This window comes from Halobellus sp. GM3, assembly GCF_052545375.1.
Genome location: NZ_JBQWLT010000012.1, coordinates 1 through 57,671, shown reverse-complemented (window position 1 = coordinate 57,671; position 57,671 = coordinate 1). Strand labels below are relative to the sequence as shown.

The window sequence follows — 57,671 nt, the reverse complement described above, 5'->3', positions numbered from 1 at the left end:
ACTGCCTCGTGATCCTACCGATCTTAAAGTAATCATACTAAATGTATTTGAGGAATTTGAGGTTACAGATGAGGGAGGAACTATTTCATCTGATGAAGTATATGCGAAACAGGAGATTCCAGAGAGCGTCGAGATGGCCGTACGAGAACTGGACAATTACGGAGCTCAAACAGAAGTAAGGCGCGAACACGGTGATCCGAAGGAAATAATCCTTTCCGTGTCAAAGAATAAGGACGTAGATAGCATCTTTATGTGCGGCCGTAAGCGGACTCCAACTGGGAAAGTGCTGTTTGGGAGCGTAACACAAGCCATACTATTAAACGCGACTCGTCCTGTAGTGGTGACTACAATATAGGTTCTTGGGGCACTGTCTAGTTAACAGCCTCAGCTGGCGTTTGATTATCTAACGCTTGGTGCGGTCGTTGAAAGTTATAGTAGTACGCGAACTGTGCAAGCCACTGGGCGACGGTAGGCCGACTGCCGACCCAAGAGTGATGAAAGCGGTCAATTCTCATTTTGAGAGTGTGAAACCACTTTTCGATGAGGTTTCGGTCTACGTAGTCAAGGTGACCGCTCAAATCTACTCGAAAGAGGGCAGTCAGATACCCATAGCCATCAACAAAGAACTCAGTGTCCGAAAGATCGTGTTTCTCGGCGAGTTTGCGGAGAAACTCAGTCGCTGGATCGGTTCCTCGTCGTTCGAAGAGATCGACGCCGAGCAACAACTTTGAGTCGAGATCTATTGCAGCGTATACCCAAGACAGCTCACCGTTGATTCGGACAGCAGTTTCGTCAACCGCGACCCGCGTCGGCGTAGCCGACGGCGGGTCAGGAACGCTGTCAGCCAGCCGATGTACCAATTGCCAAACCGCTTGATGTGACCGTTCAACGCCTAATTCAGCGAGAATCGTTGTTGTTTCTCTGAGCGAACATCCGGTCGCGTGGAGCCGGACGGCGAACGCCCTGACGGGCGTCGCCGTCCGCTCACGCTCCCAACATTCATCTAACTCACCGTCTAAATCCTTGTTGAGCAGGTCTGAGAGCATCTCTGGATAAGATACTCAACGACCTGCTCGCTCCTCAATCTACGCTAACTAGACAGTGCCGCCAAGGATATATACTAATTTCACTGATATTAGAAGACATATGCACGATTTCGCGGTTGTGGGTGTCGGGCCCGCAGGGGCGCGTTTCGCTCGGCGCGCCGCTGAGGCGGGTAACGACGTTGTCGCCTTCGAGCAGGGGACTATCGGAACGCCGCTGGCGTGCTCGGGCCACGTCAGCACCGACATCTGGGAGTACGTTCCCAACGCGGCGAAGGCCGAACTCCTTCAGAACCGCGTCTACGGCGCGCGGTTTCACGTTGGGGGCCCCGATTCCGGGGCGAATCCATTTTATAAAAACGCGGAGGTCTCGAACGTGATCGACCGAGTCGAACTTGATCGAACACTCGCGCAGTGCGCTCGCGACGCGGGTGCAGACGTCCGCGAGGAGCACACTGTCGTCGACGTCGACGAGCGTCATGACGGCGTCGAACTCACCGTCTCGAACGCGGGTGAGACCGAAACCGTGAGCGCGAAGATGGTCGCTGGCTGCGCCGGGCGTACTCGCTGCCGGAGCCGATCCAACGCATCGGTCTCAGCGCGCTGTCTGGAAAGATCGGAGTTCATATGGACCGGCCGAGCTCTTTCTTTTCGAGAGAGAACCTGAAAGTGCAGTTCAAAGAAATGGTAAAATAAAAGACACAAATATGAAAGACTATACTACGCAGTCGGTTTAACTGCAGGTATGAATGACTTGACTGGGTTCCAACGTGATTTGCTGACGGTGATTGCCGGACTGGAGGACCCACACGGGCTTGCCGTCAAAGATGAGTTGGAAAATTACTATGAGAAAGAAGTCCACCACGGACGACTTTATCCAAATCTGGATACACTTGTTGAGAAAGGACTAGTTGAGAAAGGCAAAGTCGATCGTCGTACCAATAGCTACAAGCTCACCCGAAGGGGCGGACGAGAAATCACAGCAAGGAAAGAGTGGGAAGGACAATATGTCGATATCAAAGTGCCAGAGTCAGAACGAAGGTAGCGGTCGCCCGCTGGCAACCCTGGGCTTAATGGAGGTCCAATTCAATCACGAACGTATGCTACTTCGCCTCACACAGCCGACGGATTTTGAGATTTTGAAGGTGCTGGCAGATGGAGAACGAAACGTTGCAACAAACATTGCCCACCAAGTTGGCCAAACCCGAGAGTACATCAACACGAGACTCCCACCACTTGCCGATTATGGAAGTTACAAGGCAGCTTTGGTGAATCGCCATCCTTCGTTAGGATGAGTGATTTAATCGGGTCTGTGAGGGAGTCCAAACGTACCGCTCTCACGGTTTCCAAGGAATTTTGCTCAAACTGTCCCAGCGTAGCGCCACCAGTCGTCGGATCTGGTCCCCCGCAAGTCAACGCCGTCTAATGATTCACCAGAGCAAAGTTCGAGAGGGCGGTACACACTCCATCAACACCCAGTTGTTGACAAACTAATCACTTCGAGGAGTCCGTCGTATCGAAATCTCCCATCGAATTCACTAGCTTGTCAGCCACGTCAATTGTGATCGTCCCAGCATCCGTATCGACACCAATATCCAGTCCATCAGCGTGTTCGAAACCGTTCCGAAGAAGACTCGTAACAGGATTCAAGGTGTCTACATCCCGCGACCGTGCGTTGACGAGCACCGACCAAAGGTCCTCGAGACAATCTTCGACGACGGCCTGCACCACCGATTGGAAAATATCGTGCTGGAGTTGCAGTTCCCTGTTCTCCTGACGAATCCTCTCCATCCGATCTGGATGATCCTCTGCCCACTCAACGGCCACAGACACGTGTGCTTCGCTCAAGTGCGGGAAGTGTCGAGTCGCGATCTCGGCGGTACCATCACCCCTTTCGGAGAACCACCAGATATGTTCGACGCCAATCCGTGTGCCAGCAATCCGTGGCCTGCCACCTAGGGTATCGGGTGTTTCCACAATGCGTGGCTCAGGAAGACCACTCTCTATGGGATCGATGACCCGACGGAACGTCGCCTCAAAGACGGAATTGCAGTTGCTGCAGGTGACGACCGGGACGGTCGACGATTGAGCGTTGCTGATACGCTGATACAGATCCGCATCATCGGTGTCCACACTCTCATCGAGATCTGCAGGATCGGCGGGAAGACCTCGAACTCGTGTATCGATGAGGCTCAGAAGTCCGTCACAGTCGTCCTGCGGGCACGTCCAAACCGCGTGATCCCAAACGGTCGTCGGGATATTGTCACCCGATTCGTGGCCAAGGCGTGCAAGCATTCGCCACAGATCGTCAGTGTCGGATAATCGATCGTCCTGTAACGGATTCAAGCCAAGTTCGATGCGTTCAGCGTCCGTGAACGCTTCGTCGCTAGTCATACTATTGACACGGATGCTCTCGCATAAGCGCACTTCCTCAGTGTTACGCATCACTCAATATCGGCTGCCAGCAAAGATACGCAAGGGGACAGTAGCGCACTAATAGGAGCTTGAAATTACTTCAATACTTGAACTGGGCTACCAAGTGGTCTCAACACACCTCGAAGAATGCCCCATCTCATACCATTACTGATGGTATAGGATGGCATAGAAAGGTCGAGCTCAGTTGTCGTCTATTTCAAGATCAATACCTCAGGACAACTTCAAGCCCATCTGCTCAAGTGGTCAGATGAACAGGAACCCGAATCACGGCAGTAGACCACAGTTCTGTGCTGAATATGTGCAAATATTTGGGACACAGTGAATTACCTCCTCACCGATTTGAGTTCTATATTCTTCTCGAAGTGAGGTATCAGTGTAGATCTTGTCCACCCAACTCGAGCTTCTCACACAAATCCAAATATTGGTATTAATGTGATACTATACCATTGCTGGTATGCCATCCACCATACCATTGTATGCCAATTTCTACTGTCCCCGACACCCCACTATGGGGCTATCCGTTAATGGACACCTCTCTTTACCATCTTTCCCTGATTAAATACACGCAGAGTTGCCTTGTCTTGACCCACAGGCAACAACCCATAATTACCGCGCAGTCTCTCTTGAGATTCAAGATGGGAGCAATGACCTGGTGATATAACCGGCTACCTGTTCCAAGTCAGAATAGTTTGAGATACAATCTGTTACTCACAACATACACCTGCTTCTCGGTTAGATGTGCTAATTCAGTTCGTCGCACGCTCAGTCTCTTGAGAAAATATCACACCTCAGGAGTGGCACGAAGATAATTATCTGACTGAGACAACTCTCACGCCACCTCTATGAAACTCAAATATCTGCTCATCAAGCGCAGTGTGAAATTGAACGCCACCGGTGCAGTGCTCATTGCTCCACCCTATAGGTCAGCGTGCCCGGTGCAGCGGTGTAACTATCAGTATTTGAAGTAGTAGTCTCTATAGCTTTCTCTTCACGGGGAACCGGCTTTGAATCACAGCGCATTTCCAATAGTCGGAGGCAACAGGCCATATCAACCGGGGTTGTGAAACAAGAATAAACGGCGTTCTCATATTGTGCACTACTCAGGACTCAGGAGTCTGTGTAAGGGGCTCGGGCTTTTGTGGCGCAAGAGGCCTATCATCTCTATTGGATGCTACCCCCATAGAGAGGGTGTCGGGCGAGCCAGCACATGGTGTAAAATGGTGTGCTGGATGGTGTGCTGGCGAAGGGTTACAAACGGTGTTACACCGTGTGCGGATTCGCGATACTGGCCATTGTTGCAGTAAGCTACCACGCCCTTCATGGCGTGGCATTCAGCGTGGACTCCCGTTCTAACCCGTCAAAGGGGTAGGCGAATACTCGCCGTTCACGTTCACCATCCCGCTGTTCAAGCGCATGCCTACGGGTACGCCTCCACGCCCAGGCTTTTGCTGGTCGCGGAGATACTTCAAGCCGATATTCTTCGCGGCGTTGTAATCCGCGTGAATATCGTATCCACACTTCAGACAACCGAACCGTCTTGACCAGTATTGTGCGGACGATTGTCCTCGTGGGTGAATCCACACTTCGAGCAACGCTGACTCGTGTACGCCGGATTAATCTGCTTCACTACAAGCCCTTGCGACTCGGCTTTGTACGTGACGTACTCGAACAAGCGGTGGAACGCCCACTTGTGAACCGCCTTCGCGTGCGGCAAACGTTCGCGGATGCCTTTGAGTTGCTCGAACACGATATGCGTACACTCATTCTCAAGGGCTTCCTCTACCAGCTCGTTCGAGATGGTGTGAAGCATCTGCTCGAACCGTCCGGTTTGTTTGCGACCGACCCGCTGAACATTCTCGTGTGCCCACCGAGTCTCGGTCTGTTGCAGGTCGCCTCGTCGCTTCTCGTACTCTCGATGCCAGTGGTTGAGTTCGCCGCCACTCCAGAAGCGCCCCGTTGATGTGGTTGCTATGTTTGTGATGCCGAGGTCAACACCAAGGACGGAGACGTGCTTGGCATCGCTTTGTTCGGCATCATCGTTCTCCACGGCGGGCTTTGTCCGCACGTGAAGGTAGAAACAGCCCTCAACAGTATCGTAGTGGAGCGTGGCCCCGTTCACATCATAGTCGTCGTTGAACAGGTACGCCGAGTGTGGCGTGTCACGCTGTTCGTCTGGGAGGACGAACTCTGCGGTCACTCGTCCGTCGATGGTGGCTAGTGTTGCGTGGTCGTCGTTGACCGTGACGGTTCGGGCGTCGTAACTGGCGAATTGAGACGTAAACTCGGGTTTCGAGGCTTTCTTCCATCGTGCGACGACACCATCGACTGCTTCTGCGGCTCTGTTTCGTGCGGCTTGCACGAGATTGGCTGGCAGCGGTGAGTCATCTCGAACGTCGTAGTAGTGAGGTCGTGGAGTTTTTGCTTGTTGGTGAGTTTCCAGTCTGGTTCCCACGCGACGTTGACGACGTGGTTGGCGGCGTCGAGGAAGTGGTCGGTTGTGTGGTGGAGGAGTTCAGCGGCACTCTCGTCCACGTCGAGTTTGACGGGGACGGTTCGAGTGGCTGAGTCTCCCACCATCTGTACTTCATACGTAGGAGACTGTACTTATGTTATTTCGGATTGGCGTGGGGGAGTCAGCATACCATCGAGGATGGGTTATGTAATGGGTTGTCGGCTTCCTCCCGCGCCTACAGTCGCGGGTTTCTGCCTTGCATTCATTATGAAAAATCGTGGAAAGTCGCTATATTCAGTTACTAGTGAGAAATCCCAAACCCCGACTCAATATTTGTCATACTGATCGGCGACTTTTTCGTTGACCATTCTGGAGCAGTGGTTCTCATATAAGTCCCGAACTTCCTGTGGCTCCGATAGAGCCGCCCAGTCAACATCGTCGTCGCTTGTAGTGTGGCCATCTGTCGAGTTGGGTGACTCGGCCACTCTCAGTTGTCGGACTGTTTGAGAGCTCTCATCGCTTCCGAGACGGGTCTCAGGTTCTCGGCCGTTAGTTAATCAGTGTCGTCCAACCGACACACACGTATTCGGCGGCGATCTCGGTCCAGTCGTCGTCACTGAAGTCACAGCAGCCAACTCAGTGAATCGCTTGACTCGCGACCAGTATTGCGTCGATAAGGAAAACGAGAGGTCCGCAAAGCAGTCTTCAACAACTGGCTCTACTCCACTTACCAGAGACCGACCGAATCAAAAGGAGGTCCACTCTGTCGTTCCAGTACGTGTTCGAGTCTGGAACTTCCGGCCACCATCACAGAGTGCTGTCCGAATACTGCAATCAAACAATGATTGGATCGTAGAAATCGTTTGTTCGTCGTAGATTCCTAAATCAAGAACCCCAATGACGGGCCACTCCTGTGCTCGCGCTTGGGTAAGCAAGGCGTGGGCGAATTTATACACCTCTTTCGAGGCAGTATAGACAAGAAGAGGAGTTAATGAATAAATCCCGACTGCGAGATCCTCTCCGGGATGTGACTGCACGAAGGAGATGAACTTGGTCCCAACTTGCGTCAGGTTATCTACATTCTCAACGTGTTCTATGTTGTCGGGAGTTGTCTCATTGTTAGAACTTGACTGTGAAGGAGTACAATTGATCACGAGCGGCGGATCCTGTTGTTTACCGACCGCTTGAGCATAATCTATCCTCGTTTGTCGGCTACTGTAATGGGTCGATATTACGAGGGGTTGTGTGGCTATTTCATCAAGTAACGTGTAAAACAACGATTGCTTTCCCGAAAACGAGGGACCAGAGATCAGTATGCTTTCAGACTCAAGAACAGCCGAGGAGAACATTCAGTCATATATTGTACAAGAAGGTATTATTTAGTTGTTGATTATTCACACAGTAGGTTTTCCGAAGATGTACAACTCCACGTGGTGCTTCTATAGTATCCATTAGAAGTAATTGCTCACTTTAGGAACAGAGAGTTTGTCGAGAGCGGTGTCGATCGCTGTTGTTAACTCGCTGAGCGAGTCAAAGAAGCGGTTGCTAAGAGCCTTTTGCAGTTGTCTCCAGCATTCTTCGACCGGATTCAACTCCGGTGAATACGAGGGTAACGTCACGAAGGCGAGGTCGTCACGGGCCGCCAGGTCCGCGACGGCCGACGCCTGAAAATACGGCGCTCCGTCCAACACGACGAGCAAGTCATCTTCGAATTCGTCACATAATGCTAAAATGAAATGTTTCGCGTGTTCAGCCGTAACGTACTCGGTAAATCGAGAGAAGAAGCGATCACCGTCCTCAGTGATCGCGCCCAGCAGACACGTCCAATCACGTTGGCCTGAAAGCTCGACCGAGGGCCGCGTGCCGCGTGGTTTCCGCGCGGCACGCGGCTCAACTTGCACGGATTTCTTGGTTTGGTCGATACAGACTACGGTGGCGTCCATTTCCCGCCGCTTTTTTTGAGCTCGTCGTGGAACGCTTCTTGCTCGTTGTCGTCGGCTTCGGCGGCTGAGCGGCGTGGCTTCTGGTAGCTCAATCCCGCTTCTTTCAGCAACCGCCGACAACTCGGGATTGAATACTCGACGCCGTACGTTTCTTCGAGATACTCTTGGGCAAGCGCCGGCGTCCACGCCGGCGCGTCGATCCCGACCTCTTCAGGTGGTTCGTGAACGGTTTCTTCGAATTTTTCTTGCTGTGGTTCTGAGAGTTTACGTTTTCTCCCAGTTTGTTTATCGTCAGAAACGGCTTGCTCAAGCGACTCGTCGGTGTCGAGTCGCTTGAGCCAGCTGTAGATGGTCCGCCGCTGAACGTCGTACCACTCGGCTAGCTCAGTCTGAGTTACACCGTTCTTGTACGCGATTGCGGCTAAGAGCCGTTGTGTCGGCTTCTTTCCGTCCACATTGTCAAGAGCGTCTTGCAATTCCTCGACAGAGATCTCGTCGAGATGTTCCACTATCTCTTACAACAGTCTCCGAGCAAAAAGTTCTAACGGTTACTATAGACGTGGGGACGATGAACCTTCTTTCCGCACGACAGGATGGCAGCGAGACCGTATTTGTCCAACAACGGAACTCGTTCGTTGAAATCGAGTACAGTGATATGGCCGAACAAATGCTCTCACGCAGTGATGTCCTTCATATCAGGAAGGATAACCAAGTGTATATTGTCGGTGACGACGCGCTGAATTTCGCGAATATTTTCAACGAAGAGACGCGCCGCCCAATGCAAGCAGGAATCTTATCCAGCGACGAACAGTCCGCAATTCCGATGATCAAACTGATCACTGAACAGGTTGTTGGTGAGCCGGAATACGACGATGAGTTGCTCTATTTCTCCGTTCCTGCGGATCCCATCGATGACGACGTCTCGACGTTATACCATCAGAAAACCATTGAATCCCTCCTCGCGGATATGGGATATCAACCTGAACCGATCAACGAAGGAATGGCAGTCATTTACTCTGAACTCGCCAATCGTGAGTTCACTGGGCTTGGGATTAGTTTCGGTGCCGGAATGACGAACGTGTGTCTGTCGTACTATGCGGTCCCAGTGATGAAATTCTCGATTGCACGGGGTGGTGACTGGATTGACGAGCAAGCAGCGAAAGCCACGGGGACCCCGGTCGATAAAGTCACGTCTGTGAAAGAGGAGGACTTCTCGTTGGACTTCGAGACAGACGTCGGCGGTGTCGAAGGCGCACTCAGTATTTACTACGATAACCTGCTTGATTACGTGATTGAGAACCTCATCAAAGAGGTAGATGAGGAAGATGTCGAAGAAGGCCTTGATGTCCCAGTCGTCGTGACTGGTGGGACCTCAAGTCCGGAGGGATTCGAGGCACTCTTCGAGGAACGACTCAACGAAGCAAACATTCCGTTCTCTATTAGCGACGTCCGGCAAGCAGAGAATCCTCTCTACAGTGTTGCACAGGGGGCACTTGTCGCCGCTCGCTCTGAAGAACAACGGGCTGCACAAAACCAAGCTTCTGAAGAAGTGGTTGAAGAAGAAGCACAGACGGACTAGTCTCGCTCACTCACTGTTTTCAGAAGTTTCGTCATCATCCGCAACATCGGTTGAGTTGGATTTTTGGTCTTTCTCGGTATCTGTCTGTGGTCGGCTTCCGAGAACTGCACTCACTGACACACCACTCTCCTCCAGTGAGATCTCGGAACTTCCATCGTTGCGATCGGTCGGAACTTCTACACTAGCAGTCCGCACATCCTGAGTCCCATCACGTATTGAACCCACTACGCGCTCGAACCGCTCAAAGGCGTGATCCCACGATTCCACAGGCGGCAGCTCGTCGCGGTGTGATGCAGGCACATCAGCAAACCCGCAGCGATCACACACGACAGCGACTGATTTGGTATCGGGGAGGGCGTACGCGGTGAGCTCTGTCCCACAGCGCGGACAGTCCATAGCGGTCCTTGGGTAGCAATCATCTTCAACGTTCCCGCTTCAGTCAATAACGATCAAAACTCTCGGTTTGGATTGGGTATCCGACGTTGATCGGGGACAAACTACAGGATGGTGGCGTCAGGAGTCAGAGTATGCCAACAATCACGGTCACGGAGGCACAGGTCGCTGCTCTCAACGATATCCAAGCGGGACTCGAAGCGGCCTACATCGATACGTACGGGCACGTCAGACCACAAGACGCGGTTCAATATTTGCTTGACACCTACACGCCACCAGAACAGCGAAATCAGACCAATACGAAAGCGTACGAGATCATTGCGGATGCAGAGTCCCCACAACTCCAACGCGTCGCTGCCACCGTTGAGGAAGTTCCGGGAAGTGGGATCGAGAGTGCGACAATGCGTGGGATGTTGCTTGCTACGCTCGGCGTCGAGGAATTCGCTGCAAGACTGCATGAGCACTCTGAGGTCGATGATGAAACAGCGGGGTCGACCGAAGCTGAGTCGGAGGGTAAATCAACTTCTGCATCCTCAACAGAGCCATCATCCAATGAGTCATCCAGCGGATCAGATTCGATTCTCTCAGCTGCTAATCAAATGTTAGATGCACATAGTGAAAACTGGCGAGAGGCATCCGGTGGCGAGGAACCCTACGAAGTTGATCTTCCTGATGGAACAACAGTGGGTGTGCGGACAAAAGATGACGTGCGACAGCTTCTGTTTAAGCACTACTAAACACTGTTGAGTTCTTTGACGCATAGTGGCGCCAGTTTTCGGAGGCAGCGTCGTTGGTACCAGTCGAGAATATCGCTGAAGTAAATGGTCCGTCGCAACTGGTTTTTCGTTCCTGAGTAGAACTGGTCGTGGAATAGTTTGTAGCCTCAAATTGGTGTGGAATCGTGTCGCTGGGATGTACTGGTGGGCCCCCTTTCCACATTCATATAATCGTAACTACCAATAGTATGTAGATATCATACAAGAAACTGAAATTACAGTATCCAGATTATAGCCCTTATATAGCGTATTACAGCCGTTACCTGAAAATCAAATATAGGAATTAAATCTAATTTTCAATTACAATCATATATCTGTAATTTCTCAACGACTCTGAATATACCTTGAACACGACCCGAGACTCGCATTATCTGGCATACATCAGTGCAGTAGCACTCTCCTCAATCGGCACTCATCCACCAGTAACTACGAGGATTTCACAAGAGCATCCCCGGAAGGGGGAGGGGGGAAAGTGGGGATGATAGAGGAACGGGGGTCCTAACAACGCGGTTCTGCGCCAAGTGGGAGATCCCCCGTTCCTCAGTTGCAAATGGTCAACCAACAGTATACATTTACCGGATTGCCCTTTTCACCGAGATACAAGGCAGATACCCGAGGCAGTAATTCCGACTGCAAGATTGTGGTCCATCTGTCCATCAGTCCCGCGTTTGACCAAGTGGGTTGACAAGCTCGTTTGGGTCAACATTCAGAAATCTCCAAAACGGCAGAGCACTTAACGCAGAACACTCCTCCAACCGAACTGTAATGTCTAATATCCCAAAGGAGCGGTCATATACTGAGGAGATGAGTCGGCATCAGAGAGAAGCGAAGAAAGAATTCCAAGCGCTCAAAGAGAACTCGGAGAGTAGTGTACCTGACGAAATCACATTGGAATTTTTGCAAGACCAAACAATCGAGGAGACAGAAGACGAGTGTACCACTCCGTGGAGTGGTCAAGAGCCAATTGCGCTGGAAGATGCCAGTACCCGGCTAGAGAAGACTCGCAAAGAGATTGAGCAGATTAGGACACAGTTATGTTTCACAAGTTGTATCCCGCGACATCTCGAGGTTGCCGATGAGTTGGCCGCCGTTTCAACATCGATTGAGAAAATCGAAGCCTCTCTCGCCGGAGGTCAAGATGGCCTACGCCCCTAATATCTCCTACCTAGCGTTGGAGTGGTTCAGGTGACACAGAGCGGTACGGTAATACTTTTATCTTCAACAAGAATTGATTCAGGCAGTGTCACGTTATCCTAAATCAGTCCGAGGTGCGCGAGTTAAATGCGTAAAATGCAACGCTCCAGCAGCTGAAACGATAGAAGGGAAATACGTCTGTGTTAACTGTGGGAACCCTGTTGTCGAATAAGAACCCCAAAAGCTTCGACGTGAGTCCTTATTGAGCTGATAAATTCTGGAGATAGGGAGTGCACACTCTGCGGACACCTTCCTCAAAGCCGATCATTGGTTCCCATCCGGTAGCTTCGTGCATCTTCGAGTAGTCTGCTTTCGTATCGTGGACGTACACATCAAAGGGATTCTCAATATACACTGGCTCAACATCGGTTCCAAGCACCTCATTGATCATCGCAACCATCGTGTTGAAATTGTAGCTCTCCCCAGTCCCGAGGTTGTAAATTCCGTGTAGCTCGTTATCTGCGGCCAACTCTAACCCACGGATAATATCCTCCACGTGCGTGAAGTCCCGGGTCTGTGTGCCATCGCCGAATAATTTTGGTGCTTCGCCATTTGCGATTTGATGTGTGAACTGTGCGACTGTGTTTGCAAATTCACCTTTGTGTTCCTCGGCCCCGCCAAATCCTTGATACACTGAGAAAAACCGCATTCCTGCACACGCAATATCATAATGCTCGTGGAAATATTCCGCGTATCGTTCCCGGGCTAATTTTGACGCCTCGTATCCCGTTCGTGCCTCAATTGGAAGACCTTCTGGAGACGGTTCAGTTCGGGATCCGTAGATCGATGATGTAGACGCATAGACTACGGTCTCACACCCATCTTTCCGTGCTTGTTCAACCGTATTCACGAATCCCTCAACATTAACACGGACTCCTTTCTGTGGGTTCTCTTCGTGCATTTTGTACGACGATAATGCAGCTAAGTGAAACACAACATCCACGTCTGTCGTTGGTAAGTCATCAGCGAGCACGGACTTGTTATAGAACTCAACGGGGCCATTGAGGTTTTCAGGCGTTCCCAAATATAGATCGTCCACGACAACGACGTCGTTATTTTGGGCCAAAGAATTCGCCAAATTCGATCCAATAAATCCAGCTCCACCTGTCACTAGAACTCGGTTATTTTCCATATATTCAACACATTAACACGACTTCAAATGTGTACCGGATACCCTGTAGACGTTCGAAGTATTTCAGAGATTGATTCCGAGGTGCTCCCTCTGACTCCGGCTATTCCAATTCCGCGTACAGTTCTTCGGCGGCGCGGCGGACCACGTAGTCGCTCGACAACTCGGCCTCCCAGCCGAGTCCCGAGAGTTTCTCGACGGAGAGGCGCATCCGCGGGACGTCGCCCTCCCAGCCGCGGTCGCCGCCCGTGTACTCATACTCGGGGTCGAGGTCCATCACGTCGGTGACGATGTCGGCGATGCGGGTGACAGAGGTGGTCGTCCGCGTTCCAAGGTTGTAGGAGTTCATCGCGCGGTCAGCGTTCGCGACGACGTGACAGATCGCGTCGACGCACTCGGTGACGTGGAGATACGACTTCTCCTGGCGGCCGTCGCCGAGGATCTCCAAGGTCTCGGGATCATCTAAGAGTTTCTCGATGAAGTCGGGAATGACGTTGCCGCGCTGGTTCGGACCCACGATGTTCGCGAAGCGGAAGCACCAGACAGTGAAATCCTTCGAGTGCGCGTACGTGGAGAGGAGGCCCTCGTCAGCCAGTTTCGACGCGCCGTAGACGCTGATCGGTTCCAGCGGCGCGTAGTCCTCGGGGGTCGGCCGCGGGGCCTCGCCGTACACCGTCGACGACGACGTGAACGCGATGTTGTCGACGCCGACTTCGTCCATCCGTTCGAGGACGTTGTACGTCATCTCGGTGTTCTCCTCGAACAGTTTTCGAGGCTCGGCGTAGTTAGTGTCGGTGTAGGCAGCCAGATGGAATACGAGGTCGACGTCGGCCGTGATCACATCGGCGACGTCCTGCAGGTCGGTCATATCTGCCTGAACGAACTCGACGCCGTCGGGGACGCGGTCACGCGTTCCTTTCGAGAGGTCGTCGGCGACGACGACGTCGTTGTCAGCGCGCAGCGAGCGGGCGAGATGCGAGCCCACGAGGCCCGCACCGCCGGTGACGATTATGCGTTTACCAGAGAGGTTCATATCGAAACCGGACCTTCGAGTGTTGAATCACTTGTCATTACGTATTGGCGTAACTGATCCAAAAAAGTCGTTGCTGACAAGAGTGGTTTCTGAAAAAGGCCTACACAGCCCGAAGAGCTGACACGGGACCCCTGTTAAGGGTCGCTACTGACCGCGCTAATAAGGAACGCGTTGAAAACCGTTTGAAGCCCGATGACGATCGCTGTGAATGCAAGCACGTCACCGACGACCATCGGTAGCGCTGTGAATCCGGTGTTTGCCCACTGAACCACTAACCACGCTGCATACGTAACACCAGCGAGACACACAGCAACACCGACCGTCGCCATCCGTTCAAGTGTCAACCGTTCGATGATCGTAGTCGTAATGAAGTCTTCCGAGCGTTGAATTGGATCACTTGCTGCTGTAGCGAACGCACCCATATTCGCTACTTGATATCCAACTAACGTGAGCAATGACCCAGCAATCGCTGTATGTATTCCGAACGTCAGGCCACCTGCAGATACGTCCGTGAATGCTGCCAGCATTACTAACACACCTACCGCACCCATCACCATCCCCGGAATGGTAAACAAGTACCCCGGAGCGTTCAACAGCATAAACCGGACGTGACGCCACCCATCACGGAAGCTCTCTAACGTTGCCTCACCTTCTCGTTCGTGGTATGTGATTGGGATTTCCTCGATAGTCAAATCGCGCGCTCCCGCGTCCATAATCATCTCCGAGGCGAACTCCATCCCATTCGTTTCCAAATTGAGGTCGTCTAACATCCCCGCACGGAACGCTCGAAAGCCGGAATGGGCGTCGCTTACCCCAGCATCGTAGAACACATTCAAGAACCGAGTCAGCGCAGGGTTACCGACGTACTGATGCAGAGCTGGCATCGCACCATCTTTAATCTCACCTTCTAATCGGCTGCCCATCACCATATCCGCCTTGCCATCTACAACCGGTTCTAACAGGGTTGGGAACTGCTCGAAATCGTAGGTGGTATCGGCATCCCCGATGATGATGTAGTCCCCACGGCAGTGTTCGAAGGCATAGCGGTAGGCGTAGCCGTATCCGGGTTGATCAGGTTCAACCACGATAGCCCCGAGCTCACGTGCGATATCCGGCGTCCGATCATCCGAGTCGTCACTAATGAGAACTTCTGTCTGATACCCAGACCGTGTGACAGCACGTTTTACCCGTTCAATGCATTCGCGAATGCCTTCCTCTTCGTTCATCGTTGGCATCACAACACTGACTGTCGGCCTCACGTCGCTATCACGGCCGAGTAAGACTCGATCCTCAGGATGGATATCCGAGTGTTCAGTACTTGCAGCGTCTTCGAGAGCATATTCGTGGATACTGACGTTCAGATCCGAACGGATTACGGTATCAATTACATTTAGGCGGGTTGCTGCTTGGTCCAGTTGGCGTTCTAATTCCCGCGCGACCCGCAGCGTAAGTACTTGGACACCGGTTTCTAACTCTGCTCCCGAACGTGATGAGTCATCCAATCCAAATGCTCCACGGAGAACCTCACTTAGTTCACCTCTTTTGTCAGACGAACCTGCTGCCTCAGTCATTCTGCGGCCAATAACGAGATCTGCATCCCCAATACAAACCTGCTCGATCATATCCGGAACTGCGGTAAGAGCCTCTGCTGTCGTATCTGGCCCTACCAACACAATCTCGTCACCCCCAGCATACAGCCTCGTCACGTGGGCTAAACCGCTGTAGATACCTGACTCACCACTACCAATTGATTCAATCTCAGTAAATGCATCACCCGTCCACTCAGCGGACTGTAGTCCCTCAGTATCGTCGAGAATTAAGAGTCCATCCACGTACTGCTGCAGTTCGTCTCGAAGACGGTGTAATGCAGTCTGGCTGTGTTCAGAGGCTATCAGTGCTGCAATTCGTCCCGTTGTCAACGTTGAGTCTCGAACGTGCCCATCAACTACGTACTGCTCCGATGTTTGAAACGTCGCCACGCTTTCCTCAAAGTCAAACTCTCTTGTCGAATCTGGTGAAGGGTGCAATATAATTCCTGGCAACCCCCGTTGCTTACCCGCTTTCGCCAACTCGCGTATCGAATCATCAGCTTGGGTCGCGACTTCAACGAGCGTCACGTCAACTCGTTCAAGACGTCGTTTCAGGCCCACTGCCTCGGATGGTAGTGCCACAAACACGTCAGTACCATATCGGGAGAGGTCAGTTGCTGTTTGCACAATCGCGTCGCCATCAGCTGTGCTCGAGACAGCATCCACCCCGATTGCTGGATCTGTCTCCTGCCCCCGTTCGCCAAATCGCTGGTCTACCTGAAGATCGTCCATTGGTAAATCTCTAGCACTGGCATCACGGCTCCCACCACGAACCGTGTACTGTCATTCTGAGGTCGTGACAGCCCCCTAATGCTTAGTTAACGCAACAAAATGGGCAATATCTATTAAAGGTTCTTATGGCCCACACAGTTCACCGACTGAGCGACTAGACCGATTACGAGGAAAGTAGGGGGATAACCACCTGTTGTATCTGGATTAGGATGGATGATCAATGTATCTGCAGGGCTTAGGCCTTGACAATACGATCCGTTACTCCGGTGTTGTCTGGTGGTTTGCTAAGATAAGAAAAGTGATATGTATGTCGGAGTTAGAACCTATCGACCCGAGCAGAGCACTCGAATTGTACCTCGAAGATCGCAGAGGAAACCTCTCTCAGGGCACCATCATCTCCCACCGGTCGCGCCTCTCTTCGTTCGTCGAGTGGCTCGACGAGCGGGAGATCACCAACCTGAACGAACTCACGGGCCGCCTCATCAAGGAGTACCAGATCGAGGGTCGCAAGGACAGCGACTGGGCGCCAGCGACGGAGAAGGGGATGATGGACACCACCCGCGTCTTCATCCGCTGGTGTGAGAGCATCGAGGCCGTCGAGAGTGGACTCTCACAGCGCGTTCAGTCGCCCGCTGTCAAAGACTCGGACATGGCGCGACACGAGCAACTCGACTCTCAGACCGCCCAATCGGTCCTGCATAACCTCGAACGATACCACTACTGCAGCCGGGCGCACGTGACGCTCGCAGTGATGTGGCACACGATGGCCCGGAAGGGGGCCGTCCGATCCCTTGACGTCGAGGACTACGATGCTGACGAGCGGTATCTCCGGTTCAAACACCGACCCGACACCGACACGCCGCTCAAGAACAAGACGAAGTCCCAGCGTCACGTCGCCATCTCGGAGTCGATCGCCGACCTCCTCGACGACTGGATCGAGCACAAACGTCCCGACGTCACGGACGACTACGGCCGAGAGCCGCTCATTACGACCAAGAGGGGGCGTATCGCTGGGAGCACGATCTCGAGGTATGCGTACAAGTGGACGCAACCATGTCGGCACGACGGAACGTGTCCGCTCGGGCGAGATCCGAAAACCTGTGACGCGACCGATCACAGTAACTCCAGTACCTGTCCCGAATCGGTCTCACCCCACCCGTTCCGGCGCGGATCGATCACGCACTGGTTACGATCGGACGTCCCGTCGCAGGCCGTCTCAGGTCGTGCTGACGTCTCCGAACGAGTGATTGAGAAGCACTACGACGAACGCTCCGACCGGGAACGGATGGAACAGCGGCGATCGTATCTGGGGAACGTCTAGCAGTAGCTACTTGCGCGCGGTTTTTATGGCGCGGCAGCTGCCGCGTCACCTGTCTCTGGATCAAACGGGAGATTAATGACGAGTTCGTCGAACCAAACGACTGGGCGTTTGCGCTGACCCTCCTCTTCGAAGAAGATAATGCCCAACTGGGCAAGCCGACTGAGTTCTTCGTGGACGTTTTTCACGTCTCGATCAACAACTCGTGCGGTCTCGTTGATGCTAGATGGCTCTTCCCGGCGAATAGCTCCGATGAGATCGAGGACGCGCGGCGTCAGCGTCTCCATCAGATCGTCGTAGCTGGTGAACGAGAGCGTGGGCGTGGAGTCAACCGTCTCGTCTCGTTTGAGCGCTTCGATTCCGTCAGTGGCGTCATTGTGGAACTCCTTGGACGACTTTACAGTCACGATGAGGGTTGATTCGACTCGAAGCTGTTCGCGCTCCATCGGGTGCAGCGGCGGGGTGGTATCGTTCATAGGTATCACCGTGGTGTATGGCCTTACTTGACCTCGAACTCGGCTTTGGGGATCTCGTTCCAGAACCGGTCCCAGAGCTCGACCATCCCGGGGAAGGTGATTATCTCTGGTTTTGGGTCCGGTGCGACGTGCAGTTCGTGCCCTTTCGTGTCTTCGTGTGAATTGTCGTCTCGAAACGGCCGCCGTTTCGACGAGTCGTCGAAAATCTTCGATTTTCGAGATACCGACGAATCGTCCCATCGTCAAGCGTTCGGGGCGGGTCTGGCTCCGTCACGCCGTAGTGGAGCTTGTAGGCCCACTCAGACGGATATGTATCGCGGTCTGTCCGCATACAGAACACGCGAATGACGGTTCCGTCAGGGTACTTCTCCCCATTACTCACACCATCTAGATCATCGTTCGTCGGCGAGGCCATCCTCATCCATTGGTTCGTACACCAATTCCATAAGTCTATTGGTTCTAAGACCAATGGTTTTACCGCACTCAATGTTCGTAGTTTCCCCCTTAGTTGGTTGGTGTTTCACGAGTCGTCTCAAGTCGTGCTGACGTCTCCGAGCGTGTAATCGAGAAGCATTACGACGAACGCTCCGACCGGGAGCGGATGGAGCAGCGACGGACGTATCTCGACAACGTGTGAACCGCCTCGGGGTCAAGTGGTTCGAGAGAGCATAGCTCTCTCGTCACCACGAGACGGCGAAGCCGTCTCGGACGACCCCGAGGCTTCCCGTAGAGGACGAACGGTGGCGCGACAGCGCGTTCGTTGTTGTGATCCTCCTCAACCTATTCGCTCACTACTATCGCTCCTTGCGGTCGGGGAGGATCCGCCTCGAAAATGCTGAGTAATGGCACGCGAACTTCGATACTCTATTGAGTAATATCTTCGAGCCGATTCTCTTCTTCCGCAATTAATGTCTCCGGCGACGGGATCTCATTTGCGTCTTTATTTAATGCGTCTAAGACCCCGTCTGCTTGGAACTCTCGGTAGCGCTCTTTCTGCGTCCGCTCTCGAAGAACTCCGTCGTCCTCCAGTATAGATATCGCTTGATTTGCCGCCGGATACGACATCTCGATCATCTCCGAAGCGCGATTCACTGTAAATACAGGTTCGGTGAAGATCTCCCCGAGAAGAGCCTTGACAGACGGGCGAGCATCGGCGTACGTCTCCTCGTATTGCTCGCGAAGGTTGAGGAGGAGTTTCGCCCGACTAAATGCCTCGTCTGCCTGCTCTTTGATTCCCGTGAGGAAGAACAGTAGCCATTCGTTCCACTCTCCTTCTTCGCTAACCGCCAAGAGCCGATTCGTATATTCGTCTCGATTTCGACGAATGTAGGAACTGAGATAGAACAGCGGATGCAACAAGATATCTGACGCCATCAACAACAGTACGATCAGTAGACGACCGACACGGCCGTTCCCGTCGACAAACGGATGGATCGTTTCGATCTGGTAATGCAGAATCCCGATATCGATCAGGTCGGGGGATGCCCCACCAGACTGCATATATTCCTCAAAGTTTTCCATTCTCGACGCTGCGATTTCGGCTTTCGGCGGGACGAACCGGACTCGCGTTCCAATCCCGGCCGCTTCATCAATCCACGCATAGCTCGGTCGAAATTCTCCCGGCAGGGGATCTTCTTCATCAGTCCGTCCTGTTTCCAGCAGTTCTCTGTGCAGATTTTTCAACAGCTCATTCGAGAGGTTCTCTCGGGACCGTCCTGTTTCCGACAGCTGTGTCGCCGCCTCTTTCAGCGCCGAGGCATAATTCCGCGCCTCGCGGACGTCCTTCGAATCCTCACCTTTCTCGTACATATCTGAAACTGTGACGCGGGTTCCCTCAACTTGTGAGGACTGCTCGGCCTCTTTGTACACGAACAGGCCAAAGACAGCCTCTGGATTCTCGATCTCACTCCAGAAGCCATCGAGCCGACCGAGTGCGTGCATCGCACGGCCATAGGCCTGAATCACGTCATCCGATAGCTCAATCTCCGGCGGCAATTCGTTCGGCTTGTAAAACTTAGCGAACGGGACATCGGAGCTCGAATCGACCGGCCGGTATACCCCTGGTGCAGGCGTATCGACGAGGTATCCGTCTTTCATTAGCTATCTCTTCTCCCCGTCTAAGTAAAAGGTTGTGCGAAATCGTTTTCCTATACGTCCAAGATTTCGTCTAAGTAAATCGTATTTAGAGATACTTTCTCTAGACAGTCAAAATTCCGTCTGAGTAAACTCCTCTCGTTGAGTGTTTGCTAAACGCGCTATACTACATCTGGGTAAACGGTTCCCCGGAGACAATTTGTCTAGTCTACTATTGGATTTCGCAGAACTATTGTCGTGGTATTTCTTTCACGGTCTCGCAACCGAATCAGCCGTAAAAGTCTGCTTGCTTCTGTAATGGCCTGGAGAATTTAACCAAGAACTTTTGATAGTGAAAACACCCGTCGTATTCCTGATGTTATTTTATCCGACTAATCTGCTTATCTCTATTTCGTCGTTACCTATTCTGACAGTTAGATGTAAATTAGAACCATCTGGTTCCCAGAGATCTTGGTCAGATAAGCCCCCGCCTGTTTCAACAAATACTTCGTGAGTTCTCTGATGATTCCCTATACGTTCATATCGGGTTCGTTCATCCGTAGGTAACTCAAATTCTTCTTGGAACACTTCGGCCCCCGAGTTTCTGTCAGTAATTTCGACCGTTCCATTTACAGCCTCATCAGATTCGTTGTACAACAAGACATCATATCCGAGTAGTGGGGCTACACAGCCGGATGCACCAATAAGAGACAGGAGACCGACTTGCGAGAGGAACAATCGTCGATTCATCTCTACACGAAAAATAGAGACTATTTGTAAGTACTTTCTCCTGAATTGACCGATGACTGTCCTCATACAGAGTCGTGAGAAGCACGTTCGTATTGACCGCTGTTGTCACAGCTCTGATCCCGAATGATCGTCTTTATCAGCTCCGTCGCTACCATCATAAGGATACTCTCCTCTTAGTCTGCGCATCCGGTCGGGTATCGTATCGTCTCCTCCCGCGCTCCCACGGTATCTTTCAAATGGGTCCTTTCCGTCCGCCGTTGTTGGAGCTTCCTTCCGTAACGTGTAGCCAGATTCGGCCTGCTCGAATGCGACCTCGTCTCCTAGCTCAATCCCGAGGGCCTCACGAATCCGCTTCGGAATTGTGACCTGACCGTTGACCGTGACACGTGGCATTGGTCCTACTGGTATCACTGATGTAGTGCACCATGAGTATTACGGAAATATCGCTACTCAGGATTGACCGCTGTTAGAGATCTTCGACGAACGCACGCCGCGCCTCCCGGCGCTCCGCTTTCGTACTCATATCGTACCACCGTTCGATCGTGTCGGGATTGGCGTCACACCGTTTCGAGATCACGTCCTCGGTAGGGACGCCGTTGGCCCGGAGGTGGGTGATGTAGCCCCGCCGGATCGGATGCGGTGAGACGGACTCCGGACACTTGTAGGCGTCATTGTTCGTCTGTGCCGCCTCACACGTCTCTGGGTCCTTCTCGACCGGACAATCCTTCCCGATCGCACACGGCCGGGACCAGGCGTACACGTACTTGCGGATCGTGCTCTTCTGGAGTCGGCCGTTCTTGGTCGTTAGTAGTGGTTCCCTCCCGTGCTCGTCGGTTACGGCGTTCCGATTCGCTTGGATGTATCCGTCGAGAACCTGGGCCGCCTTACTCGAGATGGCGATTTCGCGTTCGCCCTTGGCGCCGTTCTTCAGTCGTGTGCCCGTGTCCTCGCGGTTGACCGCCTCGATGTATCGGTCGGTCGCGTCGTAGTCGTCGAGGTCGAAGGCGTACAGCGTGGACTGCCGAATCCCCGTTTCGGCGAGGAGTGCCCAGATCACGTGCGCCTTCGAGAACGGTTTGAACTTCGCCAGGTAGGCGACGATCTCCTTTGCGTCATCGCGGGAGAGCCACGTCTCGTCCTTCCCATCACCGTCCGAGAGCGTCGGGAGGATGATGAGCTCGTGGAAGCCACGGTCGAGGACGCCGCGGCGCTCGCAGTACCGGATGAACTTCCGCAGCGACGACAGACAGCCTTTGATCGAAGAGCGGGCGCCGAGCTGCGGTTGCTTGCGGAGGTAGTTGTGGTACTCGTCCATCTGGGATGGCTGGAGCACTCGGAGATCCTCGATGACTTCCTCCGCGCAGAATTGGCGGAAGTGTCCCAGTCGCGAACGATAGGAACTGATGGTGCCGTGCGACACGCCCCACGGGTTGGTGTCGAGATAGAAATCAAGGACATCGTTCACCGGGGCAGGCCCCGAGAACAACTCGTCCCCGTCCCGGACCTCGTCGGACTCGGAGTTGGTCGGCTCTTCGGGATCGTTTGTCGGTGGATCTTCGGGACGGTCGGGACTGGAACCTGTTTGCGGGGCCGGGGTCGTGTCGGCTCTGGATGTCCCCTGATTGATCGGGGTTTCCGGAGTTTCGGCCCGAGTGGATTGGTCGAAATCGGCCGATCCGGTAGCGACTGTCCCTCCGTCAGTCCGTATTTCTCGGCTTTGGTCGTCGGGGTCCGTCGTCGATTGGTCGGGATTTTCCTGTAATTGGTCGGGATCCATCTTCGATTGGTCGGGATTTTCCTGTAATTGGTCGGGATCCATCTTCGATTGGTCGGGATCGTCGACGTCGTCGGGGGTCTCGATCGGGTCGGTCACGCGCCGATCCCTCCGGTGTGGGATTTCTCACTCCCCGAGACGGGGAATGGGCGAGTCGTTACTCCGGTGTCGGCCCGGGTGGCCCGACCAATTTCGGAGCCAGTGACGTCTGTTGTCGGGGTTGGTTCGGGGAAGTCCATATCACGCGTAGTCCGTTTCTCCCGAACGGCCCGTTCGGTGATTCCGGTCAACCGTCCCCCGACCATTTTTTCGGAATTGGTCGACCAATTCGATCCGAAATCACCTGTCGATGACGGCCGATATTGGTCGGAGAATTGGTGATCGAGGGATAGGATAGTCGAGCGATTTCTCCGAGTATAGAGCCTATACCTGTGGGTTAGTCGGCAATCCCAGAACTGTGTCTGTACGTTTTCCTTCGAGTTCGGTGCTAGTCGCCTTCCGAGTGCTCTCGGTTGCGGAGTAGGTCGACGGGGAACCGTTTTGTGAGTGAGTGAGACCGTCATCTTCTCTGTCCAAGTACGGTATTCGGCTCGCTTCGACAAATTACTAACGGGTGAAAAGATATTTAGAATTAGGCTGTAATAGCCTAAGTATGGCTAACAACTCGGATCGACCGACCGACGAACTGTTCACCGGCGTCGACGACGTCACTGATGACGACAGAGAGCCTGAGCCACCGCTCACGCCTGAGGAGCGACCACGCGGGATACTCACCCCAACTGATCGAGAATACCTCTGTGGGCTCAAGGAGTACGCCCAGCCGCAGACGGACGCCAATCGGCGGCAGGATATCCGCGAGCGGGTGGCCAACGGACTCAAGGACTTCGTGTTACTCAGTCTGTTCCTCGAACCAGATGAACGGGAGAAAATCTTCGAGGCGTTCGGCCCCGAAGAGACCGAAGACGTGCTCGCTGCGATGGTCGCATTCGGGTACCTTGGGCTCGAAGGGGATCGCCCCCGGCTGGAAACGTGTATCGAGCACGGCGTCCTCCAGGGGGCGAACGTCGACAAACTCTTTCAATCGTCGGGGCGGGCAACCAATGTGGACGTCTCGATCTCAGTCGAGTACAACCCCGACATCGAGAAATTGTACCGGCGTTTCGAGGACGGCCAGGAGCTGACCGATGCCGAGGTCGGTGCACTTGTCCGGGCCGGGAAAATTAATGGTGACGAGATCGAGGAATTGGTCGGGTCGCCTCGGGGTTTCCCCGGTGTCTTTGCTGGACGCGGGTCCGGGGACTGAATCACTACCGGATTGCAGGCTTCTCCTCGTAGTCACAGTGATCACACACGACCTTGATGGGGTCGATAACGTTGCTCTGCAACGCAATGTGACCGCGGTTGCAGGTGGGACACGGCTGTTTCTCGTCGAATACTTCCGTCCGGAGTCGTGCGGCGTGGCGCTCCGTTTCCGATATCCGGCTTTCGAGGTCGGGGAATCTCGATTCTATCTGGTCGGTTCGGATGTCGATATCCTCGACCAATTCCTCCAATTTTCGGAGGGAAGCGACCCGCTTTCGAAGACTTGTGAGTTCCTCTTGAAGCTCTTTTATCGCCAATTGTTGGTCGGCACATTGGTCGTTTAGTGTCTCCGTCTCAGATTGGAGGTCCTCGATAATTGCGCGGTGTTCGTCGATCACGTCTCGTTGGTCTTCGACGAGTGTCCGGAGGTCGTCGAGCGTCTCCTCCGTCGCCTGGAGTTTTCTACTATTCGCCTCTGCGGCGGATGCGAGGGTGTGTTCGGATTGGTCGTACCCGGATTCCCATTCCAGTGTTACCGTCTCTTCAGTGGTTGCGGCTTCGTCCTCCTCCAGGTTCCCCTCGTCATCGTCGCCGGGCTTGACGAACTTCATATTTTGACGCTCATTACGATGGTCTCCTCACACCACGGGCACGCTGTTCTTCTTGCTGGCTCTCCCCGATAGAATTCGAGGACTCGTCTGATGAACTCCGCCCGGCTGATTCTCAAGGAGCGGGTCGGCATCGCTCACTCGCTCGGGCCGGTTAGGTGTCGGCAGCTGGAGCCCGTCGGGTGGATTATTCAAAGATCGTCAATGCAAATGTTCTCTGGACACAGACGACTTCGGTGAAGAGACGGAGTGTGTTTCGTCTGTCTCGACAGATGACCCGTCAATCGGACATTCGTCAGGTACCAATCCGTTTCGCTCCTGAGAGAGAGTACGTTTCGTCTGTCTCCGTCCGGGCGTCACCCTGGGTTGGCCGCCGCTTCGATCTCACGCCTGATGTCGAGAACGATCTGGGGGTCGAGATCGAGACTGTACTCGTAGTATCGTCCACCACCCTCACCGTGATTCTGGCCAGTTCGTTGCAGGAATCCGAGCATATGGAGGTCCGAGAGGTGGTTTTGAATACTTTTGAGCGTTGTGAGTGGAGAGACAGCGTGTGAGTCTGCGACGTCTTGGTATCGGGTTTTGATCGCCTTCGAACGAGCTGGAGCCTCCTCGTGTTGCTCGATATATGCGAGGGTTTCGAGCAGTAGTTGGGCGTGCTGTGTCTGATCTCGGATTCGGTTTCGCAACCGACCGCGTTGCACGAGTTCCTGTGCCGCAACGATATGGGTGTCATCGACGCGGGTGTCGCCTCGCTTTTTGGCTACTTCGCCACCGACTCGAAGGAGATCGATCGCTTGGCGTGCGTTCCCACGGTCTTTCGCTGCGATCGCCGCTGCTCTCGCGATCGCTGAATCCTCACAGACGCCGTCCACGAACGCGCGATCGACACGGTCAGCGAGGATTGCCCGGAGTTCGCTCGCATCGTACGGGCTGAACGATATCTCACTCTCCATCAGCGTGTCCTTGACCTTCGGAGAGAGCGACTGCCGGAACGTGTAGTTGTTACTAATTCCGATGACACCGACTTTGGAGTTCGTAATGTGACCGATTGATCTGGCACGAGGGAGCTCATACAGGAGTGTGTCGACCGCATCAAGGTGGTCTATTTCGTCAAAAACGATCAGATGTGTCCCACCGAGTTGATCAAGTTGGCTGTAGAGTTCCTCGAACGCGTCGGCCGTTCCGAGGCCTCGCTTGGGAAATTCGCTCGCGGTTTCCGGAAGCAGTTCGTTGACGAGCGTGCGGACGACAGCATACACGGTCTTTCCGTTGCAGTTCAGTTCGTGGACGTGTAACTCCTCAGCGTCGGGGCGCTCCGTGACTTCAGCTTGGAGTGCTTCCATCATATATTTCGTCACTGCGGTTTTTCCGAGTCCCGCCTTCCCGTACAACATTATATTCTGGGGAGTACGACCAAAGAGCACATCTTCGAGGGCGTGACGGTATTCGTCGATCTCCTCGTCACGTTCGAGGATCTGATCGGGTTGGTGATCTTCGGAGAGAACTTCTTTGGAAGCGAAAATCGACCGTTCAACGTCGCTAAATGGCCCGGCCATTGGTCTATCACCCAAAACTATCTAACTATATTTAAAACCTTCTTTCGTTAGTTTCGTCTGTCCCGAAGGTAGCACTCGAATCACACTGACAACCTCCATCGAACCGCAAGACAAACGAATTCCACTCTCTGTTCCCGGAATACAGACGCAACGTTCATCCGGGACGCTCTTGATCCGAAGACAGACGAAACGTACTCTCTCAGTGTGCTCCCGATGCGAAGACAGACGAAACGTACTCTCTCACTGGAGGCTGCGGTACTAAGCCCGTGGCGCGGCGTTTCGACGGTGGCTGTGTCTGATTAACGCGGGTAGCTATGGTATCCGAACAAGAGCGGTCGGGTGCCGACTGTGGGGGGGACGTCTGCGGGGCCACACTCATCACTTCGGGTCTGATAACAAGGAATCCGTCGGAGAGACAACCCCCTATTTGCGTATGCTGGTCGAATGTGGTTGGTAGTAAACAGTGTCACAGGGCGTCGAGATACCGCTCGACGTACGGATGGAAGTCGTCGAACGGCGGGCGAACGATCCGGAGGGTACTGTGTTTCCCGTCGCCGACGATCTCGGGATCATCGCGTTCGAAGTGGCAGCGATAGCCGGTCGCGAGGTAATGTTTCGAGTCGACGCCGTCGATTTCTGCGGTATCGTAGAAGTGTTCACAGGTACCGAGGCAGTCGTCGATGACCACCTGTTGGTCGAGTATCTCCTCGGCAACGCGGTGGACGGCATCGGTTCGGGATTTGTTTTGAACACTGTCCCACCAAGAACGAACCACTCGCCTTTCGCGGGCTCGTTCTTGCGTTTGCCGAGGAGCACGCCACCGTCGTATTCGATCACGAGGTCGACGGAGACGAGCGGGACGTTTGCGACGATCGTGCGCCACTCGTCGTCGGGAATCGGTTTTTCTGCGTCGGTCATCAGTCGAGGTAGTAACTGACGGCTCATTCAAGACCTTCCTCGAAAGTGTACTGTGGTTCCCACCGAGCGCTTCGATCTTATCTGACCAGTGCCCTGAGACTTCAGAATTTAGTGGAATTTGGATTGACCGAAATGCTTGTCGGCGAAGTCCTTGGAGGTATATCGTAGTCTTAGGATGCGTAGTTATTCCCCGAGGAAAGTATAGGGCTGTGTTGTGGACGACGAAAACTTTCTGCCGTAGTATGAGACTATATCTGTGCACGACCAGTAAGAGGGTAGGAATAGTAGCAGCGCGTCTCTCACGTCCGTGTCACGAATTGGGAACACGAGCCAACCGACTACACGGTGGGGGGGTGGACTCCAGCGCGTGCATTTCGTGATCGACTCAGGCAGTAACACAACGCAAGTACGCGTCCAGGAGGAGCAGGAAATCCAGCGTATGGAGACCGAGTGGTGCACAACGAAACTTGGACAATTCCTATCAGGTAGCACCTAGCTGACCGGGGAGCGACTGCGGCTCACCTGTCTGCTGTATCGGGTGGACCACCCGAATCATCAACCGCCGAGAACGCTTATCGGGGACTACATCTTTGGTGAACGTTACCGTCCGTCTCAACATCATCTAACCAGTCTAGTATGAAGTGATATGGACTACCCCAGGCTATTATTTGGGTCGGTCCCGTAAATCATATTATAGGGCCGAATCGTCTGTTTCCAATGAGTGATCGTGGACACCCGAATATAATTTTTATCGTAATAGACACTTGCAGAGCAAAAACATTTTATGATCTCTTAGATGCTGGAAAACTTCCCTGGTTCAAACATATTTTTGACCAGTCGATAGATTTCCGCCGTGCGACGGCGCCTGCTCCGTGGACCGTGCCGTCTCATGCAAGTCTCTTCACGGGATTGTATCCGGATGACCATAGGTCCTCTGCTAATAGTCCAAATTTCAATCCGCCTAATACTCCATTAGCAAAAAGACTGAAGGAATATGGTTATGAGACAGCGGGTATATCAGCCAACCCGTGGGTTTCACCGAATTATAATTTTGATATTGGATTTGACCGGTTCAAGACTGCTTATGATTTCTTTTGGAATGGGACTGGAAAGGATGACCTCCGAAAGCTTTCTTCTAGAAAGAAACAATTTCACACATTACTTAAGCAAACTTCTTGGAAGTCTATTCCCAAAACAGTAATTGATATAATATATGAAAAAACTATGGCAAAAAGATCAGATTCTGGAGCTCAAAGGATCACTGAAGACGCCATTAATTTCTTGAGCTCGAACAATTCGCCAAAATTCTTGTTCTTAAATTATATGGAACCACATCTAGAATATGATCCACCAGAAAAACTAGCCGTCGAAGAGCTTCCCCCAGATGTTGATCTTCAGAAAGCATATAGCACAAACCAGAACCCTTGGGAGTATCTCGCAGGAAATATAGAGATGGATCCAGCCGATTTTGAAATCCTACGAGGACTCTATAGAGCAGAGATACGCTATCTCGACTCCCAAATTGGAAAATTGTTTAACAGAATTGAACAAGATGATATAAATGAGACGTGCTTTGTGGTGGTGGGGGATCATGGAGAAAACATCGGAGAACATAGATTAATGGACCACCAATATTCCATATATCAAACGCTAATTCATGTCCCATTAGCGATTCGATACCCGAAGAGAATTGAGCCCGGTCGTATCGAAAAACCGGTTGAGACAAGGCATATATGTGAGACACTGTGTCAGTTAGTGGGCGAACAATCACAAAACAGAACGAATAAATCATTAATTGCTCCCTCAGAACTTGATGACGAAATCATCGCCGAGTATCCCGATCCACAACCATCATTAGATGATCTCAGAAATCGGGTAGGCTCACTTGGTGAGTCTATAATGGACTTTGACCGGGCCCTTCGAGCAATACGATATGATAAATGGAAGCTTATTGAGGGCTCTGACGGACATACTGAGCTATATAACCTTGATGTTGATCCAGAAGAGTCTACACCAATATCCAACGAAAAAATCCAACATAGATTGCGAAAGAAACTACATAGTAAGCGTGGCGAATTGAAAATGACTGATTCGGAGGGTAAGGGACAGGAAGTAAATGATCGCTTGAAAGATCTTGGTTATTTATAATATTTTTGATTGATGCGAAACAGTTACGAAAGCACAATATTAGCAACTCTGCTGGTGTAATATCACAGGATGCATTAAAATACACCACTACCTTCATTAAAGCGCTACCGCGGAATCAACAACTCAGTCGAAACTCCAAAAATCAGAATTTATTTATCAAATTGCGATATATAGACGCCAATTCGTCAATATGTCCGGTTAAACTGAACTCCTCTGATTTGGCTAAAGAATTCTCAAATAACTTATGGCTAATTGAGCTTCGAGCATCCTTGATAGCTTTCAACATAGCAGAGGATGAACCAGACTCAAATAGATATCCAGTCACACCATCATCAATCAATTCAGGTATACCGCCACTCATTGCACCGATAACGGGTGTTCCATAGGAATATGATTCATATATCACCATCGGTGAATTATCATACCATTTTGAAGGGACAATGGTTGAATGAGCGGATTGATAAAGGTTTGATAGCTTCTTCTCAGAAATAAACCCATGTATATGAACATTAGTATAGTTCTGGGCAATATCCTCAACTGTGGGTTTCTCGGGTCCCTTTCCGACAATATCAAGGCAGATACCGAGTTCATCCAAGTCTGAAAATATCTCAGTAAGCAGCAAAACCCCTTTCTTTTCAGAGATGTTACCAACATATAATAAACGAAATTCATCTTGGGGATCGCTCTTCTGGTTTAGTACATTAGCGTCCGAGTCGATACCAAGTCGCAAGGTTCGAGAATCAGTATCCGTAAATAAACCGTATGAATGGTGCTTCTCCAAGAGAAAATTAGACGGTGCCATAACAGTATCAACATACGGAGTGACCTGAACCCTATTCCACAGTCGAAACGGCGCCATAAGTATCGGCGATTCTCTCGTTCGACCAGCAAGATACATATCAGGTAATATATGGAGAAGTGAGTAGTCATGAAGTGTATGGCAGGAAGGATATAATTTTCCTGCTGCCCGAAATACAGCCGTTGAGAAACCCGAATAATTATGAATATGTACGAGGTCTGGGTCAATTTCGGATATTTTTTTGCGTATTAACAAGAACATATAGGGGTTCCAGATATCGATAGAATGCTGTATGGGTTTTTTCCACATCGGCTGTTCTGGGTGCTCGATCGGGGAATACATATTTAATGGTGCAACCCGGTAAACTTGGATCCCCTCGATCATTTCAGAAGAAAATCTGTAGTCATATTGAGTAGATTCCCCCGTAGCAAGAATAGTTACTTTATGACCGCGTTCTACTAGTCGCTCAGATAGCGTCTGGACATATTTTTCGGCCCCTCCAACTACTTCAGGGGGGTAGAGTTCTGATATCATACAGATATGCATAATGTTACACTCATCCGCTGTGGATTTTATTCTATCGAATGAGAAAATCACATCCTCTATTCAAATGGTTAGCTCATTCTTAGCTTATCACAAAATCACGTCTTAACTAACTCAACTTTGCATATCTGGAAGGGTTCATAGACTGATCTAACCTAATAGCAGGGCTCGCTGAGATAACACAGCTCACCGAACGCTAAAGGAGTGGTTGGTTCAGGCACAGTAGATATTTGTATTCACCCTATCCTAGCACAACTATCAAGCAGAAGATCCAACGTGTACCCACAGATTCAATCTATACACTCTATGCTACGTAAGATCGAGTGTGAAATACGGGGAGTTGAATTTAAGCTCAGTCTTTTCATATGCATAGTATCTTTTACTATGGCTTTGATATTTACGACGACGACGGGCACACTGTTTCCTGCCCTCCCTTTAGCACTATTCATATCTGTAGTATCGATTTCTATTGCCGCATATCGGGAAGAATGTTTATTCTCATATCATCAGTATTTATTTGTGATTGTTCTCATCTCGATCGTATATCGGTTGTATATATTCCAATTTCCTGCAAGTATGATCGGGAGGGACCCGGATAAATTGGCAATTATCATACACCAAGTTTCAAAATCAGGTTCTATCGTATCATTACATTCAATCCCTTTCTATCAGAAAGCACCTATTTCATTTATTCTTCCGGCAATGTATCGATCTATATCGGACGTTCATAGCCAATATTCCCTCCTCACCCACACAGTTAGTCTCGGGGTTTTAGCCCCAATCATCGCCTCACAAATATCGTATAAATTGGACGAGAACAGGAAAAATAGTATTATCGCTGCAGCGATAACTACCGTTGCCACAAGCACATATCATTATTCCTTTTGGCCAGTAAATCAGTCGTTAGGGGTCGTTATTTGGATGCTATTTCTATTCAGCCTAATCAAATATTATTCTACAAAAGATCCTAAAATCTTTTTGATAGGTATATTATTCCTTGTTTTATCATCTATCACGCATAAACTGCCACCGTTAATAGTATTCTTGTCACTCTTAATGTTCGGTATAATAGTATTCATCGATCGCTTATGGGGGCGGTCCATAAACCAGATAAACCTATCTCAGATCACGATAGTCTTCGGCATTTCAGCCCTAGTTGTGTATGCACAACTTGGGAATACTATACTGGGATTCGTAATCAGAACTGTTCTGGAGGTGCTGTCTCTATCTGAACCATCGTATATTCCCCAATACCAACCAGTAGCTGCAGTAAATCCGTTTCCTAACTGGATGTGGATAGGAATCCGTCGTGGACATGCATTATTATTGTTGCCGCTAAGTGGACTATCTTGGTTATTATTGTATAAAAGGGACCGTAGCCTTCCCTCAACTTTGATACTTAGTGCATCAGCTGGTATCGTTATACTTCTGTCAGCAACGACACTTGCGGGATTAAATGATGCCCCAACTTTTAGAATACTTATGACAATTGAATTCATCGTAATCCCGTTAGTGATTACTCAAATTATAGATGGAAATTTTAATGATCGTATTTCCATCAAAACGTTATCTACTACCATATTGGTCTTCTTGTTGATATTTCTTCAGATATTCTCGGCTACAGCAATCCCGGATCATCCCGTCGGTCAGAGAAATTACTTGAACGAGCAAGAAGTGGCCGCGAAAGATTTCGGGGATGAGTGGGTTGTCGGTTCCATATATACAGATTTATTTACTCAGCAGGAGGCAACACCTAGTTCAATTTCAAATGGACAAATTTCACAAAAATACATTTCAATGGAGAAAGAACTGCTAAATAAGAACATAAGTTCGAAAAATCAAAGTTGTTTACTCATAAATACTGCTCGGGAATGGCATACCACAGAATATGGTACATTTAGATTAATATGGGACGTACAAGAAAGTATGATGAAAAAGTACAGCAGAACCTACCATAATGGTGATTCCTCCTTTTTCAAATCACAGAAGGGATGTTAAATTTTAGCAATAAGTTGTAATTGAATTAGTCTTAGCTCTTACCGAACGCAGTGAAAGAGCGTACGCTCTTGTGAAGTACATTGTTGGTGAGTCAGAGAACTGCTCGAACAATCTCTTGGAGTGCTTCTCGTCCGGGGTTGCGGAGGATTCGCTGTCGGAGCTGCAATGGTCTGAGATACATAGTCAATTTGTCTTTTGAGACGCCTCGATGAGGCGAGAGCCACCGTCGCGCCAGCGACGCGTGGCTCTCGCACGTGTTCACGTGCGCATCTCCATCGACGTACTCGCCGTCGCCGTGAATCACTGATTCCCGGTCGAAGTTCTCATCATCGTCTAGTGGATCATATGCACGAAATCCGTCTGTGTAGACGGTTAGCGACTCCTTCTCGTGATTTTCGAGGAGGAGTCGCACGGTCGATTCGTCGGCGGATTTCGCGGGCACGACGTACCGCTGATCGCTGCCGCGGTCAACGAGCGTGAACACTGGCGGTTTGTCTTCTGTGTACGTTCCGCGTCCGCGTTTCGAAAGGCCACGCGAGCGCGACCGAGAGTCGCGCTCGCGTGGCCTTTCTTCCCGGCAGAGACGTAGAACTCGCCGATGGAGCGACCGGTAGGAAACATCGATTTCAGCGCCTAACTGACGGATACTCGTGTTGAAGCGAACGAACGAGTAGAACGCGAACAGGAGTTTGTCGAGGCCGATTTTCGCGTGCGCGAAAATCGTGCCGGTCTTGTCGTTTAACGTGCGGTCGCAACCCTTACAGAGGTACCGCTGAAACTGCCGATAGCTGCCGTGTTTGATCACTGACTCAGACCGGCAGCGCGGGCACTGGAAGCCCTCGCGCCGCGAACCTGCTGGAGCAGGTTCGCGGCGCTCGCCTCCGAGTTTAGCAGTTCAAATGGGAACATATCGGGTGACGCGTTCGCGTCACCCTTGCCCGCTACGCTTTCGCAGCGCCAGCTCTCCTCGACCAACAACCTGCTTCACAAGAGCGAAGAGCGTAATAATCACAGCACCCCGCAGAAATTAGTTCCGTATGGACAGCCAAACCGCATTCGGCGGGATATTTCGGTATCTTGTTGAGTGAACCGTTGCACCCAGATCTGCTTGGTGACGTAATTGAGCGCGCTCAAAGTAAGCTTGGGAGAACGCTTCCTGTCCGAGTCTGGCGAAACTACCATCCGGCCAGAGGACGAAAATACCCGTATTTGGTGGTCTTGTCCTGTTTTATACTCACCTACGCGCGCCACACGCTTTCAAGATTAAGCACCCACCCCCTAGAGATATTGTAATTCTCCTGATATTTCTGCCGACATACTACTCAGTATTCATCAAACCCCCCGGTTCTTCGATGCCGACTACGACACGGTTCATACGACTATCCGGGAGATGGCCGTTTAGCGCGGCTTATTTCTCCCCTAGCCACATATTCAAGACGCGTCGACTGCCTGACTCCGATTGACAAGACCGGCAAAAAGTCTCAGAGGTTCCATAGATTGATCCTCCGCGTTACCGATTCCCCTAGGCCGGTTGGGTTACCCAGGCTGATCATGCTTGGGAGGCGCACCTGACGATACGATGACGCTTGTTAATGCCTGTCGAGACGCACTCCGTGCAATTCGTGTACAGTGCGGTGCTCAATCTGCAGAACTCAAGCAACGCTTGACGAGATAAAACCCCTCTCTGGCAATATTGACGGTCCTTGATCACATCTTGGCTGCGGAAATTCCGCGGCCTTTCAAAGCTGGAATTGAAGCAGGCAACCCAAACGTATGTGCCTGTTTGATTCCTCGACCTTGTCGGCGTGTCATATCAATTACTAAATGCTTGCTTCCTTCTGAAGATGTTCCGCTGGGCTATTCAAGAGCCTCAATTTATTAGATGTTTTATTGCCTGAGATGGATTTTCTACTCCCTGCTCAATTTTTTCTCTCATTTGCTTAATTCGTCCTATGTTTATGATACTCTGATCGCTCTTTGGCTTAATAACAAGGTCATCGTGCTCAGGAGCCTCCTTTACATCGATATTGTCATACCAAAGATTTCCATAGAATTGAGTCCGTTGTGTTTCTAAGTGATTATAATCCGCTTTTACTCCGTGTATAGTATCGTAGCTTGGTGAAAAGAACACGATACTGTTATTCTCCGTTTGTCTTTTAACTGTATTACACCATTCCCACGGCACCCAACACGTATCATACGAAGTATTATACTTCCAAAATTCCTCGATATATTTGTACTCATCTTCCAGTTCAAGATAGTGTGTATGATGATTCAAGCCAGCAGATTTGCTGCTTGGATTTAAGTTCAGCATCCAAGTTAATGCTTTTTTTCTTATATCTGGATGGGGTGATATTTCATATCCATCCAAATATTTTTGTAGCCCTGTGTCAATGCCAGACATTGATTTCTCACCTTGCTCAAGGCCGGTGTCAAATCGTTCAGGATCAAGTTCAAATTTGTTACATACGCACTCTACGAATTCACGCGATCGGAAGAGGTCGAACAGATTGTTCAGTACTGGGTCCTTATACTCATCCAGTCTGAATACTATACCTTTATTATTAATAGTGTTGAATACACCTTTTACAGACCCTTGAGACTTGCCTTGTCTATGTGATATATATTCCTCTACAGAATCAAATGTTCCAGGAAAACGCACATGACTATACCCGGATTGTTGTATAGAACTAATGAGGTCTTTATCACTTTTCCCGGATGTGGATATCAAATTTAATTCCTGAATGTGGTCAAAATGTTCCTCACTTAGGAAGTTTTTTATTTCTAAGTGCTTGAATGGATCCGTTTTGATATCCGCCTTCTCAATTTTGTCTAATAAATAGCTAAACTCATTATTGAGTGCGTTTCTTTCTGCTTGTGCCATATCTACATATGGATAATATATTAATTTAAATTTAACGCAGCTGGTCTTAGAGGCGTGCCGTATATACGCGACCCATCTTGCATAAGTCCGCATCTAACTCCGAAACAGATTCTACTGTTTCACTTTCCTCGGCAGGAACGTTAGTTTTTATAAGTTGCATCTCAGGCGGAACTGCCAGATTGAGCCAGAGGATGTCCTACAAGAGTTATTACGCAGTGATAACGGTACTCCCTGGATTGCCTCCGCGTTCGTAGTTAGTGATAGCGACGACAAGGTGCAAGCACAGAGAATAAAGCTTGTTTGCCCGTAGTGGAGAGCGAAGCTCTCCGTCGAGTGGACAATCATAAGAGTCATTACTGAATCGTCCCAACGTCAAGGGCTGTTCGCGAACGTACTGCTAGACCGCGCGTACGAAACCCCTGTATCGTATTTAACCGCCAGTTGCCGCCCTCTATAGCGTTCGTGCTCGCTGGCCCGGTGAACTCGTCGTCCTCTCCGTCACGGTAGGTATGCTCAGGGGCAAAGGCCAAGACCCGCCGCGGGAGGGGCTCGACCGCGGCGGGTCGCCCGAGGGCGGCCGTACCCGTTGGGCAGGTGGCTAAGGTGACGAGATGACACTCGTTGCGACCTGCCGCGATGTGTCTCGCGTGGTATCAGCACAGGAGAGAAGCGACTACGAAGACGATCCCGGACCGCTTGCTGAGGAACTAGACGACCTCTCCCAGCTGCTGGGATAGGTCTAGACCGGCGGATTGCCAGCTTACCGGGGCATAGAGTTACGACCACCGTTACGATATCCACGACGAGGGATACGTCTCCGAAGACGGCATCCATACCAACCAAGCGGAGTGCCTCTGGTCGCTGCCCCAGCCGTGGTTGGTGAAATTTTGCGGTCTCTCCAACTATGGCTTGGAGCAGGCCGTTCGGATCTACGGCTTCTTCCGCTCAATGAACCTTACTAGAGCACCGATCCACAGGCTCGTCGATTGCATCGTCGTCAACATATTCCGCTAGATTAGCAAAGAGCGATATCGCTTTATATCAGAAAGATATTCAATCTATTGATGCGCATCCTCCTAATGCGAACTTGGCTTCGAAATATAGGAAACGGATTTATTGATAAAGGCGCAAGAGCAGCCTTGAAACGTGCGTTCCCCGAGGCAGAAGTAATTGAAACGAGTGGATTCCCCTTTCTATCTGCCTCTCTAAAGGAACAAGGTGGAGATTTTAATCCTTTGTATCAAGCTACAGGTTCAGTCGGGGAATGGATCAAATCTAAGCAATTAGAGAAAAGGACATTCCGGAAGAATATTTTCGATATATCTGACACGATTCCAGATATAGACCTTGCCGTACTTCCAGGCTGCGTTCTTTACGAGTTTGCTCTCCGACCCTATGAATATATGATAAATAGGCTACAAGAAAAAAACATACCACTGATATTACTAGGTGTAGGTGGAGGTGATTATAAATCCAAAACCCGACGTTACGTATCAGAGTGGCTTCAGTCAGTTGATCCTGCAGGGATGATTACACGTGACAAAGAGGCATACAAGCATTACTCTGACATAGTTGAAAAGTCATACAACGGTATTGACTGCGGATTCTTCGTCAACGAGTGGTATACGCCTCCTGACTCACGAGATCCGTTTACTGCAGCCACCTTCGATAAAATCCCTGAGCCGGACCTCAATACGCAACTTACCGTTCGACCTAGCCATACTCCATTTGGTGATTCTAAACCTTATGCAGGAACGATAGAGGCCCTCGCTGGGAAGTACAGGGGGAATGATTTCTTTTCCAAAAAAAATGCGTTTGTATCTGATTCTCTCAAAGATTATCTATACATATACAAGAATGCGACTGAAACGCACTCTGACCGCATCCACGCGTGTGTTCCAGCCTTGGCATACGGTAACCGAGCAAAATTCTATATCGATACACCACGGGACTCACTTTTCGACAATATCACTGAGGAGGCGATAAAAGAAAATACGGTGAAACTATCGCGGTCAAGATTGGAGACAAAGAAAGAGAGCCAAGTCGAATATATTCGCAAAATAATTTCTTGGTTATAATATATGTCTGATAGGGACGCTACAGAACTGGGTCGATCAGGAATGATTATCTTTTTTGGAACCGGTTTGAGTATGGTGAGCGGGTTCTTTTTTCGACTTATTCTTTCGAATGTTATGGGACCCTCAGGATTCGGTACGATCATACTTGCTATTTCCCTGATGAATATTGTTGCCATACCAACGACTATCGGACTAACTGAAGGTATTGCAAAATTCTATCCGGAGTCAACAAAAAAACAATCAAATGCATATATCTCTTTTTCATTAACTATCGTAACACTTCTTTCAATCATCTCTATGCTTGGAATATATTTTAATGCGGATATAGTTAACCGACTGTTCTTTAATTCTGAGGTAAGCTCGGAATTCATTTTTGTTCTTGCGGTGACAGTCCCTTTGTTTTCTATCATAAAGATAATTCATGGCAGTCTACGAGGAGCGATGGAATCCCAGCGGTTTGTAGCGTTAGCGCAGGTTACTCAACCGTATGCTAAGTTAATCTTTTCCGCGGTAGCTGCCGTCACAGTTGGCTCAATTTTGAGCGTCTTTATCGGAGTGTTCCTTTCTTTAGTGGTCACCGTAGTGTCTGGTCTTGTATTGTTATTCCATACTGGTTGGCAGTTTAAACTCGAATTCGATATTGATTACACTAATCTTCTAAGGTTTAGTGCTCCACTTATGATCTCTTCATCAGTGTATATATTACTCAGTAGGGTTGATCGCCTCTTTCTCGGCTATTATCGTACTCCAATACAGGTTGGGATTTACGAAGTTGCACTGACGATTGCCTTACTATTAACCATATTCCGGTCTTCATTTTCATTTCTCCTTTTGCCAAAAATATCCAAACTCGTATCCAATTCTAATACTTCCGATTTGAACTATCTATATGGCCAGACGACCAAATGGATCCTAATTAGCACAACTCCTGCATTATTAATTATAGCCACTCGGCCATATTTTTTTATAAGATTATTCGGTGAAGATTATTCAGTGACAGCGGTTTATTGGCCGCTTGCTATCCTCGCAACAACACACTTCCTCGACGCGGTTACCGGGCCTAATGGTGATTCTTTACTCGGACTCGGTAAATCAAAGACAGTAATGCTGTATAATCTCATCTCACTAGTGGTGAATTTGGTTTTGAATATCCTGCTAATCCCCCGCTATGGCATTATTGGAGCAGCGATCGCGCTTTTCATCGGATATACTGTTATGAATATAGCCAAATCGTATGATCTCTTTGTAAACCATCATATTTTTGTATTCAACTGGCCGGGCATACAGTCCTCATTCGGTGCAGCAATAGTAGCTCTTCCAGCTCTATACTTCATACGAGAACTGCGGCCAACATTGGAATTTCTCTTTCTCGCCACTATCTGGATGGTTTCAGTTGCTGCCGCGATATTGTTACTGTGGTCTACTGGAAATCTCACCCAGGACGACAAAACCATTTTATATGAAGTCAGTCATCTTTTTCTCTAAACAGTACCTGTAACACATCCCAAACATCCATAATAGTCGCTAGAACTGATTTTACAAAGCAGATCACTGGCTAATCGAATCGCTGGCCACTATTCGACTGGCAGCATACCGTGGAGATAGTGAATTGACCTTTTATCTCTATATTCTCACACTCAGAGCGACGCTTTAACTAATGCCAACTTGGAGGGGACAAAATGGGTAGCACTTAATAATCGTCAATTCTAATCTCTGCTAATGAAAGCACTGAGTCACTTTAGAACGGTCTCCAAGAATACGAATCTACTCACGGCTCTTAAATTCTCTGTATCTTACTTCGTGGATTCTTATATTCGTCCTTATGCACCTACAATTGATCAATCCGCAGCAATCAGAAATATATCTATTACAAAAAAAGCTAAATTCACTGATCTCTTTGTTCCACATAAGGCATATCATGAGTACTTGATGTGCAAACTAATTGAGGAGAACACGCAAAGGAACGATTCGGTAGTTGTCGTCGGGGGCGGAAGGGGAATCACCGCCACACTAGAAGCGAAGAATGTTGGTTCTAACGGTGATGTTTTGATATTTGAAGCTTTCCCTGAGAAGAGTAAGAAAATAAAACAGGTACTGTCTGCCAATAGTATTAATGCAGAAACAAATGTTAGGACTGCAGCTGTCGCAAACAAAAAGCCATCTAATTTTCCTCCAAAAACAATTCTTGTGGATCCCAGTGACCTACCTAGGTGTGATGTCTTAGAGTTAGATTGTGAAGGTGCAGAAATAGAAATAATTGACAAATTACCCTTTTTACCCCGGGATATTTATGTCGAAACGCATGGCATATATGGTACTCCTAGAGATGATGTTATCAACGCGCTTGAGCGGAATAGATTTGAAGTTGTTAAGTCTTTTGACCACATTAAAAAGAAGGGTATCACGATCCTACATGGGCGTTCCAATTCATAGTTCTGCCAATCATATTAACTAAATTATGGCCAGAATAAGAATATATTTCGGTATATTCCAAATATGTTTAAATCATTGAAGAATTCCTGAATACTTGGGGATTTCCTTCACTACCAGCAAGTCGGTGCTTTTGCGAGTGCCAAGATACCACACTCTGAATCTATCCACTTCACAAAGATAAATACTCCATCACTAAGGTGCCGACGATCTCTTTCCGGCGATCTCCGGACATACTCTCTATCAGATGCCACCTTCATACTTCCCCTAGAGCGTGTCATAGAAACCATCTCATAGCATCTCACAACCCGGACCGTTCCCTCGCTCGTAGTTGGTGATGGCAACGACGAGTCGCAGGCAGAGCGCAAGGAACACTTCTGTTCGTGCGTGGACGCGGCCTCGGGCACGTCCGCGCCCGAGGCCGCAGTCCTTGACCGCGTCGTTGGTTCGTTCGACCCCTGTCCGGTGGTTGTACGTCTCCTCCAAGATGGATTGTTTCAGCTGAACGTCCTCACTGTGTTCCTCAATCCGGTCTTCAACTCTGTACTCGATGTCTTTCGGGTCGTCAGTGTTTCACGGATTGTACGGAACGATTGGCACGACCCCTGCAGCCAGCAGGTGGTCGTGCCAATCGAGGATGTCATAGGCGCTGTCTCCAAGCATCCAAATCGGCTTGGCGACGGCGAGCGCGTCACGCGTGACGCGCATCGCCGTCTCTTGATCCGCTTGTTTGGTCTGTGTGAATTCAGCCGCTATCGGGATCTTTGCGGCGGTTGAGACAATCGTACAGCCGAAGCCGTAGTAGTACTCCTCGGCTGTTGGATCGTAGTTCCACGAGGCAGCGTCGTTGTATTGGATCGCTTCGACGTGGGTCGAGTCGATAGAATACGTGGAGTCGAGCAGGCCGCGGGCGGCGGTCTGCTCGACGAGCCTGTCGAAGATATCGTCAACAACGTGTTCGAGGTCGGTGAGAAAGCGGTCAACGGTGTCTCTGGATGGCGGTTTGTCGAGTCCGCAGTAGTACCAGACGAGACCGTTCTGAAGTTCCCGTGTAACTGAACGTGTGCCGTAGACATCCTCGTAGTAGCAGTGCAGAAAGCCACGAAAGAGATCTGGTGGCGAGTGGACTCGTGTTCGCCCCCGCTTCGAAGGGGCGAACACGTCGTATTCCAGTAGAAACTCGAACTCAAGGTGTTCGAACAGCGGTACTGTCTCGGTAGCCGCCGCATTCAAGAAGTCGTCTACCGAAATTACGTCTCGCAGGGCGTTGGAGCTGGTGGACACAGTTTCCAAACCCTGCGGCCTCCCCTGGGTGGTTTTCTATGACACGCTCTCCCCTAACCAGTATGACCACCCGAGACCGCGCTATGGCAATGTTACATGTGCTGTTATCTTTGTGTCTCCGGCTTATCGTAGTGATAACGAATTACAAAAGAGGAGGTGATGTGATTAGTCCGAGCTTGGTGCTATAAGATCGATTCTATCCCACCATTCTATAGTAGTCATTAGATATAGTTGCTCACTTATGATAGAGACAGTTGGTAGAGGTGGTATCGATTACCACGGACAGTTTGTCAATTAAATGCAAGAAAAAGCTCATCATACGAGAGTTTTTGACGGGCAGGTATTCAGGCTCTCAACCAGAACAAAGTGGGAGCGGTAGCGACGTTAAGTGGGTGGATCGATGGGCTCGGGTGGAAGATAGGAAAAAGCCGATATCTGTAATTCAGTCGGCTAAATATTCTGCTACTGCGCTCGCAAACGCCTGCGTGTCCTCCGGTTTCACTAGTTTTCCGTTCTCAAGCAATTCAGAGTGCGGGCCAATATCAAACGCCACAACTGGACACCCACACGCCTGGGCTTCGGCCATAGGCAAATTGTATCCTTCCCATAGCGACGCCGTCGTGTATACATCACACGCTGCGTAATAATTGGGCAATTCCTCGTCAGGGACGAATCCCGTGAAGATAACCGAGTCATTTGCCATTGATTGCAGTTTCTCAAAATAGTCTTCATAAGATGGTTTTCCGACGATTAGTAGCTTACAGTCCGTCTGCTCCTCCGCGAGTCGATCGAACGCCTCGATGAGTAAAGTGAGTCCCTTCGATGGATCGATGCGGCCAACGAAAAGCAGGATTTCCGTTTCGGGCTTGAGCGAGTGTTTCTGATAGATAATCTCTGGATCGTTGTCTGTGTGAAATCTTTCGTCAATCTCATTGTATATGACTACACTGTCGAGATTGATCTGGGTAAGCAGGCGTTCTCTCGCAAATTCGCTGATTGAGATTGCTCGGTCCGCGGATCGGCCTCCAATTTTACCGAGTTCTATCATAAGGCTATTGTATACCAGCTCGACCGTATTCTGTGAGAGGTGATTCTTGATCGCCGACTGGGTCGGCTCACCGTGATTGTAGAGGATATATTCCACGTCACTGTTCATACGGCGAGCGACGCCAGCCACCAGTGTAAAGGGGTACTGATGCGCGATGAGTAGATCTATCTTCGACAGCTCCCGAGCGATCGAGATTATTCGCGGTGTAATCGGAGCAGCTACGCGAAAAATACGATTGAGGTGGAATTGGTCTGGACAGTCGATCTCTCTGACCGATACGTCTTCGAGCCCTTCCATTTCGTTGTTTAGTGTTACGACCTGCACCGAATACCCGTTATCAGCCAAGACCCGTGCTTGGTATTCTGCTACTCGGCCGATTCCATCAAATTCAGAAAATTCTGGGCTCAGAATCCCGATTTCCTCTGGCTGACCTGGCAGTTCTTGTTCGATATATTCCAGTAGATTCTCGTAATGAAGCGGATCAGGACTCATTATTTTCGGATGGAATTGTATCGTTCAATATATTGCTGAGTAATCTGTTTCCAGCTGAACCGCTCTTCAGCAATTTGTCGGCTCTGTTCACCCATCTCTCCAGCGCGTTCATTATCGAGTATCGATCCGAGAGCTGAAGCTAACTCCTTAGGCGCCTCTGGTGAGATCAGATATCCATTTACACCGTCGTCAACCTGCATTGGGACACCACCCACATCGCTAGCGACGATCGCTGTTTCTGACGCCAACGCTTCCATAATTGAAATCGGCATTCCCTCTTCGTGGGATGGGAGAACGAATACATCTGCAAGTTTGTACAGCCCTTTCAGATCAGCATAAGGAATGTATCCTGGGAATGTGATTCGATCATCATAATTAGAATTGTTTGCTTTTTTCTTCATTCGATCTGCAAAGTCTAGGTCGATAGTGTCATCTCCGACGACAAAGAAGGACGCATCACTTCCGTCTCTCAACAGATGAATTGCCGCATCGACAAGCGATTCGATACCTTTTCGAGGCGTAATTGAGCCTGAGAAGAGGATCAACGGATGGTCTACATCGTATTTTTTTCTCACAGTCGAAATCAAGTTATCGCCGACTGGGAATGACTCGATGTCTACACCGTTCGGAATGAAATTGACAGAAATATTCTCGTTCTCCAAGAGAGATTGAATTGGTTTGTTGAGTACTGTACTTACCGCCGATCGCTTTATGAGATGGACATCTGGGGAAATGTATTGAAGTACTACCGGCTGCTCTTCAGAGTCTTCCAGCCCGAGTCTCATTTCTTCTTCCCCAATGTGGGCAGTGTAAACTAGCTTTTTGCGGATATCTCTATTCAGGTGAATCAAAATGTTCGCAGTGAACGGAAGATGAACGTGAATTATGTCGAAGTGTTCTTGTTCTATAAATCGATTAAGTTTATATGCAAATTGGAGCCTATCAAGAATCAGTTTGACAGTCCCTTTTGCACTTTGTACTTCGTCATATGGAATTTCTTCACCTGGGACGTTAGAACCGATTTTAAGATTAAACCGCTTGAATCGAATACCCTCCTTCTCCTCCTGGCTCGGCATTTTCTTCCACTTTCGTTCGGCTACTGTAACGTCATGACCGTTTTCAGCGGTCTTAGTCGCCAGACGATAGATTACTGTCGAGACAGACCCATTACCGATATCGACTGGCTGATGTTCGTCGTAAACGTGTAATATTTTCACTAGTTTATTTCTCCCAGATCCGTGTATATGTACAAACTCAGTACTTCGGTTATTTGCTTGGTTGATACTTTTTTGTATTGGTTACTTTCACCTGTCCTTTACGGATGCCCTCTGAAACACTTCTCGTCATTCCGATATAGACAACCGTGTAGTCGCCTGCGGGATCCCTGTCCCCACGATATATCCTGCACCGACCGCGAGGGCCCTGAGAGCTTCAACCCATTTATGAACTCACGCGCATTCCGAAAATCGTATTCTACAGCTATCCAACCCTCTAGATATGAATATCGCCTATTGTACAAATGTCGTCTACCCCTATATAACAGGTGGCGCCGAAAAACGCATTTACGAGATCGGTCGTCGCCTTGCAGATGATCATAAAATAACGATCTATGGCCGTCACTACTGGGATGGCCCAGAAGTCATCATTCTCGAGGGTATGACCCTGCAAGCGGTCGGTCCGGAGCGGGACCTCTATACGGAAGAGGGACGTCGCTCAATCTCCGAGGCCATCGATTACGCGGCCAGACTAGCTCCGAAACTCCGAACCCAAATTGACGAGCACGACATCGTTATCACCAGCGTATTCCCGTACTTCCCGGTGCTCTCCACGAAACTCGCCAGTCTCCGCACGGATACACCACTCGTAACGACGTGGCACGAGGTCTGGGGCGACTACTGGGAAGAGTACCTCGGACACCTCGCCCCATTCGGCAAGCTAACCGAGCACGTCACCGCCCGCACACCACAATATCCAGTAGCGATCTCGTCCATCACGGCTGACCGTCTCGCTGCTATCGGCCCCCCCCGAGAGACCATCGAAATCGTCCCGAACGGCATCGATGTTGAGCAGGTCAGAAGCGCGCCGATCCCCGAACAGGGATACGATGTGCTCTTCGCTGGCAGACTCATCGAACACAAGAACGTGGACGTGCTTCTAGATGCCTTCGACGAGGTCGCCGACAATCACGACGCCACGCTGGGCATCGTCGGTGACGGTCCCGAGCGCGAACGCCTCGAGAGAAAGCAGGAGTCACTGACTCACGCTGACCACGTCGAATTTCTTGGCTTCCTCGACGACTACGATGACGTTCTTGGCCATATGCGCGCAACCGACGTCTTCGCTTCTCCAAGCACCCGCGAGGGATTCGGTATCACCTTCGTGGAAGCGATGGCCGCCAACTGCACCGTCATCGCCGCTGACCACCCTGATTCGGCCGCAGACGAAGTCATCGGCGACGCAGGCTTCCTCGTCGATCCCACGGTCGAGTCCCTGACGGAAACACTCGACCCCGCTCTAAGCGGTGAACGACCACCGACGAGCCCCGTCGAGCGCGCACAGCGATACGACTGGGACGCAGTCACCGATCAGGCAGAAAGGGCCTATCAGCGCGCCATAGACGGCTCGTGGTAACCCGTCTGCGATTCCACTGTGATTCCCGCCTGAGGGCACCCAGAATTATGTTCTAGAATATGATAAGACCCCAGTCAGAACCGTCGATCAAATACCCTAATAGACGCAGTCTCGACGGGGTCATCCCCCAGATTTATCACCCTATATCCCCTCTGAATATCCAGCGAATCAACAGACGGCACCGAGGGCGTTCACGGACCATCACAATATCCAAACCGGAATCCGGGGGGTGGTTTAAAAGCAACCCGACGCCGTCCCCTGTATTTGGTTCGTGAGGAAGCGTGGTTGTATCTGCAGGATTGTGGTTCGTGTCTTGTTAGATATAATCCCGTTCAAAATCCACAGTAGCCGAACCCCCGCTGCAAAACCCCTGTACGCGGCCAAAATATCCGGAACGCGGTTAGCGAAGTGCTCCAACTCGCAGGCGACATTAAGCAGGTGCTCGATCTCGTCGAAATAGTCGAGGTCGCCGACACTTGCCCGGTGTATCGACGGCGCATAAGTTCTTCCAGCCCGCAATTTTCTCGTGCATCGACCCCGGCTCACGGCTCATCCTCCTAGGGATACAAAGCGATGAGTCAAACAGACAAAACGCAGCTGACACGGGCCTTGATCCCATCGAACCGCCGCGCCACCTCCCAACAACTATCCGTCAGCGAACATCCAACAGAGAGCCTACTCGTCGTCGCGTTTCCACCGATATCTGATCCGGTTGTCGTCGGCCGCAAAAACAGTCACCACCACCGGCTGGGAAACCCGTGGGCGACCCCGCGGCGGTTCGTCTCCGGCGGGCGATGATCGTGTTCGCCAGCGTGTCCGCGTCCGGGAGGGCATACTCGTCGGTATGGGTTCGAACAGCGCCACCGGTCGGCCGGCGTCAGTGGGATGTGGACCCGGTGGTCGGCCAGGTCGAGTTCGGCGACTATCGCCCCTTCACTACCTACGCATCCGCGGGCGCTCGTCCGAGTGAATATCCACCGGACAGCAGCGTCCCTAGCGCACAGCCGAACGCCGGCCCGGCCGTGAGCACATCCGACTCCTCGGGATCCCACTGGACGATTCCCGCATTCACGAGCCCGTCGAGATGCGACCGTTTCAGGTTCGTCCGCGTGTTCGTCACCGTCTTCGTTGATACAGTTTGTCTGTCAGCGTCGGCTTCCAGCAGACTCACCACTTCGGCGAGTTGTCGCAGATGCACCCGTCCCCACGGTGCCATCGCCACCGTGAGGACGACCGCTCGCTTGCGATGCTGGCTCAGCAGATAGAAGATGTCGTTCTCGCGGAATAGTGGGAGGTCATCCGCCGTTCCGGGTCCGTCGTAGACATCTTCGTCCCCATCTCCATTCTCGTTCTCGTCTGGCTCTTCATCCTCACTCATCGAGAGTCCCTCCCAGAATCAGCGAGCATTCGATTTCCTCGAGTGCCTCACGTCCGACCGGTCGCCACGCACAGCCACTCCATTCATCCTCGAAGCGCCACCAGCCGGAACCCGTTTGTCGAGGCTCGTATCGAATTCGGCGCCGTGAGCCTCGCTGGACCGCATATCGAATCGTGAAGCCCGATATCGCGTGTTCTCCGCGTTCATTTTCACCGCTCGAACCAGAAGCTTGTAGTCCGGTCTCAGGTATGTGTTGGATGACTTGATACAGCGCATCGATATCCACGCTGACGGTGGATAACTCTCTTCTCGAACTCATTTGGGACAGGCCAGGAATTCCACCCAGCCCTCACCACCATCGGGGGATAGAAAGCAGTCACAACACCTAGGAGTGGGATACTCCGAAGGAACGTCCCCAGAAACGCTCTGCGTTTCTGGTGGGCGGACAAGATCTTTGCTCTTGTCAACGCCCGTGGAGACTGTACTCCCTGTGGACACCTCCGTGTCTGCAAAGCGCGTCGTAGAATCGGGAGGCCCTACCCTCAAGGAGCGAACGGCGGCAGCCGCGAGCGAGTAGGGTATAGTTCACTCGACGTCACCGACGAGTCCGCGCGGCTTACGCGCCGCATCGCCGCCGGGGACGTCGAGCGCGTCGGTCGGATCCCTGAGACGTCGACGGACGAGCGGCGGTCGCCCACGAACCTGTCGCCGCAATGAGGAGGCGATTGAAGAAGACGAGGGATCTGTGGTACTGATGACCGTATCGTGATGGGGCGCTCTTGACAAGATTTATTGCGTTTTGCGTGCAATTCGCTATAATAATGGCAACGAGAGAGGCGACTGGGGAGACACCACTCGATACTGGTGGTAAGGCGTTTGAACTCCTGAACAACGCCCGAAAATCCTGGATTTACACGTATATCCGTTATCACCCGGCGACGACAGTACACGAGATCGTCGAGTCGCTTGATCTCCCACAGCGGACGGTCTATGACTACGTCGACGAACTCGAAGCTGCAGGATTCATCGAGCAGTCGAACGATGGACGCCCCGCAGAATACACGGCTCACGACATTGAACTCCGGCTAGTAGACGACAATACCGAACGGTGGATCACGCCGGAGTTAGTCGAGGCGGTTGCCCGTCGAACACGGGACGACGACATCGATACGTACGTCGATCGTCACGGACTGGACGGGCTGGCCGTCGCACTCGAATACGCGCGTGAATACATTGATGGGTCGGTTACACACCACATTATGGCTCGTGAACAAGACCTCTCACCGCTGGAAGCGGGGATTATGCTGGATGCGCTCCGGCCTGTCGTCGAGGACTAATCAGAGATGGGGAACGATAGTGACGTCGTCTTCATTGATTCGTCGGTCCTCATCAGCTGCGGGCGGCGTGAAAGCACACGATTTCGGGCGCTCGCTCGTGAAGCCCGGAAGCGTGATGCTATGTTCCGTATCTCGCCACAGGTGTATGCCGAAGTAACGGGCGATCCGTCTCTCGATGCGTACACAGACGGGGATACTGCCGTCGACGAAGCATTACAAGAAGGCTGGATGAAAATTACCGAAAGCCCGTCCTATTCGAACTCGGAGGTCTCGAAGGTGATGGATCAAGCGCGAAGTTTCATTGCGAGTGCTAGCGACCGGTCAGAAGACATCGTCGAAAAGACGGATACAGAGATCATAGGTCTAGCGCTCGAAATGCTTATTTATGAGGTCACGGATCGAGTCACAGTCGTAACGAATGATATTCCACTCGGCGAAGCAGCGGAGTCACTTATTCCGCAGTACGGGTTTGACGACGAACAAATTACCTGGCTTACCGGTGGCGAACTCGCTGATGAACTCGTCGAAGATTTCGTTCCCGAATTCGACTGACGCAATTTTCGTGTGTCGAGGGCTGATACTCCGATCCCGGGAGGTCGAGGGAAGCCGACACTCGATGGGTTCTGCGCCATGGACGTGTGTGGAACGAACAGCGTTACCGAGCGGTCAGCATCGGGGATGATGACGTAGGCCCGGTGGCCGGTCAAGTCGAGTTTGGCAACGAAGACCTTTCGCGGCCGGCGAGAGACGTGTACACGTCTCGACAGATGAGAAAAGAAGTCCTAGATCACGCATCCGCGGGCGCTCCTCCGAGCGAATACCCACCGAGCAGCAGCGTCGTGAGCGCACAGCCGAACGCCGGCCCGGCCGTGAGCACGTCCGTTTCATCGTCGTCCCACTGGACGATTCCCGCGTTCACGAGCACATCGAGATGCGACCGTTTCAGGTTCGTTCGCGTGTTCGTCACCGTCTTCGTTGATACAGTTTGTCTGTCAGCGTCGGCTTCCAGCAGACTCACCACTTCGGCGAGTTGTCGCAGATGCACTCGATCCCATGGGGCCATCGCCACCGTGAGGACGACCGCGCGCTTGCGATGCTGGCTCAGCAGATAGAAGATATCGTTTTCACGGAACAGCGGCAGCTCATCCGCTGTTCCAAGTCCGTCGTAGGCATCCGTGTTCTCTTTTTCATCGTTATTCTCGGTTTCGTCTGGCTCTTCATCCTTACTCATCGAGAGTCCCTCCCAGAATCAGCGAACATTCGATTTCCTCGAGTGCCTCACGTCCGACCGGTCGCCACGCACAGCCACTCCATTCATCCTCGAAGCGCCACCAGCCGGGACCCGTTTGTCGAGGCTCGTATCGAATTCGGCGCCGTGAGCCTCGTTGGACCGCATATCGAATCGTGAAGCCAGAACCAGCTTTGCCTTCTGATTCAATACCGGAGAGTTCTGTCTCAGCTGTCTGTTGTAGGCATCGATACAACGCGTCGCTATCCACCTTGATGGTGGATGTTTCTCGTCTGGATCTCATTTCTTGGCAGGCCAGGAAGTTCACCCAGCCCTCACCACCATCGGGGGATAGAAAGCAGTCGTAAACTACCCCACCCTACTCCCTCGGCGCTACGCGCCTCGGTCCTTGAGGGTAGGGCTTTGATGTGGACTCCCGGCAATCAGTCCCCAGCAATAGGCTGGTGACTCTCACCGTTCAAAATCCCACCATTCACACGCACGTCTACTTGTGCGTCTCCGCTCCCCGACTTGGGCGAGGAGCGGAGTGTGTGTTGCCGCTTCCGAGCGTACCGCACGCCAATATTCTTTGCGGCGTTGTAATCTGCGTTCACTTCATACCCACACTTCTGGCACTCGAACTGTTCGCCGTGGCGGTTGCCCTCGTGCGTGAACCCACAGTCCGTCCGAGAACACCGTTGGGACGTGTGGCTCGGCTCAACCTGCTCCACAGAGACTCCCTGTTCGGGGGCTTTGTAGGAGACGTACTCAAACAGGCGTCGGAACGCCCAGACGTGGTGCCACTCTGCCTGTGGAAGCCGCTCTCGAATATCGCTCAAGTCCTCGAACGCGATCACGTCGCAGTCGTGTTCGACGGCTTCCGAAACCATCTCGTTGGCAACCGTGTGGATGTACTGTTTGCGCCAGGCTTCTTCACGCTTCCCGAGGCGAAGCAGAGCCTTGTGTGCGGCCTGCGTGCCGCGCCGTTGCATCTCGCCACGTCGCTTCTCGAACTCACGACACCAGTGGTCGTAGTCGTCCCCCTGCCAAAACGTGCCGGTTGAGGACACAGCGAGGCTGTTGACGCCGAGGTCGATACCGAGGACCGTTTGGTCGGAGTGCCCGGTATCTTCCGAAACCTCATCGTCACCGTCTGTCCGCCGCGTCGAAATGTTGAGGTAGAACTCGTCAGTGGTCGCGTCGTACCGAAGCGTACTCTCGCGGAACTCGTAGTTCTCGGAGAGTACGTACCGCTCGTAGGGCGTCGGACTGTCTGCCGGGAGAACGAACGAGGGTTCGACCCGGCCCTCAACAGTTGCCAGCGACACCTTGTTCCGGTAGAAGGTCGCACTGCGCGTGTCGTAGTCCATCGTTTCGGCGGTGAACGTCGGTTGAGAGACGCGCTGTCCCTTTTTCCACCGTTTGACACACGCTTTGACGGCTTCGACAGCGCGTTTGATAGCGGCTTGGACGAGTTGTGCTTGGAGGTCCGTCTCCTCTCGAAGTTCGGCGTAGAGCGCGTCACGAACCTCTCGCTTGTTGGTCTTACACTCGGTGTAGGAGGTATCGGACCAACAGTAGTCGGCGGTTCGGTTCGCACAATACAGGTATTGCTCGGCGGTTCGGTGGAGTGCGTCGCGTTGCTCGTCGGAAACGGCGAGTTTCACGACGGCGGTTCGACGCACGCCCATAGTTTCAGAGAATAGGTAACGGTACTTATATACTTGGGGGTCGGTCGGTCGCAGTGTGGCGGTTGTGTCGGATCATGTCGGTTTCCTCCCCGACCTACTCGCTCACTCCGTTCGCTCCTTGAGGTCGGGGGCTCCACCTCGAAAATGCTGATGGGGCCCTCTAGACAGGTATCGGAGCATCCCAAAAGGTCGAAACAGTCGTTCAGACTCGCACTGAGGGTTGTTGTGTAGCCGTGGACCAACCTACTTCAGACGGAACGAACAGAGCGTCTCCCATTCGGCGACTGGCTCCGTCGTATCGACGAGTTCGACCATCGTGAATCGCGCGCGCTTCAGTGCCCCCGGATCAATCGTGACGACCAACGGTACGTGTCGTTTGAGGCTCATCTCGACGGTCTCAAGAAGGTGGCGTCTGTGCTACTGGCGTCGGTACCAGAGTGCAACCACAGTTCCACCGAGGGTGGCAAAGAGCAACACCACGATCAGGGCGTTGCCGTCACTGTCTGCATCCGAGCCGCCACTCCCTACATCCGAGCCACCACTGTCTGCATCCGATCCCCCACCGACAGCAACCGACCCAACCGACTGCTGGCCGACGCGGAGATTGTAGTCACCTGCTGCATCGAAGGCGGGCGAGAGCGTGAGTGTCGTGTCACTCTGTGCGTCGATGAAGACCGTCTCGGAGGTCACGACCTCCCCGTCTGCGGTGAGGGCTGCCGTGTAGTTACCGGCTTCACCGCCGCGGTTGGCCACCGTCAGCGTGACGTCGACCGACTCGCCGGTCGCGAGACTCGTCTTGCTGACCCGGCTGTCAGTCACCTCGTACAGCGGCTGGATCGACCCGACCGTAAAGACCGACAATCCGGGTGAAGTCGCCTCGAAGACGTACTCGGAGTCAGTTTCGTCGACGAGGGTGGTGGGCAGGGCGTTCCACCGGACCGTCTCGTCACGGTAGAGCCCGACCGACTCGGCGCTAACCCCGCTCCTGTCGAGGTAGGACTTGCCGACGCGGAAGGTAAACGTCACGTCCTCGATATCCTCGTCGGGGATGCTGTGGTCGACAGTTACCTCGCCGATCGCCCGTGATCCCGTTCCGCGTGCGAACTCACGGTCGGCCTCCGAGAGCCCGTCGAGCGAACTGGCTGATTGGCTCTGGGACGATTCAGTCAGTGTATCGCTGCCACCGGCGTCAGTCCCCGTGGGCGTCTCACTGTCGCCGTTGTCCGTGCCGATTGGCTGGCCGCGTTCCCGAGTCGTTACATCGAGTGTGAAATCACCGTCTGTCGCGATGTTCATCCGAATTCTCGGTACTCTGATGTTGGGCTGTATCGTCTCGTCTGACTCAGTATCGTCGGTTGCAGCGTCATCGGTGTCAGTGGCATCCGTTTCGTCCGTTTCTGGCTCCTCGAAAGAGATGTCGACCGACTGGTCGGCCCGTGCGTTCGAGACGGTGACACTCCAACTCGATTCCGTCGTCGAGTCCGACTCGGCGTCGTCGGTCCCGGTCTCCTCGTCTTCCTCGCTCGACTGGTCGACAGTGACGGTCGTTTCTTCGATCTCCGGCTCTTCATCCGATGACGAACTCGACGAGCCCGATCCCGACGACCCTGACGAGACTTCCTCGACGATCACGGTGAGCGTGTCGGTGTCGTAGTTACCGGCACTGTCCGACGCGTTCAGCGTGACGGTGTAGGTGCCGGGTGAGCCGTAGGTGTGACTCGGTTTCTCACCGGTCGTATTTGAGCCGTCGCCGAACGTCCAGTTGTATGTCGACACACCCACGTTGTCGGTCGTATTCGAGCCGTCAAACTGGACGGTCATTCCCTCGTCTACGGTCTGGTCACTGCCAGCGTCGGCCGTGGGGGCGGTCGTATCGACTGTGATCGCGGCTGTCCCCTCGGAGTAATGGATGCCGAAATCGACACGGACACCCCCGGAGACGGGCGCGATGGTTGTCGCCCGGCTCTGGCCGTTGAGTTCGCCGGCAAGTTCACTCGCACTCACTCCCCAGTTGGTGAGTAGCGTCTGCGGTAAGAAGGCCTCGAAGAAGCCCGTGTTGTTTGTCCCATCGTTGGTGAAGTGGGGCGCTTTGACCGTGAGTTCGACCTTGTCGTTCGGCCCCGTCGCGTTGTACTGCGGCGCGCCGAACTCTTGGGCGTCAGTCGTCATAATCGAGCCGTTGAGCCGCTCGCGGTGGGTCTGTGACATCACGCTGAGGTCGTCGACCGCGAACGTCAGCGCGGCGTCCTGCGACTCGTTAGCTTGGTAGGTACCGGGCCACGAAATAGGCGATGAGCCATCGGGCTTGAAGTAGGATTCGACGGCCGCGGGTGTCCCCTCGATAGAGAGGTTCCACGTGTTGTCGCCGTTGTCCGTCCGTGTCCAGTTGGCGTCGTGGGCGCTGCCGATCAGCACGCGCGGCGTGAAGTTCTGAACGGTGACGTTCATTCGGATGCGCGTACTGCTGTCGGCCCCGAGTCCGGCGAGTTCGTAATCCGGTTCGGTGTTGGTGTCGCTGGTGTTAGCGCTCGCGTTCTTGGCTTGGACCTGCAGAAGACCACCGGAGAACCGGGCATCGAGCGTGACGTTTGACATATCGGGTTTCGTGCCCGACAGGTGTTCGAGCGACGAGGAGACGACCGCGGTCCCGATGGCGACACTGTCGGATTCGCTGTTCGCCCCGTTGTTGTCGTTCGCATCGCTGGCGGTGTAGAGGGTCGCCGTGTAGCGTCCGTCGCTGCTCCCGTTGTAGGTGGCGGTGTAGTTGTAGGGACCGCTGCCGGTTTCAGTGAAGTTCGACGCATCGAGCAGTGCTGATTCCGGGCCATTGAGGCTCACGGAGATCGTGCTCAGTTGTTCGCTCGCGTTGAACGACACCGTGACATTCTGTCCGGTGGCGTTCGTCGCCGAGAACGTCGAGATCGTCGGCGCGACTGTGTCGACGGTTATACTGTCGGTCTCGCCGCTCGCACCGTCGTTGCCAGCAGAATCAGTGGCTGTGTTGAGCGTGGCCGTGTAGGTACCATCACTGCTCCCAAGGTATTGTATGCCGTACTGGTAAGTACCATCACCGTTATCCAGTTGCTTAAACTGTGCTTCAGTAAGTGTTGCCGCCTCTGCTCCACTAATTGTGACGTTTATCGAAGACAGTGTTTCGGTCGAATTGAACGACACTGTGACGTTTTGACCCGATGGGTTTGTTGCCGTGAACTTCGAGATCGTCGGCGCAGTCGTGTCGAAACTTACCGTTCCGGATTCACCGCCCGCACCGTTGTTGCCTGCCGAATCGTTGGCCGCATTCAGTGTGGCGGTGTAGCTCCCGTCACTGCTCCCGTTGTAGATCGCAGTATAGTTGTAGGGGCCGCTACCGACTTCGGTGAAATTGGCTTTGTCCAGTGTTGCTGTCTCTGCACCACTGATCGTGACAGTGATCTCGTCCAGTGTTTCGCTCGCATTGAACGCAACCGAGACGTTCTGTACCGATTGGTTCGCCACCAAGAATTTCGAGATCGTCGGTGCGACCGTGTCGACAGTCACGCTGTCGGATTGACCGTTCGAACCGTTGTACCCGACCGAATCATTGGCTGTGTTGAGGGTCGCTGTATAACTTCCGTCACTGCTGCCGACGTACTGTGTGTTGTACTCGTATGTTCCGTCTCCATTGTCCAGTTCGCTGAAGTCGTCCGTGGTGAGCGTTCCGGTCTCTTGACCGCTGACCGAGACGGATATCTCACTCAACTGTTCGCTGGCGTTGAACGACACCGAGACGTTTTGACTCGATGGGTTTGTCGCTGTGAACTCCGAGATCGTCGGCGCGGTCGTGTCGAAACTTACCGTTCCGGATTCACCGCCCGCACCGTTGTTGCCTGCCGAATCGTTGGCCGCATTCAGTGTGGCGGTGTAGCTCCCGTCACTGCTCCCGTTGTAGATCGCAGTATAGTTGTAGGGGCCGCTACCGACTTCGGTGAAGTTGGTTTTATCCAGTGTTGCTGTCTCTGCACCACTGATCGTGACTGTGATCTCGTCCAGTGTTTCGCTCGCATTGAACGCAACCGAGACGTTCTGTACCGATTGGTTCGCCACCAAGAATTTCGAGATCGTCGGTGCGACCGTGTCAATGTCGACGCTGTCGGACTGACCGCTCGCGCCATCTTTCGAATCGCTGTCCTCAGCAGTATCGATCGTCGCAGTGTACGTCCCATCAGTCCCGCCTGCGTACGTAGCAGTATAGGTATAACTTCCAGCGGAGCCAGTTTCAGTGAACTCGTCTTCAGTGAGCGTCCCTGATTCAGCTCCGCTGATCGATACCGAGATGTTCACGAGTTGGATATCCGAGCTGAACGAGACCTCGACGTTTTGGCCAGACGGATTTGTTGCACTCAGACTCGAAAGAGCCGGTCCGGGCTGTTCGAGCGCGTGAAATTTACTCCTTGAGCCGTAGTAGAGCATGCCATTCCACGCCAACGGCGTCGGGTAGAGGGTCGCTGTCGGTGAGGTGTACTGCCACCGTTCGGTTCCGGTTGTCGCGTTGAATGCGTAAACCGCATCGTTTCCGAAATCAGAAATATACAGTGTCTCACCGGCCACAACCGGTGCACTGCGGAAATCAGATCCCGTGACGTTCCAGATTTCCTCCCCGTCGGTTGCGTTCAGCGCGACGAGGTCACCACCACGACTTCCTGCGTACAGGGTGCCGTCTGCATATACTTGGCCGGAATCAACGTCCCCGGTCACGGTGTAGTTCCATCGCTCGGTGCCGTCGGTCGCGTTCAGCGCGTAGACATAGCCGGTCCCCCACGTTGAGCCTGATGTACTATCGCTTCCGATAAAGACGGTGTCATCGACGACCGTCGGGTCAGACTGGCTCTCATCGGGCAACGTGTAGTTCCATATCTTGGCTCCGGTGGTCGCATTGAGCGCGGTGACGTTGTCGTCGTCAGCTCCGAAGTAGACGACGCCATCGACAACCGCGGGATTCGACTCGACGAGAACGGGCTGGTAGAGCGTGTGATGCCACAGCTCCTCACCGGTGGTCGCGTTAACTGCAGTCATATTGCCGTCGTTGCTACCGAAGTAGACGACGCCGTCGACGACTGCCGGTGCCGACCGGACGTTGGTCTGTGTCGAGTAGTTCCATATCTCAGTTCCGTCGGTCGCGTTTATTGCGTGGAGTTTGTAGTCGTTGGTTCCAAGATAGAGCACGCCATTGGCGTAGGCGGGCGTTGTCCATGTCGACCCATCTGTGCCACCCGGTGTGGCGTTCCACTTCTCTGCGCCAGTCTTCGGGTCGACCGCATAGAGTTTGCCACGTTGTGGAAGGCGACATACAGCGTGTCACCAACGACTGTCGGCTGCATTACCAGCGGTGTGCCGTCGGTGATGTTCCAGAGTTCCTCTGGCTGATTGGCAGGTCCCGACTGGTTCGGGTAGTACCCGCGATTGTCTGCTCCACCGTGGTATTTGGCATTTGCTGTCTTGACGGTCACCGTCTGACTCACAGTTTGGCCTCCTCCTGCGATAGTGACCGTGTGATCACCAGTATCCCAGAGCGTCTTCAGAATCGTGACTGTCCGCTGCTCACCGCTGGCGATGGTTCCGTTCCTCCATTCAACGACTGTCCCGTCAACGCTCAACGAAACCGCATACTCGGCCGCCGATCCGCCGGTGTTGTTCACCGTAATCGTCCCGTTAGCACTGCCTGCATACAGCGTCGACGGCGTCACCGATGGGTCCTCGTAACTCACCGCTCCTGCGGCCGCAACGGTCCCGACCGTGGCAACGAACCCACCGACTGCCGACCCCACAATGAGGACCACCATCGCGAGCGTGAGGAATCGATTTCTCCGACTGTGTCTCATTGTCTCACTCCACTGACAGCCGGCTGAGACAACCAATTTCGACGGGAATCCGACTGTGTCACACTGACCGCAGTATAACCCCACTGACTACAGGCAGATCGTGTCGACCAATTAAAATTCTCCCCAATTACTAATAATAATTTGTATAAATAATCTAATATATTATGCTTAACAGGCATACGAAGTAAGATGAATAAACCTAGTATAAATGAATCGCCTACATATGACGGTCTCCTCGAAGAGCAACCTGACCAAGTCGATCGACATCCTCCTCCGCGTTCACACGGCGGAATCCCGAACAGTGGAGGTGGCAAGTTCACAGTCCAATCGGCGCGGACTACCGACCTTTCGGGCACAGGTAGCCCCACAACATCGGCGTGGTGGACTGCTGGCGGTGCCAAGCCGCCGGTACCCCTTGATCCGTATTTGGCGTCCAAGTGTTGTTTTAGCTGTTCACAGGCGCTAAGCCCCCACTCAACGGAGCGACCGAAGGGAGCGGAGTAGGGTGGGGATACAGCACCGTCATCATCTGTTCATACAGCGATATGGTTGCAGGCCCACAGCCCCACGCAGTCGCAATGTTTTTTCATTGGGGTGACGTACAATAGTTCGAACCCAATGGAATACGACCTCGATTCGGGGGCGCATTCTACGTACTCTCTGCACTACCACCTGATACTCACCACGAAGTATCGGCGTGGCGTGCTCACCGAGGAGCGAACCCAATTCATTCGCGGGGTCATCAGTGGGTTCACGGACAACTACGG

Annotated in this window: 40 protein-coding genes and 7 pseudogenes (1 of these 47 running past the window's edge); 17 read left to right on the top strand and 30 right to left on the bottom strand. The window is 52.1% G+C overall.

Translation table 11 applies throughout. The annotated features are described in order from the left end of the window. A protein-coding gene (locus ACT3HL_RS15650) for a universal stress protein (protein WP_445087693.1) crosses the window boundary here: on the top strand, positions 1-355 show its 3' portion. It extends 71 nt beyond the left edge of the window; only the last 355 of its 426 coding nucleotides appear in the window; its start codon lies beyond the left edge, outside the window; its stop codon occupies positions 353-355. A 16-nt stretch (positions 356-371) separates the two neighbouring features. Here the strand turns inward: ACT3HL_RS15650 and ACT3HL_RS15645 are convergent, their stop codons facing one another. Beyond that, positions 372-1,046: an IS6 family transposase gene (locus tag ACT3HL_RS15645; protein WP_445087692.1), complete on the bottom strand. Its 675-nt coding sequence runs from the start codon at positions 1,044-1,046 to the stop codon at positions 372-374. 100 nt (positions 1,047-1,146) lie between these two features. Between ACT3HL_RS15645 and ACT3HL_RS15640 the strand changes: the two genes are divergently transcribed. Next, positions 1,147-1,710, top strand: coding sequence for an FAD-dependent monooxygenase (locus ACT3HL_RS15640; protein WP_445087691.1), 564 nt, complete (start codon positions 1,147-1,149; stop codon positions 1,708-1,710). A 78-nt stretch (positions 1,711-1,788) separates the two neighbouring features. Further along, entirely contained in the window at positions 1,789-2,088 is a 300-nt protein-coding gene (locus ACT3HL_RS15635; RefSeq protein WP_445087690.1) for a helix-turn-helix transcriptional regulator, read from the top strand. Between the two features lie 449 nt (positions 2,089-2,537). On the opposite strand, the gene ACT3HL_RS15630 is transcribed toward ACT3HL_RS15635, so the two are convergent. The 4 genes and pseudogenes from ACT3HL_RS15630 to ACT3HL_RS15615 all read right to left on the bottom strand — a co-directional run bounded on the left by ACT3HL_RS15630 (position 2,538) and on the right by ACT3HL_RS15615 (position 8,383). Then, the gene (locus tag ACT3HL_RS15630; protein ID WP_445087689.1) at positions 2,538-3,437 is read right to left on the bottom strand and encodes a DUF433 domain-containing protein; all 900 of its coding nucleotides are present in this window, start codon (positions 3,435-3,437) and stop codon (positions 2,538-2,540) included. 1,391 nt (positions 3,438-4,828) lie between these two features. After that, positions 4,829-6,056 (bottom strand): annotated as a pseudogene (locus tag ACT3HL_RS15625) (RNA-guided endonuclease InsQ/TnpB family protein). Positions 6,057-6,677: 621 nt separating this feature from the next. Continuing rightward, the gene (locus ACT3HL_RS15620) at positions 6,678-7,280 is read right to left on the bottom strand and encodes a DUF7504 family protein (RefSeq protein ID WP_445087688.1); all 603 of its coding nucleotides are present in this window, start codon (positions 7,278-7,280) and stop codon (positions 6,678-6,680) included. A 102-nt stretch (positions 7,281-7,382) separates the two neighbouring features. Continuing rightward, a protein-coding gene (locus ACT3HL_RS15615; RefSeq protein ID WP_445087687.1) for an IS630 family transposase occupies positions 7,383-8,383 on the bottom strand; the annotation gives its coding sequence in 2 pieces (ribosomal slippage) (positions 7,383-7,891 and positions 7,891-8,383; 1,002 coding nt in all). Positions 8,384-8,427: 44 nt separating this feature from the next. Here ACT3HL_RS15615 and ACT3HL_RS15610 point away from each other — a divergent pair. Together ACT3HL_RS15610 and ACT3HL_RS15605 are read left to right on the top strand one after the other, a co-directional pair. Beyond that, on the top strand, positions 8,428-9,453 hold the full coding sequence (locus ACT3HL_RS15610; RefSeq protein ID WP_445087712.1) for a hypothetical protein: 1,026 nt from the start codon (positions 8,428-8,430) through the stop codon (positions 9,451-9,453). A 527-nt stretch (positions 9,454-9,980) separates the two neighbouring features. Then, positions 9,981-10,583 (top strand): hypothetical protein, encoded by a 603-nt coding sequence (locus tag ACT3HL_RS15605; RefSeq protein ID WP_445087686.1) that lies wholly within the window; start codon positions 9,981-9,983, stop codon positions 10,581-10,583. Between the two features lie 1,432 nt (positions 10,584-12,015). On the opposite strand, the gene ACT3HL_RS15600 is transcribed toward ACT3HL_RS15605, so the two are convergent. The 3 genes from ACT3HL_RS15600 to ACT3HL_RS15590 form a co-directional block, all read right to left on the bottom strand. Continuing rightward, the gene (locus tag ACT3HL_RS15600; protein ID WP_445087685.1) at positions 12,016-12,948 is read right to left on the bottom strand and encodes an NAD-dependent epimerase/dehydratase family protein; all 933 of its coding nucleotides are present in this window, start codon (positions 12,946-12,948) and stop codon (positions 12,016-12,018) included. A 100-nt stretch (positions 12,949-13,048) separates the two neighbouring features. Further along, complete coding sequence (locus tag ACT3HL_RS15595) at positions 13,049-13,978, bottom strand: NAD-dependent epimerase/dehydratase family protein (RefSeq protein ID WP_445087684.1); 930 nt, start codon at positions 13,976-13,978, stop codon at positions 13,049-13,051. A gap of 134 nt (positions 13,979-14,112) precedes the next feature. After that, positions 14,113-16,299, bottom strand: a complete 2,187-nt coding sequence (locus tag ACT3HL_RS15590; protein ID WP_445087683.1) for a glycosyltransferase — start codon at positions 16,297-16,299, stop codon at positions 14,113-14,115. Between the two features lie 307 nt (positions 16,300-16,606). Between ACT3HL_RS15590 and ACT3HL_RS15585 the strand changes: the two genes are divergently transcribed. After that, positions 16,607-17,620, top strand: a complete 1,014-nt coding sequence (locus tag ACT3HL_RS15585; RefSeq protein ID WP_445087682.1) for a tyrosine-type recombinase/integrase — start codon at positions 16,607-16,609, stop codon at positions 17,618-17,620. Positions 17,621-17,643: 23 nt separating this feature from the next. On the opposite strand, the gene ACT3HL_RS15580 is transcribed toward ACT3HL_RS15585, so the two are convergent. The 6 genes and pseudogenes from ACT3HL_RS15580 to ACT3HL_RS15555 all read right to left on the bottom strand — a co-directional run bounded on the left by ACT3HL_RS15580 (position 17,644) and on the right by ACT3HL_RS15555 (position 22,789). Continuing rightward, positions 17,644-18,093 carry an HVO_A0114 family putative DNA-binding protein gene (locus ACT3HL_RS15580; RefSeq protein WP_445087681.1) on the bottom strand — a complete coding sequence of 150 codons (450 nt, stop codon included), beginning with the start codon at positions 18,091-18,093 and terminating at the stop codon, positions 17,644-17,646. Positions 18,094-18,116: 23 nt separating this feature from the next. Beyond that, positions 18,117-18,508, bottom strand: a pseudogene (locus tag ACT3HL_RS15575) (toxin-antitoxin system TumE family protein). 449 nt (positions 18,509-18,957) lie between these two features. Then, on the bottom strand, positions 18,958-20,190 hold the full coding sequence (locus tag ACT3HL_RS15570; RefSeq protein ID WP_445087680.1) for a Fic/DOC family N-terminal domain-containing protein: 1,233 nt from the start codon (positions 20,188-20,190) through the stop codon (positions 18,958-18,960). A 360-nt stretch (positions 20,191-20,550) separates the two neighbouring features. Further along, positions 20,551-20,982 carry a hypothetical protein gene (locus ACT3HL_RS15565; protein ID WP_445087679.1) on the bottom strand — a complete coding sequence of 144 codons (432 nt, stop codon included), beginning with the start codon at positions 20,980-20,982 and terminating at the stop codon, positions 20,551-20,553. Between the two features lie 39 nt (positions 20,983-21,021). Further along, positions 21,022-21,309 carry an AbrB/MazE/SpoVT family DNA-binding domain-containing protein gene (locus ACT3HL_RS15560; protein WP_445087678.1) on the bottom strand — a complete coding sequence of 96 codons (288 nt, stop codon included), beginning with the start codon at positions 21,307-21,309 and terminating at the stop codon, positions 21,022-21,024. A gap of 73 nt (positions 21,310-21,382) precedes the next feature. Beyond that, positions 21,383-22,789, bottom strand: a complete 1,407-nt coding sequence (locus ACT3HL_RS15555; protein ID WP_445087677.1) for a site-specific integrase — start codon at positions 22,787-22,789, stop codon at positions 21,383-21,385. Positions 22,790-23,342: 553 nt separating this feature from the next. Between ACT3HL_RS15555 and ACT3HL_RS15550 the strand changes: the two genes are divergently transcribed. Next, positions 23,343-23,993 (top strand): hypothetical protein, encoded by a 651-nt coding sequence (locus ACT3HL_RS15550; RefSeq protein WP_445087676.1) that lies wholly within the window; start codon positions 23,343-23,345, stop codon positions 23,991-23,993. Positions 23,994-23,997: 4 nt separating this feature from the next. Here the strand turns inward: ACT3HL_RS15550 and ACT3HL_RS15545 are convergent, their stop codons facing one another. The 3 genes and pseudogenes from ACT3HL_RS15545 to ACT3HL_RS15535 all read right to left on the bottom strand — a co-directional run bounded on the left by ACT3HL_RS15545 (position 23,998) and on the right by ACT3HL_RS15535 (position 27,077). Further along, positions 23,998-24,603: a hypothetical protein gene (locus ACT3HL_RS15545; RefSeq protein ID WP_445087675.1), complete on the bottom strand. Its 606-nt coding sequence runs from the start codon at positions 24,601-24,603 to the stop codon at positions 23,998-24,000. Between the two features lie 353 nt (positions 24,604-24,956). Then, the gene (locus tag ACT3HL_RS15540; RefSeq protein WP_445087674.1) at positions 24,957-26,159 is read right to left on the bottom strand and encodes an AAA family ATPase; all 1,203 of its coding nucleotides are present in this window, start codon (positions 26,157-26,159) and stop codon (positions 24,957-24,959) included. Positions 26,160-26,625: 466 nt separating this feature from the next. Beyond that, positions 26,626-27,077, bottom strand: a pseudogene (locus tag ACT3HL_RS15535) (NUDIX domain-containing protein). A 717-nt stretch (positions 27,078-27,794) separates the two neighbouring features. Between ACT3HL_RS15535 and ACT3HL_RS15530 the strand changes: the two are divergent. Further along, positions 27,795-29,225, top strand: a complete 1,431-nt coding sequence (locus ACT3HL_RS15530; protein WP_445087673.1) for a sulfatase-like hydrolase/transferase — start codon at positions 27,795-27,797, stop codon at positions 29,223-29,225. A gap of 142 nt (positions 29,226-29,367) precedes the next feature. Here the strand turns inward: ACT3HL_RS15530 and ACT3HL_RS15525 are convergent, their stop codons facing one another. Then, positions 29,368-30,558: a glycosyltransferase gene (locus ACT3HL_RS15525; protein ID WP_445087672.1), complete on the bottom strand. Its 1,191-nt coding sequence runs from the start codon at positions 30,556-30,558 to the stop codon at positions 29,368-29,370. Positions 30,559-31,143: 585 nt separating this feature from the next. Here ACT3HL_RS15525 and ACT3HL_RS15520 point away from each other — a divergent pair. Next, complete coding sequence (locus ACT3HL_RS15520; protein WP_445087671.1) at positions 31,144-32,565, top strand: hypothetical protein; 1,422 nt, start codon at positions 31,144-31,146, stop codon at positions 32,563-32,565. Positions 32,566-32,656: 91 nt separating this feature from the next. On the opposite strand, the pseudogene ACT3HL_RS15515 reads toward ACT3HL_RS15520, so the two are convergent. Beyond that, positions 32,657-33,474 (bottom strand): annotated as a pseudogene (locus tag ACT3HL_RS15515) (IS1595 family transposase). A 961-nt stretch (positions 33,475-34,435) separates the two neighbouring features. Continuing rightward, positions 34,436-35,449 carry a hypothetical protein gene (locus ACT3HL_RS15510; protein WP_445087670.1) on the bottom strand — a complete coding sequence of 338 codons (1,014 nt, stop codon included), beginning with the start codon at positions 35,447-35,449 and terminating at the stop codon, positions 34,436-34,438. A 521-nt stretch (positions 35,450-35,970) separates the two neighbouring features. On the opposite strand from ACT3HL_RS15510, the pseudogene ACT3HL_RS15505 reads away from it, so the two are divergent. The 4 genes and pseudogenes from ACT3HL_RS15505 to ACT3HL_RS15490 all read left to right on the top strand — a co-directional run. Further along, positions 35,971-36,463 (top strand): annotated as a pseudogene (locus ACT3HL_RS15505) (IS1595 family transposase); the annotation flags it as partial. Positions 36,464-36,513: 50 nt separating this feature from the next. After that, complete coding sequence (locus tag ACT3HL_RS15500) at positions 36,514-37,527, top strand: polysaccharide pyruvyl transferase family protein (RefSeq protein ID WP_445087669.1); 1,014 nt, start codon at positions 36,514-36,516, stop codon at positions 37,525-37,527. 3 nt (positions 37,528-37,530) lie between these two features. Continuing rightward, positions 37,531-39,012: an oligosaccharide flippase family protein gene (locus tag ACT3HL_RS15495; protein WP_445087668.1), complete on the top strand. Its 1,482-nt coding sequence runs from the start codon at positions 37,531-37,533 to the stop codon at positions 39,010-39,012. Positions 39,013-39,246: 234 nt separating this feature from the next. Then, positions 39,247-39,960 carry a hypothetical protein gene (locus tag ACT3HL_RS15490; protein ID WP_445087667.1) on the top strand — a complete coding sequence of 238 codons (714 nt, stop codon included), beginning with the start codon at positions 39,247-39,249 and terminating at the stop codon, positions 39,958-39,960. A 288-nt stretch (positions 39,961-40,248) separates the two neighbouring features. On the opposite strand, the pseudogene ACT3HL_RS15485 reads toward ACT3HL_RS15490, so the two are convergent. From ACT3HL_RS15485 to ACT3HL_RS15475, 3 genes and pseudogenes are all read right to left on the bottom strand, one after another. Then, a pseudogene (locus ACT3HL_RS15485) lies at positions 40,249-41,241 on the bottom strand (transposase). A 442-nt stretch (positions 41,242-41,683) separates the two neighbouring features. Then, the gene (locus tag ACT3HL_RS15480; RefSeq protein WP_445087666.1) at positions 41,684-42,781 is read right to left on the bottom strand and encodes a glycosyltransferase; all 1,098 of its coding nucleotides are present in this window, start codon (positions 42,779-42,781) and stop codon (positions 41,684-41,686) included. Continuing rightward, a complete protein-coding gene (locus ACT3HL_RS15475) occupies positions 42,781-43,998 on the bottom strand; it encodes a glycosyltransferase (RefSeq protein ID WP_445087665.1) in 1,218 nt (405 codons plus the stop codon). The genes ACT3HL_RS15480 and ACT3HL_RS15475 overlap by 1 nt, the downstream gene beginning before the upstream one ends. Positions 43,999-44,278: 280 nt before the next feature. On the opposite strand from ACT3HL_RS15475, the gene ACT3HL_RS15470 reads away from it, so the two are divergent. Next, a complete protein-coding gene (locus tag ACT3HL_RS15470) occupies positions 44,279-45,412 on the top strand; it encodes a glycosyltransferase (protein WP_445087664.1) in 1,134 nt (377 codons plus the stop codon). Positions 45,413-46,352: 940 nt separating this feature from the next. On the opposite strand, the gene ACT3HL_RS15465 is transcribed toward ACT3HL_RS15470, so the two are convergent. After that, positions 46,353-46,790 carry a DUF7344 domain-containing protein gene (locus ACT3HL_RS15465; RefSeq protein ID WP_445087663.1) on the bottom strand — a complete coding sequence of 146 codons (438 nt, stop codon included), beginning with the start codon at positions 46,788-46,790 and terminating at the stop codon, positions 46,353-46,355. Positions 46,791-47,611: 821 nt separating this feature from the next. On the opposite strand from ACT3HL_RS15465, the gene ACT3HL_RS15460 reads away from it, so the two are divergent. Together ACT3HL_RS15460 and ACT3HL_RS15455 are read left to right on the top strand one after the other, a co-directional pair. Continuing rightward, positions 47,612-48,127 carry a DUF7437 domain-containing protein gene (locus tag ACT3HL_RS15460; RefSeq protein ID WP_445087662.1) on the top strand — a complete coding sequence of 172 codons (516 nt, stop codon included), beginning with the start codon at positions 47,612-47,614 and terminating at the stop codon, positions 48,125-48,127. Between the two features lie 6 nt (positions 48,128-48,133). Beyond that, a complete protein-coding gene (locus ACT3HL_RS15455; RefSeq protein WP_445087661.1) occupies positions 48,134-48,679 on the top strand; it encodes a hypothetical protein in 546 nt (181 codons plus the stop codon). A gap of 235 nt (positions 48,680-48,914) precedes the next feature. Here the strand turns inward: ACT3HL_RS15455 and ACT3HL_RS15450 are convergent, their stop codons facing one another. The 6 genes and pseudogenes from ACT3HL_RS15450 to ACT3HL_RS15425 form a co-directional block, all read right to left on the bottom strand. After that, positions 48,915-49,358 (bottom strand): DUF7344 domain-containing protein, encoded by a 444-nt coding sequence (locus tag ACT3HL_RS15450; protein ID WP_445087660.1) that lies wholly within the window; start codon positions 49,356-49,358, stop codon positions 48,915-48,917. Between the two features lie 440 nt (positions 49,359-49,798). Then, a complete protein-coding gene (locus ACT3HL_RS15445; RefSeq protein ID WP_445087659.1) occupies positions 49,799-51,046 on the bottom strand; it encodes an RNA-guided endonuclease TnpB family protein in 1,248 nt (415 codons plus the stop codon). Between the two features lie 243 nt (positions 51,047-51,289). After that, positions 51,290-51,433 carry a hypothetical protein gene (locus ACT3HL_RS15440; RefSeq protein ID WP_445087658.1) on the bottom strand — a complete coding sequence of 48 codons (144 nt, stop codon included), beginning with the start codon at positions 51,431-51,433 and terminating at the stop codon, positions 51,290-51,292. A 30-nt stretch (positions 51,434-51,463) separates the two neighbouring features. Beyond that, on the bottom strand, positions 51,464-52,867 hold the full coding sequence (locus tag ACT3HL_RS15435; RefSeq protein ID WP_445087711.1) for a PKD domain-containing protein: 1,404 nt from the start codon (positions 52,865-52,867) through the stop codon (positions 51,464-51,466). 2,721 nt (positions 52,868-55,588) lie between these two features. Next, a pseudogene (locus ACT3HL_RS15430) lies at positions 55,589-56,296 on the bottom strand (outer membrane protein assembly factor BamB family protein); the annotation flags it as partial. After that, entirely contained in the window at positions 56,206-56,904 is a 699-nt protein-coding gene (locus ACT3HL_RS15425) for a hypothetical protein (RefSeq protein WP_445087657.1), read from the bottom strand. The pseudogene ACT3HL_RS15430 and the gene ACT3HL_RS15425, both read right to left, overlap by 91 nt. 618 nt (positions 56,905-57,522) lie before the next feature. Between ACT3HL_RS15425 and ACT3HL_RS15420 the strand changes: the two genes are divergently transcribed. Beyond that, positions 57,523-57,671 (top strand): transposase (locus ACT3HL_RS15420; protein WP_445087710.1); only part of this gene is annotated, 149 nt, incomplete at its 3' end.

Coding starts and splice junctions, on each gene's coding strand:
- ACT3HL_RS15645 (WP_445087692.1), bottom strand. CDS start 1,046: ATGCTCTCAGACCTGCTCAACAAGGATTTAGACGGTGAGTTAGATGAA.
- ACT3HL_RS15640 (WP_445087691.1), top strand. CDS start 1,147: ATGCACGATTTCGCGGTTGTGGGTGTCGGGCCCGCAGGGGCGCGTTTC.
- ACT3HL_RS15635 (WP_445087690.1), top strand. CDS start 1,789: ATGAATGACTTGACTGGGTTCCAACGTGATTTGCTGACGGTGATTGCC.
- ACT3HL_RS15630 (WP_445087689.1), bottom strand. CDS start 3,437: ATGACTAGCGACGAAGCGTTCACGGACGCTGAACGCATCGAACTTGGC.
- ACT3HL_RS15620 (WP_445087688.1), bottom strand. CDS start 7,280: ATGTTCTCCTCGGCTGTTCTTGAGTCTGAAAGCATACTGATCTCTGGT.
- ACT3HL_RS15605 (WP_445087686.1), top strand. CDS start 9,981: ATGCCAACAATCACGGTCACGGAGGCACAGGTCGCTGCTCTCAACGAT.
- ACT3HL_RS15600 (WP_445087685.1), bottom strand. CDS start 12,948: ATGGAAAATAACCGAGTTCTAGTGACAGGTGGAGCTGGATTTATTGGA.
- ACT3HL_RS15595 (WP_445087684.1), bottom strand. CDS start 13,978: ATGAACCTCTCTGGTAAACGCATAATCGTCACCGGCGGTGCGGGCCTC.
- ACT3HL_RS15590 (WP_445087683.1), bottom strand. CDS start 16,299: ATGGACGATCTTCAGGTAGACCAGCGATTTGGCGAACGGGGGCAGGAG.
- ACT3HL_RS15585 (WP_445087682.1), top strand. CDS start 16,607: ATGTCGGAGTTAGAACCTATCGACCCGAGCAGAGCACTCGAATTGTAC.
- ACT3HL_RS15580 (WP_445087681.1), bottom strand. CDS start 18,093: ATGAACGATACCACCCCGCCGCTGCACCCGATGGAGCGCGAACAGCTT.
- ACT3HL_RS15570 (WP_445087680.1), bottom strand. CDS start 20,190: ATGAAAGACGGATACCTCGTCGATACGCCTGCACCAGGGGTATACCGG.
- ACT3HL_RS15565 (WP_445087679.1), bottom strand. CDS start 20,982: ATGAGGACAGTCATCGGTCAATTCAGGAGAAAGTACTTACAAATAGTC.
- ACT3HL_RS15560 (WP_445087678.1), bottom strand. CDS start 21,309: ATGCCACGTGTCACGGTCAACGGTCAGGTCACAATTCCGAAGCGGATT.
- ACT3HL_RS15550 (WP_445087676.1), top strand. CDS start 23,343: ATGGCTAACAACTCGGATCGACCGACCGACGAACTGTTCACCGGCGTC.
- ACT3HL_RS15545 (WP_445087675.1), bottom strand. CDS start 24,603: ATGAAGTTCGTCAAGCCCGGCGACGATGACGAGGGGAACCTGGAGGAG.
- ACT3HL_RS15540 (WP_445087674.1), bottom strand. CDS start 26,159: ATGGCCGGGCCATTTAGCGACGTTGAACGGTCGATTTTCGCTTCCAAA.
- ACT3HL_RS15530 (WP_445087673.1), top strand. CDS start 27,795: ATGAGTGATCGTGGACACCCGAATATAATTTTTATCGTAATAGACACT.
- ACT3HL_RS15525 (WP_445087672.1), bottom strand. CDS start 30,558: ATGATATCAGAACTCTACCCCCCTGAAGTAGTTGGAGGGGCCGAAAAA.
- ACT3HL_RS15520 (WP_445087671.1), top strand. CDS start 31,144: ATGATCGGGAGGGACCCGGATAAATTGGCAATTATCATACACCAAGTT.
- ACT3HL_RS15510 (WP_445087670.1), bottom strand. CDS start 35,449: ATGGCACAAGCAGAAAGAAACGCACTCAATAATGAGTTTAGCTATTTA.
- ACT3HL_RS15500 (WP_445087669.1), top strand. CDS start 36,514: ATGCGCATCCTCCTAATGCGAACTTGGCTTCGAAATATAGGAAACGGA.
- ACT3HL_RS15495 (WP_445087668.1), top strand. CDS start 37,531: ATGTCTGATAGGGACGCTACAGAACTGGGTCGATCAGGAATGATTATC.
- ACT3HL_RS15490 (WP_445087667.1), top strand. CDS start 39,247: ATGAAAGCACTGAGTCACTTTAGAACGGTCTCCAAGAATACGAATCTA.
- ACT3HL_RS15480 (WP_445087666.1), bottom strand. CDS start 42,781: ATGAGTCCTGATCCGCTTCATTACGAGAATCTACTGGAATATATCGAA.
- ACT3HL_RS15470 (WP_445087664.1), top strand. CDS start 44,279: ATGAATATCGCCTATTGTACAAATGTCGTCTACCCCTATATAACAGGT.
- ACT3HL_RS15465 (WP_445087663.1), bottom strand. CDS start 46,790: ATGAGTGAGGATGAAGAGCCAGACGAGAACGAGAATGGAGATGGGGAC.
- ACT3HL_RS15460 (WP_445087662.1), top strand. CDS start 47,612: ATGGCAACGAGAGAGGCGACTGGGGAGACACCACTCGATACTGGTGGT.
- ACT3HL_RS15455 (WP_445087661.1), top strand. CDS start 48,134: ATGGGGAACGATAGTGACGTCGTCTTCATTGATTCGTCGGTCCTCATC.
- ACT3HL_RS15450 (WP_445087660.1), bottom strand. CDS start 49,358: ATGAGTAAGGATGAAGAGCCAGACGAAACCGAGAATAACGATGAAAAA.
- ACT3HL_RS15445 (WP_445087659.1), bottom strand. CDS start 51,046: ATGGGCGTGCGTCGAACCGCCGTCGTGAAACTCGCCGTTTCCGACGAG.
- ACT3HL_RS15440 (WP_445087658.1), bottom strand. CDS start 51,433: ATGAGCCTCAAACGACACGTACCGTTGGTCGTCACGATTGATCCGGGG.
- ACT3HL_RS15435 (WP_445087711.1), bottom strand. CDS start 52,867: ATGACCGTCCAGTTTGACGGCTCGAATACGACCGACAACGTGGGTGTG.
- ACT3HL_RS15425 (WP_445087657.1), bottom strand. CDS start 56,904: ATGAGACACAGTCGGAGAAATCGATTCCTCACGCTCGCGATGGTGGTC.